Genomic DNA, 55,598 nt, shown 5'->3' with positions numbered 1-55,598 from the left:
GCTGCGGCGCGGTTCGGCGGGCGGCAGGCCCCCGTCCTTCGACCGGGAGGCCTACCGCTTGCGCAACACCGTCGAGCGCGCGATCAACCTGCTCAAGCAGAACCGCGCGGTGGCCACCCGCTATGACAAGCGGGCCGTGATCTTCGAGGGCACCGTCCAGGTGGCCTCGATCAGAATCTGGCTGCGCGACCTTACCCGTTCAACAAACACTGCCTAGCAGAGCTTGGAGCCTCCGTGCCCTCTCACACCCCGATCACCCCCGAACAGGCGCGCCAGAGCATGGTCGAGGACCTGATCCGCGAACGGGTGGGCCTGGGCATGGAGCTGCCGTCACCGCGCGTCGAAAGCGCGCTCCGCTCCGTGCCCCGCGACGCGTTCCTGCCCGGTCTCCCGCTGACCGAGGTCTACGACCAGCACCAGGCCGTGGTTACCAAGTGCGATCCCGAGACCGACGTGGCGCTCAGCTCCGTTTCGGCGCCGAGCATCATCGCCACCATGCTGCAACGCGCCGACCTGCGGCCGGGCCACCGCGTTCTCGAGATCGGTTCCGGCGGCTACAACGCGGCCCTGATCCGGCACCTGGTGGGAGAGCGGGGGCAAGTCACCTCGATCGACATCGACCCCGAGGTCATCGACCGTGCCACGCGGTGCCTGAAGGAGGCCGGTCTGGAAGGGATTCACCTGGCTGTGGCCGACGGCGAGCACGGCTACCCCGACCGGGCGCCCTACGACCGGGTCATCGCCACCGCGGGGGCCTGGGACTTCCCTCCGGCCTGGGACGCGCAGGTGGCGCCGGGCGGCCGCGTGGTGGTGCCGATGCGGGTGCGCGGCCTCACCCGCTGCCTGACCTTGGAGCGCGGTGCCGGCGCGGGGCGGTGGCGGTGCGTCGCGGTCGATGTCTGCGGCTTCGTGCGCATGCAAGGCGCCGGAGAGCACTGGGAACCCATGCCGCTGCTGCACGAGGCCGAGGGCAGGCAGGTCGGGCTGCGACTGGAAGACGGCCCGTCGGTGGACGTCGGGGCGCTGCGCGCGGCACTGGCCCAGGATCCGGTGGTCCTCTGGTCCTCAACGTGCGTCGGCGGCATGGAACCCACCGACAGCCAGGACCTGTACATGGCGTGCGCGGCCGACGGATGGGCACTGCTGACCGCCCAGCGCGGCGCGGTCGAGGCGGGGATCCTGCGCCCGGTCGTACTGTCCGGAACCCCTGCGGTGATCAGCGACGACGGGACCAGCTTCGCCTACCGCTGCATCCGCGGCAGCGACGGCACGGAGGACGCCTACGAGTTCGGCGCGGTGGGCCACGGTCCGCGGGCCCGCCACGTCGCTCACGCCATGGTTGAGCTGATCAGCGACTGGGGCCGCCACCACCGGGGCCGTCGGCCAAAGATCGACATCCTGCCCGCCTCCACGCCGCGCGAGGCACTGCCGAGCGGGCGGGTCCTGACCAAGCGGCACACCCACACGGTCCTGAACTGGACCGACACCCTCGGAGAAAAGGAGCGACATTGAGCACCCTCACCGCGGCACCCACCGCCGACGGCCTCGTGGCCCTCAGCCGCGACCGCACGCTCGGCGACGACGCCTTCGATCTGGACCTGCGGGTCGAGGTCCCCGTTGTCGATGAGCCGCTGTGGTCGATGACCAACGACGGATGCGGCTCCACCTGCCAGAGCGCCTGCACGCAGAGCTGCACCAACAGCGGCGGCGGCGGATGACCTGAGCCGTGTGAGCGGGCGCCGAGCACGGTGCCCGCTCACACGTGCCCCCCCGACCGGACTGAACGGAGCCCTGGTGTACATCCCCTTGACCGGACTGGGCGCGTCGCTGCGTGCCGCCACCCGCGCCCACGCCCCCGGGCGGCGCTGGCTCGACGTGGGACGGGCTTCCGAGGCGGAGCTGCGCGCGTGGACCGCCGGGGTCTGCGAACGGGATCACCTTTTGGTGAGGGCGATCGAGGTCGCCAGCCCCTCGCTGGCACGCACGCTGCTCCGTGCCGATCCTCCAACGAAGGCCAAGGCGCGCCGCACCGCCGCAGCGCTCACCCGCTACCTGCTTCGCGCCACCGGCCGCCCGACACCGTTCGGACTGTTCGCGGGAGTCGCGCCCGTCACGATCGGTTCCTTGACGCAGGTCTCCTGGCAGGACCATCACCAGGAGTTCGCTCAGCCCGCTCCCGGCTGGCTGGCCGCCCACGCCGGCGCTGCGAGCGCCGAAGCCGGCCACGCCACCGGGGTGGTGGCCGCGCAGACGGTGCGCGTCCACGGCGACCGGCTGGTCCTGGCCCACACCCCGCACCGCGATGACCCGCGCAAGGCGGGCACGGTGTCGCTGCGCCACACCCCGGCGGTCTCCTTGCCCTGGGCCTCGCCCGGGTACCCACGACCATCGGTGAACTGCGCACCGCGCTCACCTGCGCCTTCCCCGGAGCCGGGGCGGCCGCCGTCTCCGACTTGCTCACGACCCTGCTCGCGCACCGGATCCTCATCAGCGCGGCACCGCCGCCCGTCTGGCACCCGTGGCCGCTGTCCCACCTCGCCGAGCACGCCCCCGCTCTGGAGCCGGCGGCGAAAGCGCTGCGGCACCACAACCGATCCGGCACCGGCCACGAGGAGCGGATCCGCATCCGCCACCGGGTCAACCGGGAGTTGGGCGCCGGCGACGGGCAGGCGGTGGCGGTCGACACCCGGCTGGCGGTGCGGGTCGAACTCCACCGCCAGGTGGCCGAGGAGGCGGCCCGCGCCGCCGGTGTGGCGGCGCGCATTGCCCCAAAGACCGCCGACCAGACAGCATGGGCCGACTACCACCGGCGCTGCCTGGACACCTACGGCCAGCACGCGCTCGTGGGCCTCCTCAGCCTGACCGGACCGGCCGGGCTGGGGCTGCCCGCGTCCTTCCCCGGCTCGCGCCTGACCGCCCCCGCCGCGCATCCCGACCGGGACCGGGAGCGAGCCCTGGCGGCGGCCGCCGCCGAGGCCGCCGCGCAGGGCGAAGTCGACCTCGACCTGGAGGCACCGGCGTGGCGCCACCTCGTCGGCGCGGAGCCCGATCGGGTGCCCGCGCACACCGAAGTGCGAGCCCACCTGCTGAGCGCCTCCGCAGCCGATGTCGACGCGGGCCGGTTCCAGTTGTTCATCACCGGGCTCTCGCGCGGGGCGGGAGCCCTCACCGGGCGCTTCGCCCATCTGCCGGGCATGGTGGATCCACGCCTGGACACCCACCTGCCGACCCTCACCGCAGGCGCCGTGCCCGTGCAGGTCCTGGCCCCGCCCATGGCCGCTGACGCGTCCCACGTCGCCCGCTCGCCCATCGTCGCCTCGCGCGTACTGGTGATCGACACCTACCCGCCCGACCAGCCAGGCGTCGAGGTCATGGACATCCGGGAGGTGGCGGTGCGCATCGACCCCGACCACCTGCGCCTGGTCCACACGCCCACCGGAGCCGTGCTGGAGCCCTTCTGCACCAGTGCCTTGGACACGCGCCGCTACACCCACCCCTTGGCCCGCTTCACCGCCGAACTGCCGCAGGGCCGCACCGGCCTCTACCCGACCAACCGACCGTGGCCGCCGACCACCGCGAGCTTCGCCTACCTGCCGCGGCTGCGCACCGGCCGCAGCATCCTCACCCCCGCCCAGTGGCGCCTCACTCCGCACACATGGCCCCAGGCCCGCAGCCGGCCCCACCTGCCCCTGCCCCGCCGCGTGCTGCTGCTGGAGGGGGAACGCGGGCTGCCGCTGGACCTCGCGGAGCCCGCACAGCGCGTGCTGGTCACCGACCACCTGCACCGGCACGGCAGCGCCGTCATCACCGAGGCCCCCGACCCCGACGGCTTCTCCTGGTGCGGCGGCCACGCCCACGAACTCGTGTTTCCCCTGGGCACCACGCGGCCGCCGACGCCGTGCCCAAATCCCCCGATCGCCTCACGGGCGCGCAGTGCCGCGGCCGTCGACAGGTCCGCGTGGGTCTCCGCCCACCTCTACACCGACCCCTGCCTGTTCACCGGGGTCCTGGCCGGACTCAGCGGCCTTGACGCCCTCCTCGGCGGAGTGCCGGCGCGGACCTGGTTCGTGCGCTACCGCGACGACTCCGGTCCGCACCTGCGGTTGCGCCTACGGGCACCGGCCGAGCCGGACGCCGTCCAGGCGGCCGTGGGGGAGTGGGCCCGAACCCTCGGCGAGGCGGAACTGATCCACACTTGGCGACTCGAGCCCTACCGCCCGGAGCGGGACAGGTACGGCCGCGGGACCGCCATGAGGGCCGCCGAGGACGTCTTCGTCGCGGACAGCCGCGCCGCACTGGCGCAGATCCAGGCGTGCGGGCAGGACGCGGACCGTCTTCGGGCGCTGGCGGCGCTGTCCCTGCTCCGCGTCTCCGCGGCCATGGGAGCTGCTTCTGACTGGCTGCTGACCCGTCTGCCCCGCTCCTCCGAGCCGGTCGACCGCCCCGCCTTGGCCCGCGCTCGCGCACTGTTCACCCAGGCCGAAATGGCGCCGCCGCACGTCGACCGGGCGTGGCAGGCCCGGGACGAAGCACTGGCCGCCTACCGGCGCCACTGCCAGGACCCCCTGACGGTGCTGCCCTCGCTGTGGCATATGCACCACAACCGTGTGCACGGGCCCGACCGCGACGACGAGCACCGCCTGCTCGCGCTGGCGCGCAGCCTCACCCTGTCCCTGCGCCACCTGCCCGGAGCGGCCCATGCCCCCCGCTGATGCGCTTCCCCAGGACCCGGCTTCCGTTGAGGCGGAAGCGGGACCGCCGCTGTCCCTGGCGCGCGGTGCCCTGGGGATCGCCTTGGTCCACCTGGCTTCGGGAAGCCCTGCCGAGACGGCTCACGCATGGCTGCGCACCGCCCTGGCAGGGGGCGCCCTCGATCCCACGGTCCGTCCCGGCCTGTTCCACGGCCTTCCCGCAGTCGCCTTCACGCTCGCCCTTGCCCCGCCCGACCACTACCGCCGTGCCCGCGCGACGGTCCGGGAACAACTGCGGAGGCTCGTCCGCCACCGCCTGGAAGCAGCCCACGCCCGCATCGACCGCGCGGAACCGGCCTCCTTCGGGGAGTACGACCTGGTCAGCGGCCTCACCGGAATCGCCGTGGCGGTGTGGGAGGCCGACCCTGACGGCGAACTGCTCGAGGACGTGCTGGCCTACCTGGTGCGCCTGTGCCGTCCGGTGCGCCGCGAGGGTCGCTGCCACCCCGGCTGGTGGGTCCACCACTCGCCCCGGGGAGGACATGACCCGGACTTTCCCGACGGCCACGCCAACCTCGGCATGGCCCACGGTATCGCCGGCGTGGTGAGCCTCCTGGGATTGACCTACCGCGCCGGCCGCACGGTGCGGGAGCAGCGTGCCACGCTCGAACTCCTCTGCGCCTATCTGGACTCTCTCCAGTACGAAGGTCGGGCGGGACCATGGTGGCCGCCCTGGACGGTCGCCCACAATGCCACCGGGCCGACCCGACCCGGGCCGCCCACATGGTGCTACGGGACCTCGGGCCTTGCCCGTGCCCAGCAGGTCGCGGCGCTGGCATTGGGCGACATCGCGCGCCGGCACACGGCCGAGCGGGCCATGGACGCATGTCTGGTGGCCGGGACCGGCGTCGATGGCCTCACCGCCGGAGGTCTGTGCCACGGCCCTGCGGGGGTTCTACGCGCCCTCACACGGATGGCCGAGGACCAGGCGCCCGGGGTGCCCCGACTCCACCGCCACCTGCCGACCGCGCAGAAGTCCGCTGAGACGCCCGCGCCGCACCACGAAGGGGCGGGCTTCCTGGAAGGCACCGCAGGCACACACCTGGCCTTGAACTCGGGTCTACAGTCTCGCTGGGACCGCTGCCTCCTCCTCGCCTGAGGCGGCGAGCGCGAGCCGGTTCACGGGACTTCCTCTTGACGAGTGGCGAAGCGCCGCCCACGCCTTCGCGTCCACTCGCTCTTCGCCGAGGTGGCGATGTCGGCATTCCTGTCCGCCTGCCCCCGGCGACGGAAGCGGCTGTGCACCGGGAGGTGGACGCGGTGATCCGCGCGGTCGGCATCCCTCATGGCGCCTCGCACACCGAAGTCATCGTTGATGTGGCCTGCCAGTGCACGATCATCGAGATCGCCGCCCGGATCGGTGCCGGGCACATCGGCCTCCTGCTCCAGCACGCCCTGGGCATCGAGGTCTTCGCGGCCCTGCTCGAGGTCGCCTTAGGCCGCCCGGCAGTGCTCACCCCCACCGCCCACGGCTATGCCACCGTCCGCTTCATCGCCGTCCCGCACGCCGGATGGCTCGTCTCCGTGACCGGGTTTCGGAGGCCCGCGCCGGGGGTGCCGTTCGTGCGCTGGCGGGCGCCGATCGGCGGCATGGTCCACACCCCTTCGGCCAATGCCCAGCGGTTGGGCGCCTTCGTCGCCACCGGCACGGACGCGGCCGAGGTGGAACAGCGTGCCGACCTGCTCGCGCGACAGGTCCAACTCCGCGTGGTCCCGCCCGGCGACGCGGGTCAGGCCAGTTGGGCGAGCACGGCGGCCATCGCCCCATAGCTCTCGCTCACCGCCTCCGCCTTGCCCAGCCGGTACCGCTCCAGGCGTACCGCACCCAGATGCCGCGCCTCATAGACCCGCGCCCTCCACACCGCGGCCTCCGACCGGTCCAGCGGACCGTAGGACTCCCAGAAGGCTTCGCGCTCATCGGCCTTGGCCGTCGCCATACGGATCGTCCAATCGGCGTCCGGGTCCCCGAAGTGGCAGCGGTCGAAGTCCAGCACGCCGCTGATGGTCGGCACGTCGGCGTCCCGGTCGAGCAGAGTATTCACAGTCCACAGGTCACCGGTCAGAAGGCGGGGTTCGGTGACCTCGTCCAGCACCGCCCGGTCGTGGCGGGCCGCCGCGGCGACCCTGCGCACGTCCGTCGCCTCCAGCCCCGCACCGTCCAGGTCCGCGGCGATGTCCTCCAGGGACGCGATCACAGCCTCGCTCCACGTGGCGTATCCCGGCCCGGCCACAGGCCCGAAATGTGGTCCCCGCACATCGTGCACGGCACGGGTGATCGCACCCATCTGCCGGAAGAACGCAGGCCATGTGCTCCGCGGGTACGACCCCAGATGCTCTGGAGCCGGGACACCTTCCAGGTAGGTTTGGATCATCCAGTCCCGGCCGATCACCTGCCCCGTCCAGTCCGCGGCGATCACCTGCGGCATCAGGTGCGCGATCGGAGCAAGCCACGGAAAGCCGGCGTGCTCGTTCCTCATCAGGTGCCGCTCGCTGCGGAACTGCCGCGCCTTCGCCGGCGCCACCCGAAGAACCACCGGGCGGTCCCGCTCGGCCAGAGCCACGCGATAGACGTTGTTGTACATGCCCGAGCCCAGCTCCACCGCGGACACCACTCGGGAATCGGAGCCGAAGACGCGGCGGTAAACCCTCTGGACCTCCTCGGCGGTCACCGGCTGCTGAAACGCCTGCGTCGTGCGCTCGATCGGGCGGAAATCCATGTGATCCCCTCGTGGATGAAGATGCGCCGGCCGACGGCACGGGAGTGTGTCCATTGTCCCGGCCGCACGGGCGGGAGTCTCGTCGGCGGGGCGTCGCGGTCGAGCTGGATCGTGCGGCCGTGATCGGCCCAGCGCGTGAGATGGCGGTGAGGCCCCGAGGCGACTGGGTAGATGCCGTGGCAGCCGCAGAGCGGTTCCTTTGCGTCGACCGTGGCCGCAGGAGGCGAACGCCAGGAGGGGCGCGCGCCGGGTCAGAGCGGCCCGGCGATACCCCCGTCTCAACGGGGCGCCGACGCCCCGGATTCGGGCAACGGCGGGCCTGGGCGGCGGCGAACCGCGCGTCTGGCTCGGCCAGGTGGGCGAAGGCGGCCCCGTACCCGGAGGTGCGGCGGTGGTAGACGGCGCGCACCAAGGCGAGGTCAACGACCCGCGAGGGGTGGTGGTGCGGCCGTGCAAGCGCTTCCCGCCGCCCGCTTCCGCAGCGAGGGTCACCTCGCCCGGGAAAGTCGGTGACGGGTCGAACCGGGCCATCGGCACGCCGCGCCGGTTCAGTTCGGTGATCACCGCATCAGCGCTGCGGTCCTCGACTTGGGCGCACACGACCACCGGGCGGCCGCTCACCCCTCGTCCTCGTCGCTGGCGGCCGCAGGGACGGCAGGGCTGGCGCGGCGGCACACCGCGCCGCTTCCGCTGGCGTGGCTGATCGCCCTGGCCTGGGTGGTGGCCGCCGGGGTGGTGGCGCTGCTGACCGCCGGGGCATGGCTGCTGCTGGACACGCCCGCCTGGGAGCCGCCCGAGGTGCTGCGCCCGCGCGACCTGGACGCGGTGGCCCTGCTGGTCATCAACTACCGTCGCCAGCGCACCACCGAAGCCGAGAACGACCGGGCCTGGGGGCCGTTCGACGTCGTTGAGCGACGCGCTTTGCTAAAGCGTAGGACTGAGGGGACGAGCATCGATCCAACGGGCGATGAAGTCCTTGCCGTCTTCAGTAAGGACGACATAATGAGCACGACGGATCTCCGCTTGTTCTCTCATTAGCCGTAATCCGCCCCGGTCATTCGAAAGGGACACCAGGTTGTCTTCAACGAGATTCCCGATCAGCCATACCATCCCATAAGGGAGCATCGGATATCCTCTCTGGGCTCGGTATTTCACGAACCAGCGCAGAAGCTGCATCTCCATTGCCGTATAACGACTGTTCAGGACACCGAGGTTCTCCTTGTACTGGCGGACCGACTTCCGGTCGATCTCTCCCGCCGACTTCCGGCGGTGGCAGGTCGGGCAGAGGGCGATCAGGTTCTCGAACCTGTGCTCGCGCACCTTCGCCCAGTCGTCTATGTGGTCGATGTCAACAGGGTGCTGCCGGCACGTCGGGATAGCGCAGCGGTGGCCAGATTCGACGAGAACTTGCCGGCGCATCTCGGTGGGGATGGGAGGTCGGTCTGCCATGGCAAGACAGTACTCCCGCGCTCGACAGCTCTGACTCCGCCCAGATCAGCGCATCCTGCCAGTCATTGATCCATCCCTGCGAACGCAGTGAGGTGTTTCCAGCGACTTGGAAGCCGAGGATAAAAGCGCAATCATTGACGCAGCGGTGCGCGAGTTCCGTGAGGAGCTGGGCATCACCGTCGAAGCAGCCGACCTCGAACCGGACAACGTGATGCACAGCGCGGGGAACGGCAGCCGGCTGCACGTGTTCTTCGCGCGCCGGCCTCCGGAGCGGGCCGGCCCCGGCCGCCTACGCCGGCGCGCGGGTTCACGCGTCGGCTGGCCGCGGCGCCGACGCCGGGGGCCGGAGCCAGGCCCCGGCGCCCGGCTGCGGCCCGACCCAGCCGCGCCGGCAGCACCTTGCGGAAGACCAGCGCCATTAGGGTGGTGCGCAGAGCTGCTGCGAGCGGCGAGCGCCCGGTGTTGTGCTGCCAGACCAGCTTGAAGATCCACATCGGGACGCGGACCTGGATGTAGAGCAGCGTCAAGAACAGCATGATGTTGAGGAGCCAGTCCTCGCCGTCCTCATTGCCATACAGTTGCATCTCGCCTTGGAAGACCAGCCGCATGAACGCTGTGAAGGCGAGGCTCTGGGCGATGGGGGTGGCCAGCACCCCGGCCATGCACCGCCACCACAGGGCGGCCAGGCGCTGGGAGTAGGGCAGGGCGTGGAAGGCCAGCAGGAGCGGCGCGGCCACCACCAGGGTGATGGTCATGACGATCCGGACGGCTTCCATCGCGCACCACACCACCAGCAGCACCACGACCGCCACCAGGAGCAGCAGCACGAAGATGGTGCCCTCGATGAGGATGGAGCCCAGGCGCTCCTGAAGATTGGTGGCCGCTCGCTGCGGATCGATTCCCAGTGCCGAGACCCCGGCGGCGATGCCGTTGGCCCCGCGGATCATCTCGGTGGAGATCCACAGCGAGGCGTTGGCCGCCACAAACCCCACCACCAGGCGCGGCAGGACCTCCCGCGCCGAGTAGCGGGTCTGCACCGTCTCGTGGCCCATCACCACGAGCCCGCCCGCCACCACGGCCAGCAGGTAGAGGATGTTGGTCACCGCCAGTACCCCCTCCCACAGCCCTTCCACCGAGGTGTCGGGCAGCGGGGTGTGGAAGGCGCGGGCGCCCAGCCACCCGAACAGCGGGTTCAACGACTGGTCGACCAGGTCGTAGAACCAGCGGGAGACGTGGCAGCTCACCTCGATCGCGCCGCAGTCGGCGATCTCCTCAGGCAGGCCGCCCTCGCCGCCGTCTGCGGCGCCGTCCTCGTCCTGCCCGCCAAAGTCTGCGGGTTCGGGTCCCTCCTCGGGCGGAGGCGGCCCCGGTGAGGGGTCGGGCTCGGGCGAGGATTCCCCGGTCGGCGGTTGGGGGTCGGGCGGCGGGCTGGGCGGGGGCCCGGGTTGGGGGTCGGGCACGGGCGGTTCGGCGGGGGCAGCAGGAGCGGGACCGTCATGGCGGTCACCCGCCGCCCGCGTCGCCCACGATGTACTGCAGGATGTCCAGCAGTACCGTGGCCAGGATCGCGATGCCGTACCCGATGGCGGCGCCCATCAGCGAGCGGCGCGCGCGGTCGACCTCGCCGGAGTCGCCTCCCGCTAGCAGCCACCGCAGGCCGCCCACGGTCAGCAGCAGCGTGGCCAGCGCCGCCAGGAGCGAGACGATGACCGTCCGGATCCGCTCCACGACCTCGACGAGTTCCTGGGTGCCGGCGGGGCCACTGTCGGCCCACGCCGCGCCCGGCATCAGCAGCATCGCCGCCACCGCGGCGACCACGGCCGCCACCGCCAGCAGCGCCCGGAACCAAAGCCCCTCACGTCGCGGGTCCTTCACGTCATACCTCCGCACCCGGTCGGCCACGTCGGGGTCCGGCACCGCCCGCGCGGGCGTCCTCCTTCCACGGACTGGGGCGGGGCGGCACAGGTGAGTGTCAGGGCACACCGGGCAGCAGCCTGCGGGCGGTGCCGGACTCACCCGGGAAAACCCGTCACCACGCCCCACAGAATCGACACCCCGGCGCGGCCCGCTTACGCCGGGCGCGCTCACCGCCGGCCTCCACCGGCGGCCGAAAGGGCGCCCTGGGCGGTCAAGGCCCTGGCCAGACGGGCCTCGGCGCGCGAGCGGCGCTTGTGCAGGGTCTTGTACTCCACCCCGAGTTCGGCAGCCACGGTGCGCAGCGTGGTGTCCTCCAGGCGGGTGCGCCCGATCAGCTCGGACTCCGCAGGTGGCAGGACGCCGGCGGCCACTGCGCGGGCCAGCACCAGGTCGGGGTGGCCGCCCGGGCGGGCCGGCTCCTCCGTCTCCTCCAACCGGTCCTGGACAACGGGCGCCAACAGTTCGCGGTGGCGGGCGCGCATGCCGGCGCGCTGGGCGCGGCAGCGCAGCCGCCAGGCCAACCGCGTCCAGCCGGTGTTGACCGTGCCCACCGCCACCACGAAGGCCGCCAGCATCTCGGCCTCCACATCGGCGGCCTGCTCGGCGTTGAGGCCGCGGCAGGTGCGCCGGGCCGCCCCGCGCACGCCGGGCAGTGCCGGTCCGACCGCCACCGTCATCCACGCCTCCTCGGCGCGGGCACGGGCGATGACCAGCCGCCACAACCGGTCGGCCTTGCGGTGGTCGACCTCGGGTTGCAGCAGCCACGCCCGCGCCTGGCGCAGGTCCATGGCCACGGGCGGAACCAGCTCGGACTTCTCAGGCCGCTTGGGGGCGCGGGGTTCCAGCCACAGCCGGTCGGCCAAGGCGTCGAAGGTACGTTCGGCGGCGCGCAGCGGCGCCACCGAAGGCGGCATCATCGTTGCGTGGGTGGCGTCCATGAGCGGGGCCCTTCCGGTCGGCCGGTGCTGACCGGACCCACCCCAAAGGGCCGCGTGGACACACCGCCGACAGGCCGCTCACGCTGCGATGGTCTGTCGTTCACCGGCTGCGGACGGCCTGCCCAGCCCTTTCACCGGGCGCGCCGGACTTTCTGGGCCGTGACCTGCGCTGACACTGATGCGTCGGCGTCATTCCCCCAAGTTCCAGACAGCTTCTGAAAAAAACTCGCGGTTGTGGTGGCCTGCTCAAACCGATCGAACATGGGGACGGGCTACCAGCAGGCTTCCCGAGCGTCAGGTCTTGGTGTTGGTGAGGTGGCGGCCGATCCAGCCCACGACGATCAATCCGGTGTTGGCGGTGTCGTCCAGGTAGTGGATGCGGGGGCTCACGCCGCGGGAAGCGATCTTGATGTGGGCCTGCATCCGAGCCGCGCCGCGGCGGCGCACCCGTGTTGGGACGGGGAAAACACGCTCGTTTTCCCATTTTGCGTTGACGTGAGCGGATTCTCTCGGCGCGATCTGCCGTACGGGCATGGCCAGGTCCGCCGAGACGTCCGGATCGCCGCAGAAGTCGATGAGGGCGCCCGCATAGGGAGGCGTCCCGGCTTTGGCGGATGCGTAGGCGTTCATGCAGCGCAGCGCCCGCCATGTCTTGCGCGCCCACACTCCCCGGTTGGCGCCGGTGGTCTCATCCAGGCGGCGCGTGTGCTTGGCGGAGCCGGTGTAAAGGACGCGGCCGAGTTCAGGAAGCCGCTGCAGGACGTCGGCGAAGGTGTCCGGCTCCCGGGCGTGGTGATTGTGCGCGGTGTCGTCGGAGGGGGGATGGCAGGGCACGGCCGGATCCTTTCCGAAACGCTGGTTTGGAGGCGAGCGGCTGCGGCGCTCATAGAACGCCGCAGCCGACGGGGTTGGTGACTTACCGAGGACCTGTCGCTGACAGGCCAGGTGAGGCGGTCATTACCGCCCGGGTGCGAAGGCTGGACTGGGCCGTGCGAAGCGGCGCCCCTCACCGCGCCGGGCGGTCTCATCAAAACGGTGACCGGCCGCCGACACATTGCTGACAGGCCAGTTCAGAGGTCTCTGTGGGTGTCCCGGGCGGAGGCGGACGCTGCTCGGGACGGTGGTTCATTCCCCGGCGGCGTGGCGGGCAGCCATCGATAGAGCCCGGGCTGGCTGCGGGCCCTGCGGCGTTCTCGACAGACTGCCGCGCCTGGCGGGTGAAGGTCTCAGGGGGCGGCGAGCAGGAGCGCTACGGCGTGGTCGATCTCCTCGGCGAAGATCTGCACACGCCTGCCCAAGGCGTCGCGCCAGACCAGCATGCCGCCGCGACACCACACGGTGGCCTGCGGGATGGAGACCACCGAGACGCAGGGATCGGCCACACCGTAGACCCGCTGTCGGCCGCGCGCTCGAAGGGCTTGCGCCAAGGCGCGGGCGCTGGCGGCGGCGTCGAACACCGGTTGGGCAGCGGCCGATGTGCGGGGTTTGACGGCGGGGGAGACGCGGGCGTGGCGCGGAGTGCGCACGGACGTGCGGCCCCGACCGCGCAGGCCCACCACTGGGCACCGCCGCAGCGGTGGAAGCGTGCCCACACGGTGATCCGGGTGTCTTCACGGTGCCAGCCCCATATGTCGGCGAGGGCCGCCACGAGGAGCAGTCCTCGCCCGGACTCCGCGTCGGGGTCGGCTGGACGGGGCAGCGGTACCGACCCGGGCCGTGGGGCGTGGTTGGTGACCCGAACTTCGACGTGGTGGGCGCTCTGACGCAGAGCGATCATCCCGATCGGGCCGGGCGGTGCCGGGAAACTCGAGTGGGTTAGAGCATTGGCGACGAGTTCACCGGCCACGAGCTGGATGTCGTGGCTGCGTGCCTCCTCGACGGTGGCCTCGGCGATCCACGCGCGCACGGCGCCGACCTGGGAGGGATCGGACGTGGCGAGGATGCGGCAGAGGGTGTTCGGAGGCGGATTGGCGGGTGTGGGCCGGTGGGGCTGCATGCGGATTCCCTCCCTGTGCTGGTTGCAGGGCACGCCGGGTAGGGCACCGACATCTACACCCACCTTTTCAGGACCAGTCAATATGTGCCGTGAGAAATATCCGCACGTACTTAGAATGTTGTGGAGTCCAATTCTCGTATAACTGGACCGGTTTTTTAAGGCACTTTCCATTGCTTTCGTTATGGAGGAACGCGCAAAGGCGCGCGCCTTGAACGTGGCGCCGCCCCTCCGAGGGCGTGCGCGCCGGAGACCTCGCCGCCGCGTTACCCCGAGCGCGCACAGCGTCAGCCACGACCTCAACATCCTGACCGAGGCGTGACTGATTGACCGGCGCCGCCACGGCACCAGCATCCACAACCGTCCCAGTTCAGCCGCACCCCGCCTCATACGCGCTTCTGCACCAGTTTGCCGCCCCCGAGACCGCGCAGGACACCGAGGACGCCGACACGCTGCGCGGGGTCCTCGGCTGCCTCGCCACTCGCCGGCCCGGCTCCACAGCCGAGCACGTCACTGTAAGTCCGCCCCCAGCGGATGTGGGGCGGATGATCGGAATAATGACTCCTATGGATCAGAACTCGCTGCGGAAACTCGTTGAAGGCCAGTTGCTTCGGCTTGAGGGCAACGCCTTCCAGGATTGCATGGACCGTCTCGGCATGGAGTTGTACCCGGGTGACTATGAACCCGTGCGGGCCGCCGGTCCGAAGGGGGACACCAAGAATGACGGATACTGCCCTAAAGCTCGGGTGTTCTTCGCGGCACACGCCACGCGCGGCGAGCGGATTGATAGAACCAAGGCAAAGATCCGCAGAGATTTGGAGGGCTGCCTCCAGGAGCACCGTGACGTGAGGGTATGGCGTTTCCTCACAAACGATACGGCACCAGGCGAAGTTGACCAATTCATCGACAACGAACTTCGCCCCTTGTACAGGGGCGTCATTATTGAAGTGTGGGGGATCAAGACGCTTGCCGATGTGATCAGCAAGCTGAAAAGGGATCAGGTCGATCGAATTATCGATGTCATTACGGTGGACGACCCAGAGCCTCATGTCGTGGCGCTCAACCATGTGAAGACGGGGCGGGATCTTTGGCCTATCCTCTCTGGCTGCCTGGGGTGGTTAGAACACATCGAGCCAGACGACTGCTCAGACGAGGAACAGGATGTCATTGATAGTGCGGTGCAAGCCTTCCGTGACTGGAGTGATATATCGTCAGATATCGAGTACTCTCGTTCTGAGGTACGGGACGCGCAGCGGAGCATCACTGAAATCTTGAAAGAGCTGTCAGGGGACGGGCTCGTCCTCTACGCCGGTATGGGTCAGGACTATCCCCTTACTAGTGGTCCATCACCGTTCTTGGGTCCTGTGGCCATCTTCAAGATCGCTCGGGTACGTGGTGGTGCAGAGGGCACCCACTGAACCTACGAGGCGTACCCATATGTTCACATTCACGTGGCTATTCGAGGATGCTGGCGAAGTCTAGGACGGACGCCGTCGCGGTCATGGTGCTCCGTAGGTGCTCGGTGGTTTCGGGCCTACGCGGTGCACGGCGGGGTCGAACGGTATTGGTGGGTGCGCCCTCGCGGGTAAAACGGCACGTCAGAGAATGATTCGGCACTGGGCGGAAGGAGAATGACGGACTGGAACACCAGGCCCGTTGGCCGGGCTGCCACCTGCGGGCCCCATGTCTCCCCTCACCGTGAGGGGGCACCACGACCGAGCGCCCATGCCCCAGGCGCCTAAGTCGCCGCTCGAACCGCGCTGCCAGGCATATGTCGGTGCATTAAGGATGGCACAGGAAAAATAGGGTAAATGCGTGCATTGCAATATCTTCTGTGCTGTTACCCATAGTATTCCTGGATACAGTCCATTTGCATCTCGATAGAGAAGTTCGCCGGTGATGCGGGCAGGAGATGGCCTGGCCGCGGAGTGGCGATGCTCCCAATACGGCGCATTTGACCCCCGCGCGAATTCGGCGATGCCAACCCCTTGGATTTGTGTGACTGTCGTATTACTTTCGGTAATCCGAAGAGAGTGATGCACGAGAGCGCAGCGGGGTTGCCGATGACTCGTGGGCGGGGTGCGGCGGTGGCGGCCGTATCGGTGCTGTTGACCACGGTGTTGGTGTCGTGTTCGGGCGCGTCTGCCGACCCTCCTACCGAGACAAGCGCCTCGCCGTCGCCCTCGGCCAGTGCCGCTGCGCCCGAGGAGGAGGCACTGGCCGTCTACGAGGGCATGTGGGCGGTGATCGCCGAGCAGTCGCGGACCACCGACCCCGATTACGCGGCGCTTGAGCCCTACGCCACCGGGCAGGCGCTGGACTTCGCGAGCGAGAGCCTGAAGGCGCGGGCCCAGGACGGTGTGGTGGCGCGGGGCGCCCCCGTGCACTCTCCGGAGGCCGACAATGTCGATGCCGAGGCGGCCGCGGTCGTCATCCGCGACTGCGTCGACACCACCGCCTGGTTGCAGGAGGACGCCGAAAGCGGCGAACTCGTGGAGGAGAGCCCGCGGGAGCCCATCCGGCGCCAGGCCGAGGCCACCGTCAGCCGCGACGGCCAGACCTGGAAGGTCTCGGAGTTGCTGCTGGGCCAGGCGGGGTCATGCTGACCCGCGACCGCACCGTGGTCGTCGGCGGGCTCGCGCTCGGCTTCGTGGCCGGCGGCGGGTCCCTCGCCTGGGCCGACCCCGACTACTTCGACGGCAACGCGCAGTGCGACGCGCTGGGGTGCGAGGCCCAAGCCGAGTCCGGCGCCCATCCCTCCAACGCCCGCCCCGATGCGGACGGGGGCGCGACCAGCGCTCCGGGCACCGGGGCCGTGCAGGCCGCCCCCACATGCGAGGAGACCGGCCTGGGCACGCAGGAATGCGAGACGCTCGTCGGCCAGGAGGATCTCGGCGACACGGCGGTCATCACGGCGGCCTCGGCCATCGATGCGGCCCGTGACGCACTGTGGCCGCCGACCCCGCAGATCACCACGTCCCCCTCGACCGGTCAGCCGGTGCTGGTGCACGTACCGGTCTGGTTGTGGGTGGAGGAGGACACCTGGCGGCCGGAGTCGGCGCGGGCCGAGGTGCCCGGCGGCTCGGTGGAGGTCACCGCGACGCCGACCACGGCGCACTGGTCCATGGGCGACGGGACCACGGTGTCCTGCGACGGCCCCGGCACGCCCTTCGTGACGGGGCGGCATGACCCGGCGGCGGCCTCCCCGGAGTGCGGCCACACCTTCACCCGTCCCTCCACGCCCGAGCCCGAGGGGGTCTACGACCTGGAGGTCGCGGTGGTGTGGGAGGTGGAGTGGTCCTCCGCCGAGGGCGGCGGTGCGTTGGAGCCCCTGGTGACCACCGCGGCCGCCGAGGTCGACGTGGTGGAGTCCCACGGCCTGGTGGACCGCGTCCCCTGAACGAGGAGTTCCCTGAACCCTGAACCGGAGCGAGCTGATGGCAGGAGTAGCCGAACGGACAAGCAAGCGCAGTAGTACACCACCGGCACCCGAGCGGTTGCTGAGCGCGGGGCCGCGCCGCTGGCGCTGGCTGGCCCTGGGCGCGGCGTTGATGGTGGTGGGAGCGGTGGCGGTGGCCGCCGCGCTCGGGCAGGTCGACCAGCGCAGCGGCATGGTGGCCGCCGCCCGCGACCTGCCGGCCGGGCACGTGCTGACGGCCGAGGACCTCCACGTCGTTGAGATCGCCGGGGCCGAGAACCTGGCGGCCGTCCCCGCCGGGCAGGTGGACGACCTGGTGGGGCAGCGGCTCCTGAGCCCGCTCCACGCTGACACGCTGATCGCTCCGCACGCGCTGGGGAGCCCGGACGACTACCCCGAGCCTGATGAAGCGGTGGTCGGCGCGCGGCTGGCCGACAACCAGGCCCCGGCGTCACTGGGGCAGGGGGCCGACGTGGCCGTGGTCATCACCGCCACCACCCAGGGAGAGCCGCCGTCCGTGGAGGAGGCGCCGACTCCGGGCGAACCCGGTGTTCCGCAGGAGCAGCAGGCGTTCCCCGCGCGGGTCCAGTCAGTGGAGGCCACTGAGGACGGCGCGATGCGGGTGGAGCTGGTGCTGGCGGCGGATGACGCCGAGGCGGTGGCGCGGGCGGCCTCGGCTGACGCGCTGACAGTGGTCGAGGTCGACGGGGGAGCGGGCTGATGCCGGTGGTCACGCTGTTCTCGCTGGGCGGCGCGCCGGGGGTCACCACCCTGGCTCTGGCGCTGGCCGCCTCCTGGCCTCAGGAGATGCCCGCGGTGATGGTGGAAGCCGACGCCTCCGGCGGCGCTGTGGCCGCCTGGCGGCACATGCCCACATCACCCGGGGTGGTCGAGTTGGCGGCCGCCATCCGCGCCGACGACCTCCCCGGCCCCGACCAGAGCGGCCGACTGCTGCGGGACTGCACGCAGACGCTGCCCGGCGGCCAGCTCGTGTGCCCGGCGCCGGCCACCGCCGACCGCGCCGTCGGCGCCGTGGCCATACTCCCCCCGCATCCCCAGGCACTGGCATCAACCTAAGCGGTGTGGATGGTGGACGCGGGGCGCCTAACGCCCCGGTCGCCGGCCGCGCGCCTGGTGGCGGCATCCGACGCGGCACTGCTGGTGGTGGCTGACGACCTGGCGCAGCTCAAGCGCGCCAAGGAGGCGCTGCCGGCCCTGCGCGGGGGAGTGCGGCGCCTAGGACTGGTCGTCACCGGGCACCGCCCCGACGGCGGCCAGATCGGCCAAGCCCTCGGCCTCTCCGTCCTCGAGCACCTTCCCACCGACCCCAAGGCGGACGCCTTCGTTCGCAGCGGAACACCGGCCGCGCACGCCGGCCGCCGCCCGCTGCTGCGCGCCGCGCGCTCCCTCGCCGCGGCACTGGCAGACGCGCTCCACCCCGACCACGTGCCCGCCCCGCCCTCGGCACCGCTTCGAGCGGGCGCGGCATGACCACCGAGCACACCGCTCCCGTCCCCACTCTCGACCGCGACGACCTGCTGGCCCAGTGGGCGCGGTTCACCGCCGGGGAGGCGATGCGCCGCCTCAGCGCGGCCGCGGCTGACGACGAGGGGCCGCTGGGCGGCGAGGACTACCGCCGCCGAGCCGAGCGCACCATCCGCCAGGTACTGGACGAAGCCGCCCAGCGCGCCTTGAACCAGGGCCGTCCGGTGCTGAACGCATCGACCGAGCGTGTGGTGGCCCAGCGCGCGCTGGCGCAGGTCTGCGGACTTGGCCCGCTGCAAGAACTGCTGGAAGACCCCGACATCGAGAACATCATCCGGCGGCTACCAGAGCGACCGCCGCGTCGCCACTCCCACGCAGGCGCTGCGCGCGGCGTTGCGCCTGCACCACACCTTCGGCCGTGCCGGGTTCGTCTTGGCCCTCATGGACGCCTCCACCGGTGCCCGCTGGTCTGAATTGGTCGGGCTGCAAGTCGAGGAGTACGACGAGGTCAATCGTGCCATTGTTGTGCGCCGCCCCTTGCGTGAAAGCGGTGGGCGCCTGGCCAAGGCTTCGCGGGCGAAGACGCCGGCGGGCAAGCGGTGGGTGCAGTTGCCGGATTTTCTGGACGTGCTGTACCGGCGGCTACCGGGACAGCGCGGCCGGAGGGCCGACTCCGTCTCCGAAAACAGAAGGGATCTCCCAGATATCTCCCCCGTCGGCGTGAGCCGAGGAGGGAAGTCTCTGAGAGACCCATTCTGACCTGCGGTGATTCTGGTGGGCGATACAGGATTCGAACCTGTGACCTCTACCGTGTCAAGGTAGCGCTCTAACCAACTGAGCTAACCGCCCCAAGGGTCGCACCGGGGTGCGAACGGGGGAGGCGGAGACGGGAATCGAACCCGTGTACAGGGATTTGCAGTCCCTTGCCTAAGCCACTCGGCCACTCCGCCGCGAGCCGTGCTCAAGGGCGTGGGTGTCCCTTACGGCTTCTCCGAGCGGACGACGGGATTCGAACCCGCGACCCTCACCTTGGCAAGGTGATGCTCTACCAGCTGAGCCACGTCCGCAGTGCCATGGGTTGCCCCATGGGAGCTTGTTCGTCGAGCGGACGACGGGATTCGAACCCGCGACCCTCACCTTGGCAAGGTGATGCTCTACCAGCTGAGCCACGTCCGCGCGGAGTGGGGTTGACCCGGCCGGTCTCGCGTGGCCCGGTGTCCCTCTCGCTGCCTCTGAACTTTAGCGGATCGTGGCGCCTGGGCGAAATCGAAATCCCAGGGCGGCGCCGTGCGCGGGGCAGGGTGCGGAGCGCGGCGGCGCCGTCGAGGCGTCCGGACGGGGGCGCGGAGCAGCGGCGGGGACGGCTCAGCGCTCGACGTGGGCGGGTGTTGTGGGCATGTCCGGCCGGGGCGGTGCGGACAGGTACTGGCCGACCCGCTGGATCACCTTGTTCATCTCATAGGCCACCAGGCCGACGTCGCACTCGGTGTCGGAGAGGAGCGCCATGCACGCGCCCTCGCCGGCCGCGGCGACGAACAGGAAGGCGTCGTCCATCTCGATGATGCTCTGGCGGATGCCGCCGGCGCCGAACTGCTTGCTGGCGCCCGAGGCCAGGCTGTGCAGCCCGGAGGCGATCGCCGCCAGGTGTTCGGCCTGGGGGCGGTCCAGGCGGCTGGACGAGGCCATCAGCAGGCCGTCGGTGGACAGGACGATCGCGTGGCGGGTGCCCTGCGCGCGCGTGAGGAGGTCGTCGAGCAGCCAGCTCAACTCGCCTGGGGCGGTGCTCTGTGAGGTCATAGCTCTCTTGATCCGTCGTCGTCTCGGCCGGACCGCGCGGCCCCGGGGCAGGGTCGCGGGCGGGTCCGCGGGGCCCCGGGGCAGGGGTCCTCATAGCGTTGCCCAGATGATAGCCATTCGTAATCCACGCGTCCGATATGCACCAGCGTGTCGGAGTAGTACGTGGATCGGGGTGATGAGGCGGATACAGGTGTGCTTCGCTACGGTACCCGTGGCCTACGTCGCATATACGGCATCGGCCGGGATTGGACAGAAGGCTTGCGCCGTAAGGGTTTTCGGCGGTGGCGGGCGCCCGCGAACGGCCCGGCGCGCCGGGCCGCGGGCTGCCGCGGGGACCCGTGAGGTGGCAGGATCGCACCAGGCGGCGGCACGCCGCCGCGACGCCCCCGAGCACCCCGCGCGGTGACGCAGGTGGCCGGTGGTGCGCCCGGGGCGGTGGCGCCTCCGCGGGGTCGGCCCCGTGCGGGGCGCCCGCCGGCGCGCGGGCACGGCGCGCCGGCGAGCCTGGAGAACCAAGGGAGGACGCGAGTATGCGGGTGTGGATCGCCGGCGCGGGTTTCGGTCGGGGGAAGGTCCTGGATGCGGACGAGGCCCGGATCCCGGTCCTGGACCACGGCATCACGGTGGGCGACGGCGTCTTCGAGACCGTGAAGGGGGTCGCCGGCGAGCCGTTCGCGCTCACCCGGCACCTGCGCCGCCTGGCCCGCTCGGCGGTGGGCATCGGGCTGCCCGAGCCCGACACCGCCCTCATCGCCGACGGCGTGCGCCAGGCCCTGGACGCCAACCCCGACATCCCCGTCTCGCGGGTGCGCATCACGGTCACCGGCGGACTGGGCCCGCTGGGCTCCGACCGCGTCGGGGGTGAGCTGACGTGCGTGGTGGCGGTGGGGCCGCTGGGGCCGATCGCGCCCGTGGTCGACGTCGCGGTGGTGCCCTGGACGCGCAACGAGAACGGCGCCCTGACGGGCATGAAGACCACCTCCTACGCCGAGAACGTGGTCGCCCTGGACTACGCCAAGCAGCGCGGCGCGGGCGAGGCCGTCTTCGCCAACACGGCGGGCAACCTGTGCGAGGGCACCGGCAGCAACGTGTTCGTGGTTCTGGACGGCGCCCTGCTCACCCCGCCGCTGTCGGCCGGGCCGCTGGCCGGGATCACCCGCGAACTGGTCCTGGAGTGGGCCGGCGGGCAGGAGGCCGACATCCCCATGGCGGCCCTGGACGACGTCTCCGAGGCGTTCCTGACGTCGTCGGGCCGCGACGTCCAGCCCATCCGGGCGATCGACGGCCGCGTGCTGCCGGCCGCCCCGGGGCCGGTCACGCGCCGGGCGATGGAGGTCTTCGCCGAGCGCGGCGCCGCCGACATGGACCCCTGACCAGCGCTGCGGAAGCAGTGCCGGCGGCGAGGGCGCCCGCCGCGCGGGCGGGTGCCCTCGCCGCCGGGGAGTGCGCTCAGCGGTCCCGGCCCTGTTCCGGCACGGGGCGCGGGGCAGGCCGCGGCGCGGCGTTCCGGTGCGGCGGGGGCGCGCGGAGCGGACGGGCCGTTCGCCGTGGGTGATGGCGCCGGGCGCGCCGTGCGGTGCGGCGGATGCTGCCGCCCGGGGCGGGCCGTGCGGTGCGGCCGAAAGCGCGGGTCCGAGCCGGACTGCGCGGTGGCGGGGCCGCTACGCGCCGTGATCGGCTGCGGCGGTGAGACGGAAACCGGTGGCCACCGGGAGAAACGGTCGCGGCCGAATAGGTCCGCGGGCCGGTCCGGTTTGCGGGGTTGGCCGCTGGGTAAACCAGAGGCCGGGCTTGCGCGGCCGCGGCGCGTCGGCCACGGCGTGCTGTGACGGGACCGGCCCGTTGGGCGGCGCGAGCTGGTCAGGCGGTCAGGCCAGGAGGTGCTGCTCGATCTCGGCGTCGAGGTTGACGAACTCGCCCTCGCGCCCGGCCGGCACGATCTCGTAGGTGCGGTGCAGGAACTCCGCCAGCGGCGAGACCGGGGCGTCGAACTGCGCCTGGCCGAACGGCGACGACAGCGCGATGTTCACGGTGCGCTCGCCGTTGCCCGACTCGGGCCACACGCGGACGTCGCCCTCGCCGGCGGCGCGCACGATGCCCACCGTCAGCAGTTCGCGGGCGAAGATCCACTCGACGGGCTCGTCCTCGCCGGTGTGGAACGCCACCTTGATGGCGTAGGGGTCGTCGGCGGTGTAGTCGAGCCGTGCGACCAGGGGGACCGCCGTGCGGTCGGGGACCACGAGCCGAAGGCCCAGCTCGGCGGTGGCAGTGGTGCCGCTACTGTTCATGTTCGCCAAACCTTTTCTCGTCCGGCCCCGCGTAAAGCGCGGGTGGGTTAACCGTCTCGCCCGCTCCAACGCGGCCGGGTGCGGTCTATGACGCCGCAACCGGAAAACTTTGCCAGTTGGATGCCTCTTGGAGTGCGGCTGGGTTTTCCTATGCCGCCTCCTGGTCCTCCGGTCACTGTAATGAGCTGCGGAAACCAGTAATTTCCGGATGATCTGTGGCCCACGTCACCCGCGAGGCGGAGGTGCGTGCGTCCCGGATGTTCGTGGGCGCCCGATTGTCCGCCTATGAGGGCGTTTCGCGTTTTGCGCGCTGTTGAACACCGCAGTGGACCCGTTTGGTGAGACGTCGGTCACAGTACCGCCCGCCTGGTGGGGACGACGGCACAATCCACCCCGTCGGATGCGCTAGAGTCTTCAGTGTTCGCCCCGCCGAGAGGCGCCGGACACCCGGGCGATTAGCTCAGTTGGCTAGAGCGCGTCGTTCACACCGACGAGGTCACTGGTTCGAGTCCAGTATCGCCCACCCCGATCAAGGTCGGCTCCGATCATCAGGAGTCGGCCTTGTTTGTTTCATCCCGGCGCAACGGGGAACACGTGGCGCCCCGCGCGGCACCGGCCGCCGGGCGCGGTTTTCCCGCAGGTCAGCGCCTGCCGACGGGCGGGATCCGGTCGGCGGAACCAGCCGCGGCGTGTGGCCGACGCCATGGTCGAGCGGCAGGTCCGCTTCGGCGGAAATCTGCTGTCCGATACGCCGCATCCGCAGGGGCGCGGACGCGGGCGCGGGGATCAGCCCAGCGAGCGGGCGCAGCGGCGCAGCGAGAACCGGCGGCGGGGGCGCTCGCCGGTCCCGGCGGACGGGCGCGCGCCCAGCAGCCGCGCCAGGCGGGAGTCGGGGTGGGAGCGCACCGCGCGGTCCTTGGCCTTCTCCTTGGCCGCGTGCGCCCAGTGCCGCGCGCGGCGCAGCAGGTGCTTGGCCCAGGCGAACTCCGTGGCGAGGACGGCCAGGCCCAGCACGATCGCGGCGGCACCCGGGCCGGGGGTCACGCACATGACCACGCCGGCCAGCACGAAGAAGAGGCCGACGGTGGCCACGACGCCGCGCCAGGTCCAACTCAGGACCGGGTGGGCGTGCATGCGCAGCCGCCACACCCGCAGCCGGGTGCGGAACCGGCGCCACCGCCGCGAGGGCCGGTGTGCGCGTGTGCTCGTGGTGGGGGATGCCGCCGGGGCCGGACGGTCGGTCATGGGGCTCGGAGACATGCAGTCACAATATCGGCCGGATCAAGACGAGGTAACGGGCCAAGCCGTGAAAATACCGATCGTTTTCTCGACTCCCCGTCCGGCCGCTGAGGCGGCCGCTGCGCCCCCGGGGGCCCGCGCCGGGCCCGACGGCCGCCTCGGCGCCTCCCGGCGCCTCCACAGCCCTCCCAGCGGCGCGCCCCGCCGCCGCGGCAGGCGCTCGCGCGGTGCGCCTTCAGCGGCCCGCGTCGCCCGGAACCCCGCCGGGCCCCTCGTCCTCGGCCTCGTGGCCGTAGATCCAGTCGCCGTGGGCGTCCTCGGCCTTGGCCGCCGTGCGCGTCCACGCCTCGGGGGAGTCGTCGCCGCCCGCCCGCACCGCGGCCAGGATCTCCTCGTTGACCTCCCGCAGCCGGTCGGTGCGCTGCCGGCGCCGCCGCGCGTAGCGCTTCAGCGCCGCCCCCGCCTCCAGGGACGTGGCCTCCCGCAGGTGCGCGGCCAGCGCCACCGCGTCCTCCACCGCCTGGTTGGCGGGCTGGGCGAAGAACGGCAGCGTGGGGTGGGCCGCGTCGCCCAGCAGCGCCACTCGGCCCCGGCTCCACACCGGAACCGGCCCGTGGTCGTGCACGCCCCACATGCCGACCCACTCGGCGGCCGAGAAGAGCGCCCGGGCCGTGGGGCTCCAGCCGGCGAACGCCGACAGCAGGTCGGCCACCCGGCCGCGCACCGCCCAGGAGTCGGGGTCGCGCGCCCCCGCCGGCACCGTCGCCGTGAACGCCACCCGCCGCCCGGCCGACACCGGGTAGGCGGCGATGTAGCGGTCCCTGCCCGACCACACCCGCACGCGCGGCTCCCGCAGCAGCGCCGGCGCGCGCTCGGCCGGGGCCAGGCCGCGGTAGAGCACGCGCCGGGCCGGCCGGTAGCGCTCGGTGTTCACCAGGCTGCGGATCAGGGAGTTGGCGCCGTCGGCGCCGATGGCGACGTCGCCGTGCGCAGACCGCCCGTCGGCGCAGCGCACCGTCACGCCGTCGCTGCTCTCCAGCAGGTCGGTGACGTAGCGCCCGCCGCGCACCGCGCCCTCGCCCGCGGCCGCCAGCAGCGCCGCGTGCAGGTCGGCCCGCAGCAGGGCGAGGTTGGGGGCGCCGTAGCGCTCGGCGTGGGCGCCGTCCTGGGGGTGGCGCCCAGCAGCAGGTCGTCGTCGTAGCGCAGGACGTCGCGGCCGGCGATCGGCACCGCCACCCGGTCCAGTGCCGGACCCAGCCCCAGCCGGCGCAGCGGACGCACCGCGTTGGGGGTCAGGACCAGGCCCGCGCCCACGGGGGAGGGGCCGGGCGCCTGCTCCAGCACCACGACCTCGTGGCGGGAGCCGGCCAGTGCCGCCGCCAGCGCCGTTCCGGCGATCCCGGCACCTACCACCACAACGCGCACGCGCACCCCCGCGCCTCGACTCGGCGGCCGCGGCCCTGCCGCGGCCCGCCGCGCTCCTCCACCGGTGGCATACCCGGGCGGCGGGTGCCGCCTCGCCAACGGATCCTAATCTGTCCGCCTTCGCCCGACACGCTCCCTTGTCCGCCCGCCGGCCGGCGCGACGGGTACGCCCCGGATAACCAGGGTGAGCGGGTGGGGCGGAGCCGATAGCATCGAAGCGCGGGGCGCGGCCGCACCCGGTCGCGCCGCACCGCGCCGGGGCCGCCGCACTCCGCACGGCCCCGCGCCCTACCGCCCAGTCCCGCCCGTGAGGAGAGCAACCGTGTCCGTCGTCCCTGAGCTGCGCATCACCCTCGCCGGAACCGAGCGTGCGGTGGCGGCCGGGACGACCGCCGGCCAGGCGCTCGACGCCGACGGCAGGACCGTTGTCGCCGCCCGCGTCAACGGCGAGCTGCGCGACCTCGCCCACGAACTCGCCGACGGCGACGCGGTCGAACCCGTCGCGGTCGACTCCGCCGACGGCCGCGCCATCCTGCGCCACTCCGCCGCCCACGTCATGGCCCAGGCGGTGCAGGAGCTGTTCCCCGAGGCCAAGCTCGGGATCGGCCCGCCCATCGACAACGGCTTCTACTACGACTTCGACGTCGCCGAGCCCTTCACCCCCGACGACCTCAAGCGCATCGAGAAGCGCATGCAGGAGATCGTCAAGCAGGGCCAGCGGTTCGTCCGCCGCCCCGTCAGCGACGACGACGCCCGCGCCGAACTCGCCGACGAGCCCTACAAGCTGGAGCTCATCGGCCTCAAGGGCTCGGCCCAGGACGCCGCCGAGGGCGCCTCGGTCGAGGTCGGCGCCGGCGCGCTCACCATCTACGACAACGTCCACCCGCGCACCGGCGAGCTGTGCTGGAAGGACCTGTGCCGGGGACCGCACCTGCCCACCACCAAGGCGATCCCCGCCTTCAAACTGATGCGCTCGGCCGCCGCCTACTGGCGCGGCAGCGAGAAGAACCCCCAGCTCCAGCGCATCTACGGCACCGCCTGGGAGTCCCGCGACGCGCTCAAGGACTACCTCGCCTTCCTTGAGGAGGCCGAGAAGCGCGACCACCGCCGGCTGGGCGCCGAGCTCGACCTGTTCTCCTTCCCCGACGAGCTCGGCTCGGGCCTGGCGGTGTTCCACCCCAAGGGCGGGGTGGTCCGCAAGGAGATGGAGCAGTACTCCCGCCGCCGCCACGAGGAGGCCGGCTACGAGTTCGTCTACACCCCCCACATCACCAAGGCGAACCTGTTCGAGACCTCGGGGCACCTGCCCAACTACGACGAGGGCATGTTCCCCCCCATGCGGTTCGACGGCCAGGACTACTACCTCAAGGCCATGAACTGCCCCATGCACAACCTGATCTACCGCTCGCGCGGGCGCTCCTACCGCGAGCTGCCGCTGCGGCTGTTCGAGTTCGGCACCGTCTACCGCTACGAGAAGTCGGGCGTCGTGCACGGCCTCACCCGGGCCCGCGGGTTCACCCAGGACGACTCCCACATCTACTGCACCCGCGAGCAGGCGCCCGAGGAGCTCGACAGCCTGCTCACCTTCGTGCTCGACCTGCTGCGCGACTACGGGCTCGGCGACTTCTACCTGGAGCTGTCCACCCGGGGCGAGTCCGCGAAGTTCATCGGCGAGCCCGAGGAGTGGGAGGAGGCCACCGAGCTGCTGCGCCAGGCCGCGCAGAAGCAGGGCCTGGAGCTGGTCATGGACCCCGGCGGCGCCGCCTACTACGGACCCAAGATCTCGGTGCAGGCCAAGGACGCCATCGGGCGCACCTGGCAGATGTCCACCCTCCAGGTCGACCTCCAGCAGCCCAAGCGCTTCGAGCTGGAGTACACCGCCGCCGACGGCTCCCGGCAGCGGCCCGTCATGATCCACCGGGCGCTGTTCGGCTCCATCGAGCGGTTCTTCGGCGTGCTGCTGGAGCACTACGCGGGCGCGTTCCCGGCGTGGCTGGCCCCGGTGCAGGCCGTGGGCATCCCCATCGCCGACGAGCACGTCCCCTACCTGGAGGAGCTGGCGGCGCGGCTGCGCGCGGAGGGCATCCGGGTCGAGGTCGATGCCAGCGACGACCGGATGCAGAAGAAGATCCGCAACGCCCAGAAGCAGAAGGTCCCCTTCATGCTGCTGGCCGGCGACGACGACATCAGCAAGGGCGCGGTGTCGTTCCGCTACCGCGACGGCTCCCAGAACAACGGGGTGCCGCTGGACGACGCCGTCGCCGAGATCGTCACCGCGGTGCGCGAGCGCCGGTAGCGCCCGGCCACCCGGTGCCCGCGCCCCTGCGCCCCCGAGGCGCAGGGGCGCGGCGCGTTTCGGCGGCCATAACCCCCGGGTGACCGGAACCCCCGACGGGCGACCGGAACCGGCCTCAGCGCGCGGCGGCCGCCCCCGCCGGCGTCCGCGCCGGCCGCCCCGCACCGGCACGGCGGCAGGTCTGCAGGATCTCGGCGGCCACCGCGCGCGGGTTGTCGGCCATGGGGATGTGCCCGCACCCCAGCAGGGCCACCTGGCGGGCGTGCGGGATGCGGCGCAGCGCCCGGCGCGCCCCGGCGGGCGGCAGCAGGCGGTCGCGGTCGCCCCAGGCGACGGTGACGGGGACCCCGGCCGCCACGCTCTCCTGGAAGACGTACCCCGCCACGTGCGGGGTCAGCCGGAGGAACGGCGAGCCGGGCGAGAGCACCGAGACGTCGAAGGTGACCGCGCGGGCGGCCTCGGAGGCGGGGTCGCCGCGCAGGAACCGCCGGGCGAGCGCGCGTGCGGCCGGTGTCTCGACCGCCGCCCGCAGCACCGGCGCGGGGATGCGCGCCGCCCACCGCGCGCCGCGCGACAGGCACCGGGCGCCCGCGATGCGCGGGGCGGTGCCGAACCCGATGGGCGAGAGCGCGGTCACCGAGGCGGCGCGGCCCCGGCGCCCAGCTCCAGCGCCATGGCCCCGCCCAGGGAGTTGCCCGCCACGTGCGGGCGCCGGACCCCGATGCGGTCGCAGAAGGCGGCCACGGTGTCGGCCAGCCAGCCGATGTCGTAGGCGCAGTCGGGGTCGGGCGCCGCGGAGTCGCCGAACCCGGGCAGGTCGGGCACCACGACGTCGTGGTGGCGGGCGAGGACGGGCACCACGCGCTGCCAGGCGCGGCGGTGGTGGCCCAGGCCGTGCAGCAGCAGGACGGGGGAGCCGTTGCCCCGGCGGTCGTAGACGATGCGCGGCGTGTCCATGAACACCAGGTGTACCCGATTCAGGCGGGTGCTACCTCGCCGCCGCCCGGGCGGCGGCGCAGGTGGCGCGTGTGGCGGTGCCGCCGGCCCCGGCGGATCGCCCGGCCGGTCAGCGCGCGCACCTGCGCCGGTGCGGCCAGGCCTGGAGGGCGCCGAAGGCGGCGACAGCGACCACGGCGGCGACGGCGAGGACCTGCCGGGTGTCCACGGGGCTCCGCACAGGGCTGCGGACAAGGGCTCACCGCATGCGATGCGGGCATCGGGCACGGGCTTCCCGCGGCCGACGGGCGGCCGGTCCCGGCCGCGGCGCGGGGTGCCGGAGGCGGGGCGGGAAGCGGGCGGCCGAAGGCGCGCCGACCGCCGCGGGGGCGGCCGGCGCGCCGATGGGCCCGTCGTGGACCGGGGGAGCTGACGCGGCGGCAGGGTGCGGTGCCGCCTGTGGCACCCGGCTAGCGGGCGGGCGCCGCGTCGTCCACGTCGCACTCGCGGGCGGGTCGGACGTCGAGGTAGCCCCACTCGACCATGGAGTCGGCGCCCAGGCGGTCCAGGCCGCCGGCCTCGGGCACGAGGTCGGGGTCGAGCAGGACCTGCTCGCCGCCGCCGGGCTGCTCGAAGGCCGGGGCGATCGGGCCGACCTCGGCGGAGAAGGCCTCGGTGACCGCGTAGCAGCGGTAGTTGTGCCGGGGCCCGCCCTCCCAGGTGTTGAGGGAGTCCGGCGGCAGGGAGCGCTCGGGGAAGGGGGTGTCGGCGGGGGCGAGGAAGGAGCCGTGGGCCGAGCCGAACCGGTCCAGGAGCGTGCCCTCGCGCAGGGTCTCGACCTCGCGCCGGACCTCGCCGTCCACCACGGCGAACCCGTCGTGGGCGGGGTAGCGCCAGCTCTCGGAGACCTCGCCGGTGGCGCTGTCGACGCCGGTCTGGCGGTGCCGGCTGACGAACGCGATGGGGGACAGGCCGCCCAGGCGGTCGTAGTCGGTGAGGAGTTCGCCCACCACGCCCGCGCGCGGGAGTTCGGCCGGGCCCAGGCGGGGGTCGCCGCACAGGTAGCGGTCGCGTTCCTCGGCGCTGGGCGGGGGCACCGGCACCGTGCACCCGGGCCCCTGCGCGGCGGCGGAGGCAGGGGCGGCGGAGAGCGCGAGAACGACCGCGCCGGCGGCGGCCAGGGCCGGTGCGAACGGGATGGGGGGCATGCGGGACGACTCCGTTTCAGCGTGGACCACGGGGGAGGCGGAGCGGGAGCCTCTGCCGGAACGAGGCCATTCAACTACACACCGTGACTGAACGTGCGGGTTTTCGGCAGGGCGGTGTGAGAAAGCGGTGTACCCGTGGCGGACGTGCGCGGGTGCGCCAGGGGCTTGCTAGCATCCTGGCGCCGCCCACGAGCCACGCAGGGGAGCCCGTCATGCCCGAATCACCCTCAGCCCGTTCGGGCGACGTCGGGGAATGGGTGCCCCACGGGGCCGAGTTCCTCCAGCGCATGATGGACGAACTGGTCGTGGCCCACGAACTGGGCCACGCGGTGGTCGGCGAGGCGGTGGGGATGGAGTCCCTGGGCTTCAAGCTGGAGTTCGCCCGCAACGGCGCCTCGGTCGCCCACGCCTCGGGGCTGGCCCCCTGGCGCTACAACGGTGTCGGCCACCACGGGCTGGCGATGGCTCTGGTGGCCGGAACCCTGGCCCAGGACGTGTGGGCGCGCCTTCGCGGTGCCACCGACATCGCCACGCGCCGCGCCCTGTTCCGCGACATGGCCCCGGGAAGCGCGTTCGACAACGCCTTCCTCCAACGGCTGGTGGAGGAGCGCGGGGTGGACATGCCGGCGGTCGTGGCCTCGACCGAGGAAGCGCTCGACCGCCCCGAGGTGCGGTCGGCGCTGCGGGAGCTGGTGGAGGACGTGATGCGCGACGTGCCGATGCGCCGTGCGAAGCCGATGCAGTACCTGGCGCCCGGGGAGTACATCCGCCAGGTGCTGGCGCGCCACGGGGTCGTGCGGGGCATGGCGGGCGGTGCCCCGCACGACGCCGCCGCCAGGGCGGCGGCGCGGCGGCCGGCGGGCAGGGCCGGGGGGCGCGTGCCCGGGGTGGCCCAGGCGGTGCGGGCGGCGGCCGGCCGGTCCGCGCTGGTGCCCGGCTCCTCGGCGGAGCGGTCCCTGAGCCGCTCACTCACCACCCCGGCCCGGCCCGGCCACCGCCCGCACACCGGTCAGGTCACGCCGGCAGCCCCAGTTCGCGGGCGATGAGCATCCGCTGGATCTCCGAGGTGCCCTCGCCGATCTCCAGGATCTTGGCGTCGCGGTAGAAGCGGCCGACGGGGGTCTCGTTCATGAAGCCGTAGCCGCCGAAGACCTGGGTGGCGGCGCGGGCGTTGTCCATGGCGGCGTTGGAGGCGACCAGCTTGGCGATGGCGGCCTGCTTCTTGAACGGCTCGCCGGCGAGCATGCGGGCGGCGGCGTCGTAGTAGGCTAGCCGGGCGGTGTGGGCGCGGGCCTCCATGTCGGCGATGGCGAACTGGATCGCCTGGTAGTGGCCGATGCTGTGGCCGAACGCCTCGCGCTGCCCGGCGTAGCGGACGCTCTCGTCCACGCACCCCTGGGCCAGGCCCACCGCGAGCGCGGCGATGGCGATGCGGCCCTCGTCCAGGATGCGCAGGAACTGGGCGTAGCCGCGCCCGCGCTCGCCGACGAGGTTGTCGGCGGGCACCCGGCAGTCGGTGAAGACGAGTTCGTTGGTGTCGGAGGCGTTCCAGCCGACCTTGGAGTAGTGCTGCCCCACGGCCATGCCCGGGGTGCCCGAGGGGACCAGGATCGCCGAGATCTCGGGGCGGCCGTCGGGCAGGGTTCCGGTGGCGGCGGTGACGGTGACCAGCGCGGTGATGTCGGTGCCGGAGTTGGTGATGAAGCACTTGGTGCCGTTGACGGTCCACTGGCCGTCGGCCAGACGGGCGGTGGTGCGGGTGGCCCCGGCGTCGGAGCCGCCGCCGGGCTCGGTCAGCCCGAACGCCCCCAGCGCCTCCCCCGAGCACAGCCGCGGCAGCCAGGCGCGCTTCTGCTCCTCGGTGCCGAACCGGTGGATCGGCATGGCGCCCAGCGAGACCGCCGCCTCCAGGGTGATGGCCACCGAGGAGTCGGCGCGGGCCAGTTCCTCCAGGGCCAGGCACAGCGCGAAGTAGTCGCCGCCCATGCCGCCGTACTCCTCGGGGAAGGGCAGGCCGAACAGGCCCATGCGGCCCATCGCGGCGACGATGGGGTAGGGGAACGCGCCGCGCTCGTAGTAGTCGCCGATGGCCGGCGCCACCTCGGTTCGCGCGAACTCCTCGACGGTGCGGCGCAGTTCCTCGTACTCGTCGGACAGCCCGTGGGTCATGGCTCCTGCTCCTTGACGGTGGTGGACGCGGAGGCCGGTGCGGCTCCGGGATCGCGCGGGGCCGGTGCGGCCTCGGGGGTGATGGCGGCCAGGACCTCGTCCATGGCCACGGGCCGGCCCGGGCGGGCGTGCAGTTCGGTGACGGTGCCGTCGAGGGGAGCGGTGACGGTGTGCTCCATCTTCATGGCCTCGACCACGGCCACGGGGCTTCCGGCCACGACGCGGTCGCCCGGGGCCACGGCCACCGACAGCACGGTGCCGGGCATGGGGCTGCGCACGGCGCCGTCGGCGGCGGCGCCGCCCCCGCGCACCGGCGCCAGGCGGGGGTCGTCGGTGAACCGCCAGGCGGCGCCGTCGCGGCCCAGCCACAGGCCGGCCGGGTCGGTGGCGCGGGCGTAGCGCAGGGTGCGGCCGTGGACGGTGACGACCAGGGTGCGGCCGTCGGGCGTGCGGGCGGCGTCGATGGCAAAGGGCGGTCCGCCGTCGACGCTGGCCTCGTAGGCCACGGGCGCCTCCGGCCCGCCGGCGGTGCCGGCGGTGGTGCCCTCGGCGCGGCGGCGCAGCCGGACCGCCGCGGGGCCGCGCCGGGGCGCGCGCAGCCGCCAGGTGGTCCAGGCCCGCGCGCCCAGGCGCCAGCCGTCGGGGACGGCGAACCGGTCGGCGGTGCGGGGGTCGGGCTCCAGGCCGAGTTGGTGGTCGGCGGCAGCGGCGGCGAGCAGTCCGTCGTCGACGTCGGCGCCGTCGGCGGGCACCAGGGCGGGGGCGAGTTGGGGGGTGAGGTCGGTGCTGAGGTCGCCGGCGCGGACGCGGGGGGTGCGCAGGAGGCGGCGCAGGAACGCGACGTTGGTGTCGCAGCCCAGCAGGGTGTAGCCGGCGAGGGCGGCGTCCATGCGGTCCAGGGCGGCGGCGCGGTCGGGGGCCCAGGTGACGACCTTGGCGAGCATGGGGTCGTAGGCCGAGGTGACCTCGGTTCCCTCGTCCAGGCCGGAGTCGACGCGGACGCCGGGGCCCTCGGGCTCCGCCAGGAGCAGGACGCGGCCGCCGGTGGGCAGGAAGCCCTGGGCGGGGTCCTCGGCGTAGACCCGGGATTCCACGGCGTGGCCGTCGAGCGCGAGGTCCTCCTGGGTGAAGGGGAGGGGTTCGCCGCGCGCGACGCGGACCTGGAGTTCGACCAGGTCGATGCCGCGGCGGCCGTTGACCGCCACGACGGCCTCGGTGACCGGGTGCTCGACCTGGAGGCGGGTGTTCATCTCCAGGAAGGCGTAGGAGAGGCCGGGGGCGGCGGTGGGGGAGGGCGCCCCGGGTGCGGGGCCATCGGCGGTGGCCGCGGTTGTCCCCAGGGGGCGGAGGTGGTGTGGTGCGGGGGAGCCGGCCTCGGGTTGACTTGAAGAAAGGGGTTCCCCCAAAGCCCCGGTCTCGCCGTGCCCGGCACCGGCCGGGGGCGGGCCGCCGGCGGCCTCGGCCGGGGTTGCCGTCCACAGCCCGGCGGATCCGGGTGGCGTGTGCGGCGCGGCGTGGGGTTGACTTGAAGCAAGGGGTTCCCCCGGGGCTCCCGTATCGGCGTGCCCGGCACCCGCCCCGCCGCCTCCGGCCCCGCCGCCCGGCTCCTCCCGCGGCGGCTGCACGATGAACTCCACCGTGCCCGCGCCCACGTACCCGCAGGCCCGGGCGGCGGCCACCGCGGCGCGGCCCATGGCCGCGCGCTGCTCGGGCGTGAGCAGCGGCGACGGCGCCTCCTCCACGATCTTCTGGTGGCGCCGCTGCAGGCTGCACTCCCGCTCGCCCAGGTGCACCACGTTGCCGTGCGCGTCGGCCAGCACCTGCACCTCGATGTGCCGGGGCCGCCGCACCAGGCGCTCCACCAGCAGGGTGTCGTCGCCGAACGCGGCCCGGGCCTCGCGCCGCGCCGCCGCTGCCGCGGCCGCGAGTTCGCCGGGGCCCTCCACGACCCGCATCCCCTTGCCGCCGCCGCCCGCCGAGGGCTTGATCAGCAGCGGGTAGCCCACGTCGGCGGCGGCCCGCTCCAGCGCGGTGTCGTCCATCGGTCGGCCGGGCTCCTCGGCGAACCCGGGCAGCAGCGGCACCCCGGCCGCGGCGACCTCCCGCTTGGCGCGGATCTTGTCGCCCATGGCCTCGATCGCCTCGGGCGGCGGACCGATGAACACCAGCCCCGCCTCGGCGCAGAGCCGGGCGAACGCGGCGTTCTCGGCGAGGAACCCGTAGCCGGGGTGGACCATGCGGGCGCCGGCCGCCTGGGCGGCGGCGACGATCGCCGGGGCGTTGAGGTAGCTGTCGGACAGCGCGGCGCCCCCCACGCACACGGCCGTGTCGGCGGCGCGCACGTGCCGGGCGCCGGCGTCGGCGGTGCTGTGCACGGCGACCGTGCGCAGGCCCATGCGGCGCAGCGTGCGGATGATCCGCACCGCGATCTCGCCGCGGTTGGCCACGAGCACGGTCGTGGCGGTGGCGCCGGGCGCGCCGGGGCCCGCGGCGGCCGTGCCCGAGGGCGCCGGGGGCGCGGTGGTGGCGGATTCAGCGGTGGTCATCGTCGCACCTCACATCCGGAAGACGCCGTAGCCCACGGGCTCCAGCGGGGCGTATCGGGCGGCCTCCAGGCCCAGGGCCAGCACGGTCCGGGTGTCGGCGGGGTCGATCACGCCGTCGTCCCAGAGCCGGGCCGTGGAGTAGTAGGGGGCGCCCTGGCGTTCGTACTGGTCGCGGATGGGGGCCTTGAACTCCTCCTCGGCCTCGGCGGGCCAGTCCTCGCCGCGCGCGGCCTTCTGGTCGCGCCGCACCGTGGCCAGCACCGACGCCGCCTGCTCGCCGCCCATCACCGAGATCCGCGCGTTGGGCCACATCCACAGGAACCGCGGCGAATAGGCCCGGCCGCACATGCTGTAGTTGCCGGCGCCGAAGGACCCGCCGATCACCACGGTGAACTTGGGCACCCGCGCGCACGCCACCGCCGTGACCATCTTCGCGCCGTGCTTGGCGATCCCGCCGGCCTCGTAGTCGCGGCCCACCATGAACCCCGAGATGTTCTGCAGGAACACCAGCGGGATGCCGCGCCGGTCGCACAGTTCGATGAAGTGGGCGCCTTTCAGCGCCGACTCCCCGAAGAGGATCCCGTTGTTGGCCACGATCCCCACCGGGTGCCCGTGGACGCGGGCGAACCCGGTGACCAGGGTGGTGCCGTACTCCGCCTTGAACTCGGCGAACTCGCTGGCGTCGACGACGCGGCCGATGACCTCGCGCACGTCGTAGGGGGTGCGGGTGTCGGTGGGCACCACCCCGTACAGCTCGGCCGGGTCCAGCGCCGGGGGCCGGGGCTCGGCGCGCTCCCACGCGGGCTCGCCGCGCGGGCCGAAGGTCCCCGCGATCTGGCGCACGATCGCCAGGGCGTGCGCGTCGTCGTCGGCCAGGTGGTCGGCCACCCCCGACACCCGCGCGTGCACGTCGCCGCCGCCCAGCTCCTCGGCCGTGACGACCTCGCCGGTGGCGGCCTTCACCAGCGGCGGTCCGCCCAGGAAGATCGTGCCCTGCTCGCGCACGATCACCGCCTCGTCGCTCATGGCCGGGACATAGGCGCCGCCGGCGGTGCAGGAGCCCAGCACGGCCGCCACCTGCGGGATGCCCAGCCGCGACATCGTCGCCTGGTTGTAGAAGATCCGCCCGAAGTGCTCGCGGTCGGGGAACACCTCGTCCTGCATCGGCAGGAACGCGCCGCCGGAGTCGGCCAGGTAGACGCACGGCAGCCGGTTGTGCAGCGCGACCTCCTGGGCGCGCAGATGCTTCTTCACCGTCATCGGGTAGTAGCTGCCGCCCTTGACCGTGGCGTCGTTGGCGACCACCACGACCTCGCGTCCGGCCACCCGCCCGATGCCGGTGATGATCCCGGCGGCCGGGGCGTCCTGGCCGTCGTCGCCGTAGAGCCCGTAGGCGGCCAGGGGCGAGAGCTCCAGGAACGGGGACCCGGGGTCCAGCAGCGCGTCCACCCGGTCGCGCGGCAGCAGCTTGCCGCGTTCGGTGTGGCGGATGCGGGTCTTCTCGGGCCCGCCCAGCGCCGCGGTCTCCAGCCGGAGGCGCAGCTCGGCGGCCAGCGCCCGGTTGGCCTCGGCATTGCGGGCGAAGGCGGGGCCGTCGGTGTCGACGGCCGAGGTGAGCACCGGTGCCGCGCGCATGGTTCGCCTCCGCTGTTAATGACCGTTAACATCGGCGATGTTAGTGACCGTTAACGTAGGTGTCCAGTGTCACACCGCGCCGATCCCGGGCGGGGCCCCGTTCGCGGTCGGCCGCCCCGTCCGGGGGCCGAGGAGGGAGGTGTCCGCCATGGCCCAGCGCCCCGCGGGCGCGCGCCGCGGCGAGATCCTGCGCGCCGCCGCCGTCCTCTTCGCCGAGCGCGGGTTCCACGGGGTCACCATCGACGACCTGGGCCGGGCCGTGGGCACCACCGGCCCCGCCCTCTACCGGCACTTCCCCGGCAAGGAGGCGCTGCTGGCGGCCATGCTGATCGACGTCAGCGAGCGCCTGGCCGCCGACGCCCGCGCCCGCGCCGACGCAGCGCCCGGTCCCCGCGAGGCGCTGCGCGCCATGCTGCGCGGCCACATCGACTTCGCCCTCACCGAACCCGCGCTGATCACCGTGCACGACCGCGAACTGGGCAACGTCCCCGAGCCCGAGCGCCGCCGCATCCGCCGCCTCCAGCGCGGCTACGTCGAGCAGTGGGTCGAGGTCCTGTCCCGCCTGCGCCCCGGCGCCGGCGCCCCCGTCCTGCGCGCGGCCGTGCACGCCGTGTTCGGCCTGCTCAACTCCACCCCGCACAGCGCGGGCGAACTCCCGCCCGAGCGCATGGGTGCGCTGCTGCTGGAGATGGCCGGCGCCGCGCTGCTCGCCGAGGGCTGAGGGCGCCCCGCCGCGGCGCCCCGCCGCGCACCGCTCCCGGCGCCGGGAGCGGCGTGTCGGCGCAGGCCCCGCCGCGCCGCGCCGACGTTTGACCGCACCCGCCTCGGGCAGCCCTGCACCAGACGGACAGTTGCGCCCGCCGGCGCCCCGCACCCGCGGGACGGGCGGGCCGTCGTAGACGTCGATAAGGAGTGAAGCGACGATGGCACGGCCTCGCATTGTGGTGATCGGCGCGGGCTTCGCGGGCCTGCACGCGCTGCGCCGACTGGAGAAGCGCGTCCCCAAGCAGGCGGCCGACATCGTGCTCATCGCGCCCAACGACTACATGCTCTACAGCCCCCTGCTGCCCCAGGTGGCCTCCGGCCTGCTCACCCCCCAGTCGGTCGCGGTCTCCCTGCACCGCAGCCTGCGCCGCACCCGCATGGTGCCCGGCTCGGCGATCGGCATCGACGCCGACGCCGAGGCCGTGCTGGTCCGCAAGATCTCCGACGAGCTGACCGTGGAGCGCTACGACCGGCTCATCCTGGCCCCCGGCAGCCTCACCCGGGTCTTCGACATCCCCGGCCTGACCGAGTACGCCTACGGCAACAAGAACCTCGCCGAGGCGACCGTGCTGCGCGACCACGTGCTGGCCCAGTTGGAGCTGGCCAACGCCACCTCCGACCCGGTCGAGCGCGAGGAGCGCTGCCGCTTCATCGTGGTGGGCGGCGGCTACACCGGCGTCGAGACCGCCGCGTCGCTGCGCCGCCTCACCGACGAGGCCGCGCGGCTCTACCCCTCGCTGGGCGCCGCGATCTCCTGGCACCTCGTGGACATCGCCCCCCGCCTGCTGCCCGAACTGGGCCCCAAGCTCGGCGAGAACGCCCTGGACCTGCTGCGCCGCATGGGCGTGGAGGTCAAGCTGGAGGTGTCGGTCAAGGAGGTCACCGAGCACAAGGTCGCCCTCACCGACGGCCGGGTGCTGCCCTGCCGCACGCTGATCTGGACGGCGGGGACCTCGCCGAGCCCTCTCATGGAGTCGGTGGGCACCGAGACCAACCGCGGCAAGCTCGTGGTCGGCTCCGACCTCGCGGTGCCCGACCGGCCCGAGATCTTCGCGATCGGCGACGCCGCGGCCGTGCCCGACCTCAGCAAGGAGGACTCCTCGGCCATCTGCCCGCCCACCGCGCAGTACGCCGAGCGGCAGGGCGTGGTGGCCGCCGACAACGTGGTGGCCTCGCTGACGCGGCGGGCCCTGCGCCCCTTCGAGCACAAGGACCTGGGCCTGGTGGTCGACCTCGGCGGCAACGACGCGGTGGCGCGCCCTCTGGGCTACGACCTCTCCGGCCTGCCCGCCTTCGCCGTGACCCGCGGCTACCACCTGTACTCGCTGCCCTCCAACCCCGCGCGCGCCCGCGTGGCTGCCAACTGGATGATCCGGGCGCTGACCGGCGGCGAGGTCTCGCGGCTGGGCTTCCACCAGGGCAAGCCCTCGACGTTCGTGGACCTTGAGGCGGCCCACTACCTCAACCCCGAGGACTCCCGCAAGGAGAGCGCCCGGCTGCTGGACAACGCCGCGGCCCGCGCCGGCTCCTAGGGCCGGGGCAGGAGCCGGGGAGCAGCGGACAACGAAGGGGGCGGGGGCGCACCGCGCGGTGCGCCCCCGCCCCCTCCCGCGCTTCGCGGGCGGCTGTTCAGCGGACGATCTCGTAGCCGGCCTCGTCGACGGCGGCGTCGAGCTGCTCGTCGCTCAGCGGGGTCTCGCTCTCGACGTGGACCCGGCCGCTGGCCAGGTCGACGTCGACGGTGGTCACACCGGGCAGCGCCGAGACCTCCTCGGTGACCGCCTTGACGCAGTGCTCGCAGGTCATGCCCTTGACGGTGACAGTGGTGCCGGCCATGATCGGCCCCTTCCTACGCGGACGTGGTGGGAGTGGGGCGGGGTCAGGAGCGCACCAGCCGGGCGATCGCCTCGGACGCCTCGCGCACCTTCTCGTCGGCCTCCTCGCCGCCGTGGGCGACGGCGTGGCCCACGCAGTGCTTGAGGTGCTCGTCCAGCATCGACAGCGCGAACGACCGCAGCGCCTTGTTGACCGCGGCCGTCTGGGTCAGGATGTCGATGCAGTAGGCGTCGTCCTCGACCATCCTCTGGAGCCCGCGCACCTGGCCCTCGATCCGGCGGAGCCGGTTGAGGTGGCTCTGCTTGTTGTCGTGGTAGCCGTAGGTGGCCATCTGGGTGCTCCCCTGGGTTTCCCGCTCTCCAGCCATGAGAATATACCCCCTTCGGGTATAGAAGCGTCGTATGCCCCTGCGGCATTCCCGAGGAACGGCGCACCGTCCGGCCAAGGCACCGGGAAGCGCTGCCTACCAGTATGGCCGCCCGGGTGGACCAACCGGTGATCTTGGGACAAGCCGGGCCGGGCGGCGTGCCCGGCCCGAGGGCGGGGACACCCCCCGGCGGTGTCGGCCCCCGCCGGCTCGGCCGGCCTCACCGGCGCCGGGCGCGCAGCCCCACCCGCTTCAGCTCCAGGTCGGCCAGCTTGGCGATGGCGGCGCGGTCCCCCGCCCGCCAGGCCCCCACGGGGTCGGGGTGGACGGCGGTCAGCAGCCGCGGCCGCGCCGAGGCCATCGCCCGCAGCGCCAGCAGCGAGGCGCCGGCCTCGTCGGGCAGCGAGCGCAGCGCCGCCGCCCCGCTTGCGCGGCGGATCCAGCGGGCCCGCGTCATCGCCCACAGCAGCAGGGCGAACAGGACCGGCATGGCGGCCGTGAGCAGCGGCAGCACCAGTGCCACCAGGCCCATGGTCTCCTGGAAGCCCCGGCCCGCCTCGCTCAGCGCGCCTCCCGCCTCGCCCACGCTGGTGAACGGCGCGGCCAGGCTGTCGCCGGCGAGCGGGACCTCGCGCACCCGCTCGGCGGCGTCGGCCATGTTCTCCGCGAACCCCTCGCCCGCCGACTCCATCAGCTCGCCCGGCACGGCCAGGGCGCTCAGCGTGTCGTGCAGGGCCAGGCCCGCCCACACCCACGCGGCGATCCAGGCCGCGGTCGCCGTGTCGGCGCACAGTTGGAGGAGGAAGCGCAGCGGGCGGTCGGCGTAGATAGTCATGGCGTCTCCAGCCGGTAATAGGGGGCGTCCGGAGCATTCGGGGCGAACCGGGGGAGTCCGGCGGTCTCCCCGACCATGCAGTCCCCGGCACGGCGGCGCTTAGACCTCGCCGCCGGGAATTCCTACCACGGGGGCCCACGAGCGGCGGCGTTGCGGCGTGCGCCCTGCGGACAGTGCTTGCGATCGCGGCGGCGCCCGCCCACGATTGATCACATGAGCGACTCCAAGAGCCAGGAGAACACCATCCTCAGCCGGATCAAGGATCTGGTCACCGAGGAACGCGACCTCCGCGAGCAGAGCGAGCACCGCCTCACGCCCGAGGAGCGGCAGCGCATGCGCGCCCTGGAGCAGGAGTTGGACCAGTGCTGGGACCTCCTGCGCCAGCGCCGCGCCCGTGAGGAGTTCGGCGAGAACCCCGACGAAGCCGGCGTCCGCCCCAAGAGCGAGGTCGAGGGCTACCGGCAGTAGGCGCCCGCACCGGGCGTGGTCTGGGCGCCGGGGCCGCCCGCGCCGAGGCGGGACCTCGGTGCGGGCAGGGTGCGGCCGGGAGCGGGCGGCGCACCGCGGGCCACCGCGTCGGTGGCAATCGCCGAGGTGCAATCCCGGAACCTCCGCGCCGTTCGGCGCGTCTCACTCCCCAAACGCATGCCGCCGCCCCGGGCGGGCAGTGCCCGTCCGGGGCGGCGGCGCCCGGAGCACACGAGACGATCGGGTCGCCCCTCGATGCTGGAAGTACTCACCGGTACCGGACTCGCTTCGGCGGCCGGGCTGAACGCCTACGTGCCGCTGCTGACCGTGGGCCTGATCGCCCGCTACACCGACCTGCTGCCGCTGGGGCCCGGATGGCAGTGGCTGGAGCACCCGGCCGTCCTGGTGATCCTGGGCGTGCTGCTGGCCCTTGAGGTCACCGCCGACAAGATCCCGGCCGTCGACAGCGTCAACGACGTCGTCCAGACCTTCGTGCGCCCCACCTCGGGCGGCATCACCTTCGGCGCCGGGGCCTCGGCCGTCACCACCGGCGACCTCGCGGCCTGGACCAGCGACGCCGCCGCCGGCGAGGGGGGAGGGTCGTGGTGGCCGATCCTCGCCGGAGTGCTGATCGCGCTCGTCTTCCACGTGCTCAAGTCCGCCGCCCGCCCCGTCCTCAACGCCGTGACCTTCGGCGCGGGCGGCCCCGTGGTCAGCACCTTCGAGGACATCGCCAGCGTGGCGACCTCCGTGCTCGCCGTGGTCGTGCCCCTGCTCATCCTGGTGGCCGTGCCGCTGCTGGCGCTCATCGGGGTGTGGGCCTGGCGCCGCCGGCGCCGCCGCAAGGCCGAGCACCGCGGCACCGCCGTGCCGGGCTGCCCCTAGCCGGCGGTACGCCGCAGGGGCGGGCGCGGGCTGGGCGCCCGCGGCTCCGTCCCCTACAGTGCACAGAGTGGTAGAAAACGAGCTTCCCCACCTCAGCGGCATCACGCACATCGTCTGGGACTGGAACGGCACCCTCCTCAACGACAACCACGCCAACCTCGCCGGGCTGAACGGGGTGTGCGCGGCCTTCGGCCGCGATCCCGTCGAACTCGACTACTGGCGGTCGTGCTTCCGGCGGCCCCTGATCGCCTGCTACGAGGACCTGCTCGGCCGGCCGCTCACCGGCGCGGAGTGGGCGCGCATCAACGAGATCTACGACAGCCACTACCGCACCGCCCTGCCGGCCTGCCGCCTGGCCGACGGCGCGCCGGAGATGCTGGTGGACTGGACGCGCGCCGGGGGCTCGCAGTCGCTGCTGTCCATGGCAGGGCACGACGCGCTGGTGCCCCTCATCGAGGAGCGCGGCCTCACCGGCCACTTCCTGCGCGTGGACGGCCGCCGCTACGACACGGCCGAGGACTCCAAGGCCGAGCACCTGGCCGCCCACCTGGAGGCGCTCGGGGTGGACGACCCCGCCACGGTGGTCCTCATCGGCGACATCGACGACGACGGCCGCGCGGCCGCCGCGGTCGGCGCCAACGCGCTGCTGGTGGCCAGCGGCATGATGAGCCGCGAACGCCTGGCGGCCACCGGCCACCCCGTGGTCGACAGCCCCCGGGCCGCCATGGAACTGCTGCGCCGCTGACCGCGTGCGAACGCCGCCGGCGCGCCCCCGCCCGGCCCCGCACGCGAATGAGGGGCGGTGCCCGAAGGCGCCACCCCTCATTGGTTCCCGCTCGGCCGGAGCGCGAAGGTCAGCCGAGCTGGACCTTGCGCGCGTCCTCGAAGCGCTGCTGGACGTCGGCCCAGTTGACGACGTTCCAGAACGCCTTGACGTAGTCCGCCTTGACGTTCTTGTACTGCAGGTAGAAGGCGTGCTCCCACATGTCGAGCATCAGCAGCGGGTAGGAGCCCGCGGCGAGGTTGCCCTGGTGGTCGTAGAGCTGCTCGATGATGAGGCGCTGACCCAGGATGTCCCAGGCGAGGATGGCCCAGCCGGACCCCTGGACGCCGGTGGCCACGGCGCTGAAGTGCGCGCGGAAGGCGTCGAAGGAGCCGAACTGGTCGTCGATCGCCGCGCCCAGCTCACCCTCGGGCTTGTCGCCGCCGTCCGGCGACAGGTTCGGCCAGAAGACGGAGTGGTTGACGTGCCCCGCCAGGTTGAACGCCAGGTTCTTCTGGTGCAGGTTGACCGTGCTCAGGTCGTTCTTCTCGCGAGCCTCGGCCAGCTTCTCCAGAGCGGTGTTGGCGCCCGAGACGTACGTGGCGTGGTGCTTGTCGTGGTGCAGCTCCATGATCTGACCGGAGATCCACGGCTCCAGCGCTGCGTAGTCGTAGGGAAGCTCCGGCAGCGAGTACGGCGCAGGCATGTTCTTAGGCACCTTCCTGACGCGATTCCAGTGTTTATCGGGCGACCCTTGATCGCTGGTACAGAAGCTATCAGCAGCCGTGCGGGCCCGGCCGTATAGCCCTTCTGACAGGCGGGGTCGGGAATAATCCGGGCGGCGTGCCCATGTGCCGCCCGTGCCGCCGCGGCGGGGCGCCCCCTGCCGTCAGGAGTTCTCGGTGGGGTTCTCCAGCTGGAAGAAGTTGCTGGGCTGCCCGTCCTTTTTGTGCTCCTGGTAGATGAAGTTCAGCCCGCGCTCGTCGAACGCCTCGAACCACTCGTCCCAGTCGATGTGCCGGAGCTTCTCACCGGAGTAGCCGGGGAAGTCGAACAGCAGCCGTCCGGGGCGGCCGTCGTACTCGCTTCCGGGGACGGTCGCCGGCCGGGCGTCGCGCTCCTCGGCCCACTGGCGGATGACGTCGTGGTTGGTGGTGACCAGGCTCTTGCCCGGACGCTCCTCGTGCTGGTCCGGGGAGTCGATCTGCTGCTGGTAGCGGTGCTCGCCTTCGACCGGCCGGTTCTCGGACATCGGTGTGCCCCCTCCTGTCTGCTCGGACGGGGGCCCACTGCCCAGGCGCGCGGGGGCCGAACCCCCGCGCGGCGGCGTGCGGGGGCCCGGCCGCCCGGGCTAGCCGGCGCGCTCGAAGCCGGAGCCGTTCCAGGTCGTGCGGGCGCAGGCCACGCCCCAGGCCCCCTTGCGCTTGAGGATGTCGTAGATGTGCATGCGGTCGATCCGGGGCGAGACGCCGTACCCCGAGGGCCAGGTGATGGCCCAGTCCATGTCCAGGTCCACCAGCAGCTCAAGCAGCCGCGCGATGGTGGGGTCGTCCAGCCGCTCGAACGCCTCGTCCAGCAGCACCATGCGCAGCGGGCCGTCGGCCTCGGTCTGCAGCGCGTCGTAGAAGGCCGCGCTGGCCGCGAACAGGGTCACATAGGACACCAGGCGGGTCTCGCCCGAGGACAGCTGGCGGACGCGGCGGTCGCGCGGCCGGCCGTCGGGGCCGGTGTCGTGGATGCGGACCCGGTAGGCGTACCACTGGCGGTAGTCCAGGGCGCCGGCCAGCACCTCGGCGTAGCCGGTGCTGCTGCCCTGCTCGCGGGTGGCGCGGATGCGGTCCATGAGCGCGCGGCGCAGCCGGTCGTTCTCCTCGGGGGTGCGCTGCGCCACCGACTTCTTGGCCAGCGCGAACGCCGACCGCTCGGCCGGGTCCAGGTGCGGTGCGGGCTCCCACGACAGCTCCACCCGCACGCCCTGGCTGGAGTGGGCGCCTTCGAGGACGGTGTTCATACGCCGGGTCAGCGCCTCGGCCGCGCCGATCTGGCGGTGCAGCTCCTCGGCGATGTCGCCCAGCAGGTACTCCTCGAAGATGCCCTCCTCGCGTTCGGTGAGGTTGTCCTCGGCCTGGGCGAGCCGGGCGGCCGTGGCGCGCGCGGTGGCCGCCACCGGGGCGGTTCCGGCCTCGTCGCTGACGGTCACGGTGAGGATGCCGTGGTCGCGGTCGGCCTGCACGTCGTGGGTTCCGGCGAGCGCGGCCTGGAGGGTCTGGATGCGGCCGATGAGGTCGCGCTCCAGCGCCGCGGGGTCGCCGGCGGCGCGCCGGGCGGCCGCCGACCGCCCGCCCGGCTCCGCGCCCGCTGCCGGATCGCCGGAGCCGGTGTCGTCGGCGAGGGCGCGGGCCAGGGCGGCGCGCAGGTCGGCGCGCTCGAACGGCGGCTCGACCTGGCCGGTGGCGGCCTCCCACACGCCGCTCACGCCGGCGGCGTCGGTCAGGGCGTCCTCGGCGTCGGCGACCTTGGCGCGGGCGTCGGCCACCTGAAGGTCCACGGCCGCCACCCGGGCCTCGGCGTCGGCCAGCGCCTTGATGGCGGCCTCGACCTCGCCCTGGGCCTTGGGCGCCTGGGCGCGCAGGCGCTGCCGCTCCTCCTGTAACGCGCTGATCTCGGCGCTGACCTGTTCGGCGTCGCGGCCCAGGCTGGCACGCAGGGTGGCCAGGACGGCGTGCGCCTCGGCGTAGGCGCGGTGGGTCTCGGCGGCGTCGGACTCGGCCTTGGCGCGGGACTCGGCGGTGCGGGCGTGGTCGGCCTGGGCCGCGGCCACCGAACGCAGGGCCTCGGGGTAGTCGCGCTCCAGCAGGGCGCCGGTGGAGGCCAGCAGGTCGGCGGCGCGGCGGGCGTGGTCGGACAGGTCGCGCAGCTCGCCCAGGCCCGAGGCCACGCCGAGGTCGGCGCAGGCGCGCTGGTGCTCGGCGCGCTCGGCCCCGGCGCGGGCGCGGGCCCGCGCGTGCTCGGCCTCGGCGCGCTCGGCGTCGGAGGCGGCCCGGCGGGCGGCGGAGCGGCGGGTCTGGGTCTCGATCCGGCCGCGCAGGACCTCGCCGATGTCGGGGAAGGACTCCAGGCAGGTGTTCCAGGCGGCCTCCTGCCGCTGGGCCTGGGCCAGCGCGGCGCGGAGGTCGGCGCGCTCGGAGTCGACCCGGGCGAGGTCGTGGTCGACCTCCGCGAGCCGGCGGCGCCGGGCCTGCTCGCGGGCGCCCGCGCCGATCAGCTCGGCCGCGGCCTTGCGGTGGCGTCCGCGCAGCACCCCGGCCCGCCACCACCCGTCGAGCGAGAACGCGAGGTCGGCCCCGGAGCGGCCGCCGGGCGCGGGGGCACCGCCGCCGGCGGCGGGGGAGGCGGAACGCGGGGCGGCGACCGGGGTGGCCGCGCGGTCCTGGGGCGCGGTCGCGCCCGGCGCTGCGGTCGCGCCCGGGGCGGCGGGTGTGCCGCCGGAATCCGCGGCGGAGGGGTGTGCGCGGTCGGCCGCGGCCTGGGCCGCACCGGGGGCGCCGGACGCGGCGGGTTCGGCGGCCAGCAGGGGGACGGAGCGCAGGATCGCCGCGACCGCGTCGTCGGAGACGGGGGTGTCGGCGGCGGCGGGACGCAGCACGTCGGCCAGCGACGGGCCCGCGCACGGCGGGCCGGGGACGGCCCAGGTGTCGTCGCCGGTGTCGGCGGCCTCGCCGAAGGCGCCGTCGGCCCGTACCCAGGCGTTGAGCAGTCCGGCGGCCTCCAGCGCGGCCTCCAGGGCGGCCTGGGCGTCGGCGGGGGTGCCGGGGCGGAAGTCGACCAGCCGGTGGAAGGGGGCGCCGTCGGAGGGGGCGCGCTTGGCGGTGGTGAGCGGCGGCGCCGGGGGCTCGACCTCGGCGGTCGCGCCGAGCCGGTCGCGTTCGGCCGCCAACCGCACCCGTTCGGCCTCGGCCTGCGCCAGTCGCTGCTCGGCCTGGAGCACCGCGTGCTGGGCGGCGCGCACGCGCGGCTGCAGGGCGGCGCGGATGTCGCGGTGGGTGCCGCGGAAGCCCTCGGGGTCGGTGGCCACCGCGTCGGCCTCGGGCACGGGCAAAAGCTCGTCGGCGCCGGGGCGGTCGTCGGCGGGCAGCGCCTGGTCGTGCCAGCGGCGCACGGAGTCGGCCCACTCCCGGGCCAGTTCGTGCAGCCGCTCCTCGCTCTCCCGCGCGCGCCGGCCGGCCTCGGCCGCGTCCTCGGCGGCCTGGGCGGCGCGTTCGCCCAGCCGCTCGATGCGGGCGTCCTCCTCGGCGAGGCGCTCGGCCTCGCCGCGCAGGGCGGCCAGCTCCGGCGCCCGCTGCGCGGCGGCCGCCGCGGCCGCCGCCACGCGGTCGCGCGCCTGGGCGGCGGCCTGTTCCAGCGCCGCGGTGTCGATGGCGGGCGCGGACTCGCGCTCGACGTCCTCGGGGCGGGCGCCGGGTTCGGGGGAGCGCAGGACGCGCGCGGTGGCGCGGGTGCGCTCCAGGGCGGGGCGGAGGTCGGGCAGCGGGCCCAGCGCCGAGCGCAGCCCGATCCCGGCCAGCGCCTCGCGCGCCTCGGCCGCGCGGGAGGCGGCGGCGTCGCCGAGCCGCACCGCCAGCGCGGCCGCCCGCTCGACGGCGCCGATGGACTGGTCCTCGGCCGCGCGCAGCCCCTCGGCGTTGTCCAGCGCCGCCACCACGTGGCGGCGCTGGGAGGCGACGGTGGCCGCCTTGTCCTCAAGGTCGCCCAGGGCGCTGTAGGCGGGGGACGCCTTGAGGGCGTCGAGTTCGGTCTGGACGGCCTCGGCGCGCTCGGTCACGGCGTCGCGCTCGGCCTCGGCCGCGCGCAGCGCGTCCTCGGCCGCCGCGCGCTCCTTGTCGCGCCTGGCCCGGCGGGCGGCCGCGCGGTCGACCTCGGCCTCGGCCTTGCCGAGCGCGGCGGCGCGGTCGGCGAGCACGCCCAGAGCGTAGCCGCGGTAGCCGGTGAGGAAGCCGCCCAAGGCGGAGTCGGCCTGGCGCAGCCGGGCGACGTTGCGGCGCACGCCCTCAAGGTTGTCCAGGCCGGTGGCGGTGCGGGAGATGACGTCGGGGTCGACCGGCGGCAGGGCGTCGGAGAGCAGCTGCTCCAGCTGGCCCTGGAGGACCTTGAGGCCGATGTCGGGGTTGCGCAGGGTGCGCTGGAGGTGGAGGAGGTCGGTGTAGCGGCTGCCGCCGCTGATGCCGTAGACGGCGGCGGCCACCCGCTGCTGGAACGCCTCCTGGCCGCTGACCACGGCGTCGTCGCCGACGCGTTCGCGCAGCCGGGCCTGGCCGATGGGGCGCTCCTGCTCCATCAGCGCGAAGTCCTTGTTGACCCGCAGCGGGGTGATGAACCGCCAGGAGTCGCTGACCTGGCGGCCCGCGGCGCTGGCCTTGACGCCGACACCGCAGGTGAGGAACGACTCGGTGCCGTCGGCCAGCACGCGGCGCAGCTCGATCCAGCCGTAGCCGACGCGGACGGTGCCTTCGGTGTAGTCGTCGAGCATCAGCCGGCTCATGCTGACGGTGTCGAAGCCCTTGGAGCCCATGTTGCGGAGGTCGCCGTCGAGGCAGAGGGGCAGCAGGAGTTCGAGGGTGCGGGACTTCCCGGAGCCGTTGGTGCCCTTGAAGATGACCCGGCCGCCGGAGAGGTCGAACTCCTCGTCGCGGTACTGCCAGATGTTGACCACACCGCCCCGGTGCAGCCGCCACCGCTCGCGCGGTGCCCCGGGGGCGCGCGCCGCGCGCTCGCCGCCGGCAAGTTCCGGGGTCGGTACCTCGGGGAGAGACATGGCTGCGGTTCACTCCGATCGATCGTGGTCGTGACAGGGGACGGCGGGCGGGACGGTGCGGCGCCCGGGTGCCGCGCGGATTGGCCCCGCGGCGTGTGGCGTCCGGGTGCGGCGGCCGTGCGCGGCACCCGGCCCGGTACCGACCGGGCCGGGTGCGGATCAGCGGTGCTCACCGCCTGCCTTTTTCCAGTTTCGCGGTGCCCGCCCGCCCCCGCGACCCGGTTGCGGCGGCTGTGGAAAACCCGGGCGCGCACCGCCGGGCGGGTGTGCGGCCGTGAGCGTTCGGTCCGGCCGGGCGGGGCCGCGGACGGCCGCCGGTGGCGATTCGGCGGGACGGTAGGGCGGAGGAACCCATGCCGCGAGCCCCTCCGACGTCCCAGTCTCGGTGCGGCTGCCCCGCCGCGCGAGCGGTTCCGCGGGGCTGTGGACGGCGTGCTGCCCCCGCGGGCACCGCCCGGTGCCTACGCCGGCGCGGACGGTCCCCGCCGTGCCCCGGCACCGCCCCAGGCCGACCGGTCCGCGGGGACGGACCTGCGGGGCCGACGGGGACCGCCGGCCCGCACCCTGCGGGCTCGCGTGCGCCGTCCACGTCCTGGCGCCCACGTCGGTCGCCGTCGCGGCCGCGACCGCCGGCGGCAGAAGGGGAGCGGCGCGGGGGCGCGGTCCATGGAGTGTCGCCGCCCGCCCGTGGCGAGCGGCGCACGCGCGGGCGCCTCCCGTGATGCGCGTGGCGCCCTCCGGGCGCCGGGGAGGGGCCGGTTCCGCTCTCGTGCGGCCGAGCAGCCGGCCAGGGCGGTCCCCGCCCCGGCCGTTCCCGGCGGGCGGGGCTCCGCCGAGTGTGCCCGCCGGGGGATCGGAGGCCACGGCGGGAACGGCGGCGGGGCGCCGCGCGGTAAGGCGAGCATCCACTGACCGCGCCCTAGAGGCCGAACAGGGCGTCCTGGCCCGCGCCGGGGCGGGGCGCCGCGCGGTCGGCGGCACCGGTGCGGTCGTCACCGGCCGTGTCGCCGACGTCGGCCCCCTCACCCGCCGGTGCGTCGGGGACCGGGCGGTACCGCGCCGCCGCCGGGTTCAGCTCCGCCAGGCCCCCCGGGCGCACCCGGGCCAGCCCCGCCTGCGCCAGCGCCTGGGCGACCGACTCGGCGAGGCGGCCGGGGTCGCGCACCGCCTCGCGCGACCAGGCGCGGGGGTAGCGCTCGGCGATGTCGGCCACGACCGCGCGCAGCCGGCCCGGCTCGACCGCGATCCACCCGTCCTCGCCGCCGGCCGGCCCGCCCGCGGCCGCCTCGGCGCGCTCGGCCGCGCCGCCGCCCGAGGAGTCCGGCCGGGGCGCGGACGCGGTCCCCGGTTCGGCCGGGTCCGCCGCCGGGTCCGCCAGCAGTTCGGCCGCCGCCAGCAGGGCGATGCGCGCCACCGTGCCCGTCCCCGGGAACACGCGGTCGGTCAGGTAGCCCTCCGGGTCGACCGCCAGCACGCCCTCGGCGCGGACCTCCATCCGCAGGCCCGTCAGCTCCTCCAGCAGGTGGGCCTCGGAGCGGAGGTGCGCGCGCAGCCACTCGCGCTGCGCCTTGGGCAGCGCGGCCAGCAGCACCACCGGGTCCTCCACCAGGCGGCGGCGCACCGCGTGCCGCTCGTCGGCGGCCGCACCCGGCGCGCCGTCCGCGGCGGGGGCCTCGGCCGCGCCCGCGAGCGCCTGCGGCGAGGCGTGGCGCCTCAGCGGCGCCGCCACCAGGTGCCCCAGCAGTTCGGCGTTGACGGTCAGCAGCGCCTCGCGGTCGGCGTCCTCGGCCCACGGCGACACGCTGCCGTCGGTCTCGGCCAGCACGCCCAGATCGACCAGGTGGCGCAGCGCCGCGGCCAGCGCCCGCCGGTCGACGATGCCCGTGCCCAGCTCCAGCCCGGCCTCGGCCCCTGCCGCGCGCACCTCGGCCACCAGCGACGACAGCAGCAGCTGCCCGCCGCCCCCGGTGAGTACCGCCAGCACCAGCGCCAGGTAGGCGTAGGCGCGCGGGGTGAACGCCGCGCCGTTGGGCTTGTGGGCCCCGCGCACGCCGTCGGGGGTGCGGCCGGTCTTGTACAGCCGCGCGAACCCCGGCTCCACGACCAGCCGGTAGCCCAGGTAGGCCGCGAACAGGGTCTGCAGCCGGTCGGCGTAGCGCCGCACCGCCGGCAGGGTCTCGCCGTCGGGCCCCTCGGCGCGCAGCAGCGGCCGCCGCAGCAGCACCCGCACGCAGCGCCGCACCTGCGCCGCCTCGATCGCGTCCAGGCCCTCGAACGCCGCCGGCTCGCCGCCCGCCAGCGGGTCGCGCCGGGTGATCCCGGTGCCGCTCACGGCGCGCCCCCCGCCGGCGGCAGCAGCGGGTCATCGACCCGCAGCCGGACCTCCACCCCGTGCAGCTCCAGGTCGCCCAGCACCGAGCCGATGCGGGTGACCCGGCCGGCGGGCCGCGGCTCCAGTTCCACGGTCAGGCCGGTGACCGCGTCGGCGGCCGTGCCCCGGTCGGCGGGGCCGTCGCGGGTGGCCCCCGCCAGGGTCAGCAGCTCGCACAGCACCTCCAGGGCGTCGCCGGACAGCCGCGCGCCCGCCAGGTCGGTCCCGGCCGCCGACAGCTCGCCCACCGCCGCCGCGCGGCGGCGGTGGCGGCGGTCCTCCTCCTCCAGCAGCGCGGCGCGGCCCAGCGGGTCGTCGCTCACCCGCGGCACCTGCCCGCCGGGCGCGCGCTCGCCGCGGCTGCGCACGTTGACCTCGACGTCCACGCGCCGGCCCCGCGCCCACGTGCGGGCGGGGTCGGGGGAGTCGTCCTCGGGCGCCAGCGCCAGGTGCCGCGCCGAGAACAGGCCGAACGCCGCCGCGTAGAGGTCGTGGGCGGCCTCGGGCTCGGCGGAGTCGAACCAGGCGGCCAGCCGCAGCAGGTCGCGGCGCCGCCCGGGGTCGACCCCGCCCGCGCCGGTGACCCGTTTGACGTTGGCGAACAGGGCGGTGATGGCGCGGCTGGTGGCCTCGCGCAGCGCGTCGACCTCGGAGGGCCGGCCGGGCAGCCCGATGAACCAGCCGGTCAGGCCGTCCCAGTCGGCGTCGCGGCGGCCCGGGGCGCGCTCCATCAGCTCCATCTGGCCCAGGCGGGCCGGCCGCGGCGCCAGGTCGTCGCCGGGTCCGGCGCCCAGGTGGCCCAGCAGTTCGGCGCGGCGGCGGTTGAGGGCGCCCAGGCGCACCACGATCGGCTCGGAGTGGCGCAGCACGTCCTTGGCGATCAGCTCCACGTACTCCAGCAGCATGTGCTTGAAGCCGGTCATCTCGGCGGGGGCGAGGTCGTAGCGGGCGATCACCGAGCCGAGGTAGGCGTAGAAGTCGCGCACGGCGGCGGCGAACTCCTCGTGCTGCAGGAACAGCGTGGTGACCTGCTGGGCCAGCCGCTCGCGCAGGCCGCGCGCCGACGCCGCCTGGGGGCCGCGCCCGGCGGCGCTCGCGGCGAGGTGGTCGAGGGTGCGCTCGACGTCGGCCAGCCCCTGCTCGATGGCGGGCAGCAGTTCGCGCGAGACCTCGCGGGCGCCCTCGGCGACCTCCAGGACGTCCTCGGCGTCGCGCTGGACCCGCACGGCGAGCTTGGCGACCTGGTAGCGCACCCGGCTGCGGGTGAACTCGGCGATGGTGGCGGCGGGTTCGCGGCGGCCGGGCACGAGGTTGCCCCAGCGGGCCAGCTGCTCCAGCCGGTCCACCACGACCTCAAGGCGGGACTCGCCGGGGTCGATCTCGCCGCGCCGCTCGGCGCCGGCCAGCGCCGCGGCGACCTCGCCGGCGCCGAGGTCGGCCATGAGCGTGGACGTGAACAGCCGCATGACGGCCAGGTAGGTGCGCCGCTCGGGCGCGGTGAGGTAGCTGTAGAGCCGCAGCCGGTCGGCGGCGCCGGTGGGGTCGGCCGGCTGCTCGGCGGCGCCCGGCGGGTGGTCGTCGGCGTGGTTAGGCATGACCCGCACCAACTTAGTGCGTGGCGGTGACGGGCGCGGCCACCCCAGCGCGTGACCTGCGTAGGAGCGCGGCGCGGGCGGGTGTCAGCTCGCGTTGTGCCGGCTGGCGAACTCCGCCAGCGCCGCCTCGTAGTCGCCCTCCCCGCCGATGCGCTCCCACAGCTGGGGGAACCACGTCGCGGCGTCGTCGAGCCACACGGTCATCTGGCGGGGCTTGTCGGCCAGGAACGCCTCGATGTTGGCGGTGACGGTCTGCACGTAGAACCGGCACACCTCCATGCGCTGGGAGTCGGGCCAGGGGGTGGGGCGGATGACCAGCGCCTTGGCGAAGGCGGTGATGACCCCGGCGGGGTTGCCGTTCTCCCAGCGCTTGGCGAAGCTCTGGGCCACCTGCACGGGGTCGCGCCGCAGGTGGACGTAGAGGGGCTCGTCGCCGTAGCGCTCGTCCAAAGCGCCCAGGAACCACGACAGCCGGTTGTCGACCTCGACGTGCTGGTCGGGGTAGTCCAGCCGGTCGTCGCCGATGCGCCGCGCCCGCGACTCGTGCCCGGCGGTGTAGTTGGTCAGCCGCTCGCAGGCGCGCGCGAGCGTCACCGAGCCGCAGCGGCCGGTGTTCAGGACGAAGACGCGCATACGGTCCCCCCGTGGCGGTACTGGCGGTGCCGAACGCGGACGCCGTGTCGGCATGGTGGCGAAGAATCCCGCGGCGCGCGCGGATGTGCCCCTCGCGGAGTTGTGGGGCCATCGTGCCGCGGTGAGACTATCGTCCCCAGATGTGCGGGCGGTTACGGCGGTCCGCCCGCGCCCGTCGCCGACATGTGCCAGTCTGTTCAGCGGCGCGTGGGCCGCTCGTCGCCCGCCGGACACCGTCCGCCGGAAGCTTTACAGGCTCAGGGAGCGGCGGCCCGTCCCGGCCCGTGCCCGCTCCCGCCCGCGCGGGGGCCCGGGCGCGGACCCGCCCCACGACCCTTGCCCAGATAGGCGGTCCGCTGCCTCCATGTCCGCACCTGCCTCCGCCGCTCCGGCCGCCCCGCCCGCCGACGGCACCCCCGCCGCGCCCGGTGCACCCGGCGCCCGGCCCGCGGGCTACCGCCCCGAGATCCAGGGCCTGCGCGCCGTCGCCGTGCTGCTCGTGGCGGCCTACCACATCTGGTTCGGCCGGGTCTCCGGCGGCGTGGACGTGTTCCTGCTGCTCACCGGCTTCCTGATCACCGGATCGCTGGTGCGCGGCGCCGAGCGCGACGGCGCGGTGCGGTTCGTGCCGTTCCTGACCCGGCTGGTGCGCCGGCTGGTGCCGCCCGCGGCCGTGGTGCTGGGGGCCGTGCTGGCCGCCTCCGCGGTGTGGCTGCCCGCCTCCCAGTGGCAGGAGGTCGCCGACCAGACGGTCGCCGCGGCGCTGTACCACGAGAACTGGCACCTGGCGCTGAACGCGGTCGACTACATGGAGCGCGACGGCGCGGTGTCGCCGCTGCAGCACTTCTGGTCGCTGTCGATCCAGGGCCAGTTCTACCTGGTGTGGGCGGTGCTCATCGCCCTGGCCGCGGCGGCGGCCCGCCTGCTGGGCGCGCCGGTGCGCGCCGCGGCCGCGGCGGCGCTGGCGGCGGTGTTCGCCGCATCCCTGGCCTACTCCGTCCACGCCACGGCCGCCGATCAGGCGTGGGCCTACTTCGACACCGGCGCGCGGCTGTGGGAGTTCGCGCTGGGCGGGCTGCTGGCGCTGGCCCTGCCGCTGCTGCGGCTGCCCGCCGGCCCGCGCGCGGCGCTGGGCTGGGCGGGCCTGGCCGGGCTCGTGCTGTGCGGCGCGCTGGTCGACGTCTCGACGCTGTTCCCCGGCTACATCGCGCTGTGGCCCACCGGGGCGGCCGTGCTGGTGGTGCTGGGCGGCGGCTCGGGCCGCGCCTGGGGCGCCGACGCCCTGCTGGGCGGCCGCGTGCTGACCTGGGTCGGCGACCACGCCTACGCCCTGTACCTGTGGCACTGGCCGGTGCTGGTCTGCTACCGCGAGATCTCCGGGAGCGAACTGCCCGGCGTGCTCGGCGGCCTGCTGGTGCTGGCGGTGTCGGCGGCGCTGGCCGCCCTCACCAAGGCGCTGGTCCAGGACGGCACCACCGCGCTGGGGCGGGTGCGCGGCGGGCGGGCCTGGCCCCTGGCCGTCGCCGCGGCCGCCCTGGTGCCGGTGCTCGCGGCCGCCTCGATGTGGTCGGCCGGACTGGAGGAGCAGCGCCAGCGCCGCCAGGACCTGGCCACCGACCAGATCGCCTACCCGGGCGCGCGGGCGCTGGTGGACCCCCGGATCGACGCCGCCAAACCCGATGTGCCGGTGCTGCCCGCGCCCGCCGACGCCAAGGACGACCAGAACCAGGCGTTCCAGGACGGCTGCCACGCCGGGCTCGACGACGTCGAGGCGATCGTGTGCGAGTACGGCTCCGCCTCGCCGGCCCGCACCATCGCCCTGGTGGGCGCCTCGCGCACCGCCCACTGGTTCCCCGCTCTGATGGGCGCCGCCGAGAACAACGACTGGAAGGTCGTCTCGCTCACCAAGAGCGGCTGCCAGTTCAGCACCGACCCGCCCACGCGCGACGGGCGGCCCTTCCCCGAGTGCGAGCGCTGGCGCGAGGGCGCCATGGACCACCTTGAGCGGCTGCGCCCCGACGCCGTGCTCACCTCCTCCACGCGCGCCACCAGCGCGGGGGAGCGGGTGCACCCGGGTTTCGTGGAGCGCTGGCGCCAGCTCGACGCGCTGGGTATCGAGGTCGTCGGCATCCGCGACCTGCCCCGGCTGGATTACTCCGGCGCCGAGTGCGTCGAGGAGAACGGGCCGGCCGAATGCGTGTCGCCGGAGTCCTTCAGCCACGCCCCGAGCGACCCCGCGCCGCAGGTCAGCGGAATTCCCGACAATGTGCACCTCATCGACCTCACGGAATACGTGTGCCCGTCCGGCAGGTGCCCCGCGGTGATCGGCAATGTGCTGGTCTACTGGGACCACTCCCACCTGACCGCCACCTACAGCGCCACGCTGGCCCCTATGCTTGAGGCGCGCCTGAAGTCGGCCACCGGGTGGTGACCGCCGGCCCGGCCGCGCGCGGCGGTTCCCGCCGCCGAAGGCACCCTGGTTATTCGATCATGAACTTTGGAAGAACAACGTCGGCGAAGTGTTCCGAAGTCGCGGCGTTCCCCTGCCGGGATCCCTTCCTTGCGTTACTGTCGATTTCATCCGTATCGCAGGTGAATTCCGCCATTACGGCGGTTTTCGCGCGGGTCTCCGCACAGAACCCCGGCTCCGGCCGCCCCTGACACCCGCGACAGCCCGCTGATACGATCCGCCGTTCACCGGCGCGGGAATCCCCCGGCTCCGCCCTCGCAGCGGCGCAGCCCGACCAACCTGGAGGTCTCACCATGCGGTTCCTACGGTCCCGGCTCAAGCAGGTGGCAGCCGTCCTCGCCGCCGCGGCCGCGGGCGTCGCGGTCCTGGCCGCGCTGGCGGCGACCGGCGTGCTGAGCTGGGAGGGCGCGGTGCTGCTGGCCGGGCTGGGGGCCGTGGGCGCCGCGGTGGCCGGCAACGCCTGGCTGACCGTGCGGCTGACGCGCCGGGTCTCCACCCTGGACCGCCGCATCGACGCGAGCGCCCGCACGGTGTCCGAGGCCATCGGCACCGACCGCATGGAGATCGTCAAGTCCCTGGACGGCGCCCGCA

General features: G+C 73.8%; 50 protein-coding genes, 5 tRNA genes and 5 pseudogenes (2 of these 60 only partly in view). 27 read left to right on the top strand and 33 right to left on the bottom strand.

The features are described 5' to 3' along the window. From HNR12_RS06665 to HNR12_RS06640, 7 genes and pseudogenes are all read left to right on the top strand, one after another. Window positions 1-217, top strand: a pseudogene (locus tag HNR12_RS06665) (IS5 family transposase); it begins 661 nt to the left of the window's first position. A 17-nt stretch (window positions 218-234) separates the two neighbouring features. Then, window positions 235-1,512: a methyltransferase, FxLD system gene (fxlM, locus tag HNR12_RS06660; RefSeq protein WP_338119735.1), complete on the top strand. Its 1,278-nt coding sequence runs from the start codon at window positions 235-237 to the stop codon at window positions 1,510-1,512. Continuing rightward, window positions 1,509-1,718, top strand: coding sequence for an FxLD family lanthipeptide (locus HNR12_RS06655; protein WP_179766672.1), 210 nt, complete (start codon window positions 1,509-1,511; stop codon window positions 1,716-1,718). Before fxlM ends, HNR12_RS06655 begins: the two co-directional genes overlap by 4 nt. Window positions 1,719-1,728: 10 nt before the next feature. Continuing rightward, window positions 1,729-2,295, top strand: a pseudogene (locus HNR12_RS29450) (lantibiotic dehydratase); the annotation flags it as partial. Window positions 2,296-2,360: 65 nt separating this feature from the next. Then, the gene (locus tag HNR12_RS29080) at window positions 2,361-4,712 is read left to right on the top strand and encodes a lantibiotic dehydratase (protein WP_338119839.1); all 2,352 of its coding nucleotides are present in this window, start codon (window positions 2,361-2,363) and stop codon (window positions 4,710-4,712) included. Then, the gene (locus tag HNR12_RS06645) at window positions 4,699-5,850 is read left to right on the top strand and encodes a lanthionine synthetase C family protein (RefSeq protein WP_179766671.1); all 1,152 of its coding nucleotides are present in this window, start codon (window positions 4,699-4,701) and stop codon (window positions 5,848-5,850) included. The genes HNR12_RS29080 and HNR12_RS06645 overlap by 14 nt, the downstream gene beginning before the upstream one ends. Window positions 5,851-6,002: 152 nt before the next feature. Continuing rightward, window positions 6,003-6,521 carry a hypothetical protein gene (locus tag HNR12_RS06640; protein WP_179766670.1) on the top strand — a complete coding sequence of 173 codons (519 nt, stop codon included), beginning with the start codon at window positions 6,003-6,005 and terminating at the stop codon, window positions 6,519-6,521. Here HNR12_RS06640 and HNR12_RS06635 read toward each other — a convergent pair. Next, a complete protein-coding gene (locus tag HNR12_RS06635) occupies window positions 6,482-7,468 on the bottom strand; it encodes a phosphotransferase family protein (RefSeq protein WP_179766669.1) in 987 nt (328 codons plus the stop codon). The genes HNR12_RS06640 and HNR12_RS06635 overlap by 40 nt on opposite strands. A gap of 588 nt (window positions 7,469-8,056) precedes the next feature. On the opposite strand from HNR12_RS06635, the gene HNR12_RS06630 reads away from it, so the two are divergent. Continuing rightward, a complete protein-coding gene (locus HNR12_RS06630) occupies window positions 8,057-8,506 on the top strand; it encodes a hypothetical protein (protein ID WP_179765508.1) in 450 nt (149 codons plus the stop codon). Here the strand turns inward: HNR12_RS06630 and HNR12_RS29720 are convergent. The 7 genes and pseudogenes from HNR12_RS29720 to HNR12_RS29715 all read right to left on the bottom strand — a co-directional run. Further along, window positions 8,393-8,887 (bottom strand): HNH endonuclease, encoded by a 495-nt coding sequence (locus tag HNR12_RS29720; protein ID WP_372451083.1) that lies wholly within the window; start codon window positions 8,885-8,887, stop codon window positions 8,393-8,395. The two genes, HNR12_RS06630 and HNR12_RS29720, sit on opposite strands and share 114 nt — an antisense overlap. A 203-nt stretch (window positions 8,888-9,090) precedes the next feature. Continuing rightward, on the bottom strand, window positions 9,091-10,377 hold the full coding sequence (locus HNR12_RS06620) for a hypothetical protein (RefSeq protein WP_179766667.1): 1,287 nt from the start codon (window positions 10,375-10,377) through the stop codon (window positions 9,091-9,093). A 43-nt stretch (window positions 10,378-10,420) separates the two neighbouring features. Then, complete coding sequence (locus HNR12_RS06615) at window positions 10,421-10,792, bottom strand: hypothetical protein (RefSeq protein WP_338119734.1); 372 nt, start codon at window positions 10,790-10,792, stop codon at window positions 10,421-10,423. A gap of 209 nt (window positions 10,793-11,001) precedes the next feature. Beyond that, window positions 11,002-11,772 (bottom strand): sigma-70 family RNA polymerase sigma factor, encoded by a 771-nt coding sequence (locus tag HNR12_RS06610; RefSeq protein WP_179766666.1) that lies wholly within the window; start codon window positions 11,770-11,772, stop codon window positions 11,002-11,004. 294 nt (window positions 11,773-12,066) lie between these two features. Continuing rightward, window positions 12,067-12,606, bottom strand: a complete 540-nt coding sequence (locus HNR12_RS06605) for a hypothetical protein (protein WP_179766665.1) — start codon at window positions 12,604-12,606, stop codon at window positions 12,067-12,069. 392 nt (window positions 12,607-12,998) lie between these two features. Continuing rightward, window positions 12,999-13,154: a hypothetical protein gene (locus HNR12_RS28255; RefSeq protein WP_222600557.1), complete on the bottom strand. Its 156-nt coding sequence runs from the start codon at window positions 13,152-13,154 to the stop codon at window positions 12,999-13,001. A 212-nt stretch (window positions 13,155-13,366) separates the two neighbouring features. Continuing rightward, window positions 13,367-13,768 (bottom strand): annotated as a pseudogene (locus HNR12_RS29715) (ATP-binding protein); the annotation flags it as partial. A gap of 563 nt (window positions 13,769-14,331) precedes the next feature. Between HNR12_RS29715 and HNR12_RS06595 the strand changes: the two are divergent. The 8 genes from HNR12_RS06595 to HNR12_RS06560 all read left to right on the top strand — a co-directional run bounded on the left by HNR12_RS06595 (window position 14,332) and on the right by HNR12_RS06560 (window position 19,427). Then, the gene (locus HNR12_RS06595; protein WP_179766663.1) at window positions 14,332-15,183 is read left to right on the top strand and encodes a hypothetical protein; all 852 of its coding nucleotides are present in this window, start codon (window positions 14,332-14,334) and stop codon (window positions 15,181-15,183) included. A 669-nt stretch (window positions 15,184-15,852) separates the two neighbouring features. After that, window positions 15,853-16,371, top strand: a complete 519-nt coding sequence (locus HNR12_RS06590; RefSeq protein WP_179766662.1) for a hypothetical protein — start codon at window positions 15,853-15,855, stop codon at window positions 16,369-16,371. After that, complete coding sequence (locus HNR12_RS28250) at window positions 16,365-17,165, top strand: hypothetical protein (protein ID WP_246425013.1); 801 nt, start codon at window positions 16,365-16,367, stop codon at window positions 17,163-17,165. Before HNR12_RS06590 ends, HNR12_RS28250 begins: the two co-directional genes overlap by 7 nt. 37 nt (window positions 17,166-17,202) lie before the next feature. After that, window positions 17,203-17,904 (top strand): SAF domain-containing protein, encoded by a 702-nt coding sequence (locus HNR12_RS06580; protein WP_179766661.1) that lies wholly within the window; start codon window positions 17,203-17,205, stop codon window positions 17,902-17,904. Continuing rightward, entirely contained in the window at window positions 17,904-18,260 is a 357-nt protein-coding gene (locus tag HNR12_RS06575; protein WP_179766660.1) for a hypothetical protein, read from the top strand. Before HNR12_RS06580 ends, HNR12_RS06575 begins: the two co-directional genes overlap by 1 nt. Window positions 18,261-18,317: 57 nt before the next feature. Then, a complete protein-coding gene (locus HNR12_RS06570; RefSeq protein WP_179766659.1) occupies window positions 18,318-18,674 on the top strand; it encodes a hypothetical protein in 357 nt (118 codons plus the stop codon). Next, entirely contained in the window at window positions 18,671-19,141 is a 471-nt protein-coding gene (locus tag HNR12_RS06565; RefSeq protein ID WP_179766658.1) for a hypothetical protein, read from the top strand. Before HNR12_RS06570 ends, HNR12_RS06565 begins: the two co-directional genes overlap by 4 nt. Beyond that, window positions 19,110-19,427, top strand: a complete 318-nt coding sequence (locus tag HNR12_RS06560) for a hypothetical protein (protein WP_179766657.1) — start codon at window positions 19,110-19,112, stop codon at window positions 19,425-19,427. Before HNR12_RS06565 ends, HNR12_RS06560 begins: the two co-directional genes overlap by 32 nt. A gap of 13 nt (window positions 19,428-19,440) precedes the next feature. Here the strand turns inward: HNR12_RS06560 and HNR12_RS06555 are convergent. The 5 genes from HNR12_RS06555 to HNR12_RS06535 all read right to left on the bottom strand — a co-directional run bounded on the left by HNR12_RS06555 (window position 19,441) and on the right by HNR12_RS06535 (window position 20,465). Continuing rightward, a tRNA-Val gene (locus tag HNR12_RS06555) sits at window positions 19,441-19,517 on the bottom strand. A gap of 29 nt (window positions 19,518-19,546) precedes the next feature. Continuing rightward, window positions 19,547-19,618 (bottom strand) — tRNA-Cys (locus tag HNR12_RS06550). 44 nt (window positions 19,619-19,662) lie between these two features. After that, window positions 19,663-19,735: transfer RNA gene (locus tag HNR12_RS06545), tRNA-Gly, on the bottom strand. A gap of 36 nt (window positions 19,736-19,771) precedes the next feature. Next, window positions 19,772-19,844, bottom strand: a tRNA-Gly gene (locus HNR12_RS06540). Window positions 19,845-20,033: 189 nt separating this feature from the next. Then, entirely contained in the window at window positions 20,034-20,465 is a 432-nt protein-coding gene (locus tag HNR12_RS06535) for a roadblock/LC7 domain-containing protein (RefSeq protein ID WP_179766656.1), read from the bottom strand. A gap of 530 nt (window positions 20,466-20,995) precedes the next feature. Between HNR12_RS06535 and HNR12_RS06530 the strand changes: the two genes are divergently transcribed. Continuing rightward, window positions 20,996-21,838 (top strand): aminotransferase class IV, encoded by an 843-nt coding sequence (locus HNR12_RS06530; RefSeq protein WP_179766655.1) that lies wholly within the window; start codon window positions 20,996-20,998, stop codon window positions 21,836-21,838. Window positions 21,839-22,333: 495 nt separating this feature from the next. Here HNR12_RS06530 and HNR12_RS06525 read toward each other — a convergent pair whose 3' ends face one another. After that, complete coding sequence (locus HNR12_RS06525) at window positions 22,334-22,753, bottom strand: SsgA family sporulation/cell division regulator (RefSeq protein WP_179766654.1); 420 nt, start codon at window positions 22,751-22,753, stop codon at window positions 22,334-22,336. Between the two features lie 449 nt (window positions 22,754-23,202). On the opposite strand from HNR12_RS06525, the gene HNR12_RS06520 reads away from it, so the two are divergent. Continuing rightward, a tRNA-Val gene (locus tag HNR12_RS06520) sits at window positions 23,203-23,276 on the top strand. A 263-nt stretch (window positions 23,277-23,539) separates the two neighbouring features. On the opposite strand, the gene HNR12_RS06515 is transcribed toward HNR12_RS06520, so the two are convergent. From HNR12_RS06515 to HNR12_RS29070, 3 genes are all read right to left on the bottom strand, one after another. Beyond that, on the bottom strand, window positions 23,540-24,013 hold the full coding sequence (locus tag HNR12_RS06515) for a PGPGW domain-containing protein (protein ID WP_246425012.1): 474 nt from the start codon (window positions 24,011-24,013) through the stop codon (window positions 23,540-23,542). A 214-nt stretch (window positions 24,014-24,227) separates the two neighbouring features. Then, entirely contained in the window at window positions 24,228-25,061 is an 834-nt protein-coding gene (locus HNR12_RS29075; RefSeq protein ID WP_338119733.1) for an FAD-dependent monooxygenase, read from the bottom strand. Then, window positions 25,010-25,423, bottom strand: a complete 414-nt coding sequence (locus HNR12_RS29070) for an NAD(P)-binding protein (RefSeq protein WP_338119732.1) — start codon at window positions 25,421-25,423, stop codon at window positions 25,010-25,012. The genes HNR12_RS29075 and HNR12_RS29070 overlap by 52 nt, the downstream gene beginning before the upstream one ends. 316 nt (window positions 25,424-25,739) lie before the next feature. On the opposite strand from HNR12_RS29070, the gene thrS reads away from it, so the two are divergent. Further along, window positions 25,740-27,713, top strand: coding sequence for a threonine--tRNA ligase (gene thrS, locus HNR12_RS06505; protein WP_179766653.1), 1,974 nt, complete (start codon window positions 25,740-25,742; stop codon window positions 27,711-27,713). 115 nt (window positions 27,714-27,828) lie between these two features. Here the strand turns inward: thrS and HNR12_RS29445 are convergent, their stop codons facing one another. The 3 genes from HNR12_RS29445 to HNR12_RS06495 all read right to left on the bottom strand — a co-directional run bounded on the left by HNR12_RS29445 (window position 27,829) and on the right by HNR12_RS06495 (window position 29,857). After that, window positions 27,829-28,350, bottom strand: a complete 522-nt coding sequence (locus HNR12_RS29445; RefSeq protein WP_338119731.1) for an alpha/beta fold hydrolase — start codon at window positions 28,348-28,350, stop codon at window positions 27,829-27,831. Further along, on the bottom strand, window positions 28,347-28,670 hold the full coding sequence (locus HNR12_RS29440; RefSeq protein ID WP_338119730.1) for an alpha/beta fold hydrolase: 324 nt from the start codon (window positions 28,668-28,670) through the stop codon (window positions 28,347-28,349). The genes HNR12_RS29445 and HNR12_RS29440 overlap by 4 nt, the downstream gene beginning before the upstream one ends. A gap of 449 nt (window positions 28,671-29,119) precedes the next feature. Next, complete coding sequence (locus tag HNR12_RS06495; RefSeq protein ID WP_179766652.1) at window positions 29,120-29,857, bottom strand: TNT domain-containing protein; 738 nt, start codon at window positions 29,855-29,857, stop codon at window positions 29,120-29,122. 212 nt (window positions 29,858-30,069) lie between these two features. On the opposite strand from HNR12_RS06495, the gene HNR12_RS06490 reads away from it, so the two are divergent. Further along, window positions 30,070-30,903: a hypothetical protein gene (locus HNR12_RS06490; protein WP_179766651.1), complete on the top strand. Its 834-nt coding sequence runs from the start codon at window positions 30,070-30,072 to the stop codon at window positions 30,901-30,903. On the opposite strand, the gene HNR12_RS06485 is transcribed toward HNR12_RS06490, so the two are convergent. The 4 genes and pseudogenes from HNR12_RS06485 to HNR12_RS06470 all read right to left on the bottom strand — a co-directional run bounded on the left by HNR12_RS06485 (window position 30,872) and on the right by HNR12_RS06470 (window position 36,192). After that, the gene (locus HNR12_RS06485; RefSeq protein WP_179766650.1) at window positions 30,872-32,026 is read right to left on the bottom strand and encodes an acyl-CoA dehydrogenase family protein; all 1,155 of its coding nucleotides are present in this window, start codon (window positions 32,024-32,026) and stop codon (window positions 30,872-30,874) included. The two genes, HNR12_RS06490 and HNR12_RS06485, sit on opposite strands and share 32 nt — an antisense overlap. Continuing rightward, a pseudogene (locus HNR12_RS29710) lies at window positions 32,023-33,294 on the bottom strand (biotin/lipoyl-containing protein); the annotation flags it as partial. The pseudogene HNR12_RS29710 and the gene HNR12_RS06485, both read right to left, overlap by 4 nt. Window positions 33,295-33,621: 327 nt before the next feature. Beyond that, a pseudogene (locus HNR12_RS29705) lies at window positions 33,622-34,572 on the bottom strand (ATP-binding protein); the annotation flags it as partial. Between the two features lie 9 nt (window positions 34,573-34,581). Continuing rightward, window positions 34,582-36,192 carry a carboxyl transferase domain-containing protein gene (locus HNR12_RS06470; protein WP_179770444.1) on the bottom strand — a complete coding sequence of 537 codons (1,611 nt, stop codon included), beginning with the start codon at window positions 36,190-36,192 and terminating at the stop codon, window positions 34,582-34,584. A gap of 163 nt (window positions 36,193-36,355) precedes the next feature. Between HNR12_RS06470 and HNR12_RS06465 the strand changes: the two genes are divergently transcribed. Together HNR12_RS06465 and HNR12_RS06460 are read left to right on the top strand one after the other, a co-directional pair. Then, window positions 36,356-36,928, top strand: coding sequence for an SACE_7040 family transcriptional regulator (locus HNR12_RS06465; protein ID WP_179766649.1), 573 nt, complete (start codon window positions 36,356-36,358; stop codon window positions 36,926-36,928). Window positions 36,929-37,130: 202 nt separating this feature from the next. Next, complete coding sequence (locus HNR12_RS06460) at window positions 37,131-38,504, top strand: NAD(P)/FAD-dependent oxidoreductase (protein ID WP_179766648.1); 1,374 nt, start codon at window positions 37,131-37,133, stop codon at window positions 38,502-38,504. Between the two features lie 97 nt (window positions 38,505-38,601). On the opposite strand, the gene HNR12_RS06455 is transcribed toward HNR12_RS06460, so the two are convergent. The 3 genes from HNR12_RS06455 to HNR12_RS06445 form a co-directional block, all read right to left on the bottom strand. After that, window positions 38,602-38,808, bottom strand: coding sequence for a heavy-metal-associated domain-containing protein (locus HNR12_RS06455; RefSeq protein WP_179766647.1), 207 nt, complete (start codon window positions 38,806-38,808; stop codon window positions 38,602-38,604). A 43-nt stretch (window positions 38,809-38,851) separates the two neighbouring features. Beyond that, a complete protein-coding gene (locus tag HNR12_RS06450) occupies window positions 38,852-39,139 on the bottom strand; it encodes a metal-sensitive transcriptional regulator (protein ID WP_179770443.1) in 288 nt (95 codons plus the stop codon). 256 nt (window positions 39,140-39,395) lie between these two features. Next, window positions 39,396-40,010: a hypothetical protein gene (locus HNR12_RS06445; RefSeq protein WP_179766646.1), complete on the bottom strand. Its 615-nt coding sequence runs from the start codon at window positions 40,008-40,010 to the stop codon at window positions 39,396-39,398. A 213-nt stretch (window positions 40,011-40,223) separates the two neighbouring features. On the opposite strand from HNR12_RS06445, the gene HNR12_RS06440 reads away from it, so the two are divergent. From HNR12_RS06440 to HNR12_RS06430, 3 genes are all read left to right on the top strand, one after another. Then, a complete protein-coding gene (locus HNR12_RS06440; protein ID WP_179766645.1) occupies window positions 40,224-40,478 on the top strand; it encodes a DUF2630 family protein in 255 nt (84 codons plus the stop codon). Between the two features lie 255 nt (window positions 40,479-40,733). After that, a complete protein-coding gene (locus tag HNR12_RS06435; RefSeq protein ID WP_179766644.1) occupies window positions 40,734-41,363 on the top strand; it encodes a DUF4126 domain-containing protein in 630 nt (209 codons plus the stop codon). Window positions 41,364-41,430: 67 nt separating this feature from the next. After that, window positions 41,431-42,108: an HAD hydrolase-like protein gene (locus HNR12_RS06430; protein ID WP_179766643.1), complete on the top strand. Its 678-nt coding sequence runs from the start codon at window positions 41,431-41,433 to the stop codon at window positions 42,106-42,108. Window positions 42,109-42,217: 109 nt separating this feature from the next. On the opposite strand, the gene HNR12_RS06425 is transcribed toward HNR12_RS06430, so the two are convergent. From HNR12_RS06425 to HNR12_RS06400, 6 genes are all read right to left on the bottom strand, one after another. Then, the gene (locus HNR12_RS06425) at window positions 42,218-42,832 is read right to left on the bottom strand and encodes a superoxide dismutase (protein ID WP_179766642.1); all 615 of its coding nucleotides are present in this window, start codon (window positions 42,830-42,832) and stop codon (window positions 42,218-42,220) included. 183 nt (window positions 42,833-43,015) lie between these two features. Further along, the gene (locus HNR12_RS06420; protein ID WP_179766641.1) at window positions 43,016-43,378 is read right to left on the bottom strand and encodes a hypothetical protein; all 363 of its coding nucleotides are present in this window, start codon (window positions 43,376-43,378) and stop codon (window positions 43,016-43,018) included. A 99-nt stretch (window positions 43,379-43,477) separates the two neighbouring features. After that, on the bottom strand, window positions 43,478-47,938 hold the full coding sequence (locus HNR12_RS06415) for an SbcC/MukB-like Walker B domain-containing protein (protein ID WP_179766640.1): 4,461 nt from the start codon (window positions 47,936-47,938) through the stop codon (window positions 43,478-43,480). A gap of 919 nt (window positions 47,939-48,857) precedes the next feature. Then, window positions 48,858-50,270, bottom strand: coding sequence for a TIGR02678 family protein (locus HNR12_RS06410; RefSeq protein WP_338119729.1), 1,413 nt, complete (start codon window positions 50,268-50,270; stop codon window positions 48,858-48,860). After that, window positions 50,267-51,904, bottom strand: coding sequence for a DUF2397 domain-containing protein (locus HNR12_RS06405; RefSeq protein ID WP_179766639.1), 1,638 nt, complete (start codon window positions 51,902-51,904; stop codon window positions 50,267-50,269). The genes HNR12_RS06410 and HNR12_RS06405 overlap by 4 nt, the downstream gene beginning before the upstream one ends. 84 nt (window positions 51,905-51,988) lie before the next feature. Then, entirely contained in the window at window positions 51,989-52,537 is a 549-nt protein-coding gene (locus HNR12_RS06400; protein ID WP_179766638.1) for a hypothetical protein, read from the bottom strand. 364 nt (window positions 52,538-52,901) lie between these two features. On the opposite strand from HNR12_RS06400, the gene HNR12_RS06395 reads away from it, so the two are divergent. Continuing rightward, complete coding sequence (locus HNR12_RS06395) at window positions 52,902-54,968, top strand: acyltransferase family protein (protein WP_179766637.1); 2,067 nt, start codon at window positions 52,902-52,904, stop codon at window positions 54,966-54,968. 332 nt (window positions 54,969-55,300) lie between these two features. Then, window positions 55,301-55,598: the start of a class I SAM-dependent methyltransferase gene (locus HNR12_RS06390; RefSeq protein WP_179766636.1), read on the top strand. 725 nt of this gene lie beyond the right edge of the window; only the first 298 of its 1,023 coding nucleotides appear in the window; its start codon is at window positions 55,301-55,303; its stop codon lies beyond the right edge, outside the window.

Origin of the sequence: Streptomonospora nanhaiensis (genome assembly GCF_013410565.1) — a bacterium.
Taxonomy (GTDB): Bacteria; Actinomycetota; Actinomycetes; order Streptosporangiales; family Streptosporangiaceae; genus Streptomonospora; species Streptomonospora nanhaiensis.
This window is presented reverse-complemented; position numbering and strand designations above follow the sequence as displayed.

Excerpts from the sequence above, each read along its gene's own strand:
- HNR12_RS06525 (WP_179766654.1), bottom strand. The coding sequence starts at position 22,753 with ATGAACAGTAGCGGCACCACTGCCACCGCCGAGCTGGGCCTTCGGCTC.
- HNR12_RS06610 (WP_179766666.1), bottom strand. The coding sequence starts at position 11,772 with ATGGACGCCACCCACGCAACGATGATGCCGCCTTCGGTGGCGCCGCTG.
- HNR12_RS06415 (WP_179766640.1), bottom strand. The coding sequence starts at position 47,938 with ATGTCTCTCCCCGAGGTACCGACCCCGGAACTTGCCGGCGGCGAGCGC.
- HNR12_RS06405 (WP_179766639.1), bottom strand. The coding sequence starts at position 51,904 with ATGCCTAACCACGCCGACGACCACCCGCCGGGCGCCGCCGAGCAGCCG.
- HNR12_RS06485 (WP_179766650.1), bottom strand. The coding sequence starts at position 32,026 with ATGACCCACGGGCTGTCCGACGAGTACGAGGAACTGCGCCGCACCGTC.
- HNR12_RS06565 (WP_179766658.1), top strand. The coding sequence starts at position 18,671 with ATGACCACCGAGCACACCGCTCCCGTCCCCACTCTCGACCGCGACGAC.
- HNR12_RS06400 (WP_179766638.1), bottom strand. The coding sequence starts at position 52,537 with ATGCGCGTCTTCGTCCTGAACACCGGCCGCTGCGGCTCGGTGACGCTC.
- HNR12_RS06450 (WP_179770443.1), bottom strand. The coding sequence starts at position 39,139 with ATGGCCACCTACGGCTACCACGACAACAAGCAGAGCCACCTCAACCGG.
- HNR12_RS06495 (WP_179766652.1), bottom strand. The coding sequence starts at position 29,857 with ATGCCCCCCATCCCGTTCGCACCGGCCCTGGCCGCCGCCGGCGCGGTC.
- HNR12_RS06445 (WP_179766646.1), bottom strand. The coding sequence starts at position 40,010 with ATGACTATCTACGCCGACCGCCCGCTGCGCTTCCTCCTCCAACTGTGC.
- HNR12_RS06440 (WP_179766645.1), top strand. The coding sequence starts at position 40,224 with ATGAGCGACTCCAAGAGCCAGGAGAACACCATCCTCAGCCGGATCAAG.
- HNR12_RS06455 (WP_179766647.1), bottom strand. The coding sequence starts at position 38,808 with ATGGCCGGCACCACTGTCACCGTCAAGGGCATGACCTGCGAGCACTGC.
- HNR12_RS06595 (WP_179766663.1), top strand. The coding sequence starts at position 14,332 with ATGGATCAGAACTCGCTGCGGAAACTCGTTGAAGGCCAGTTGCTTCGG.
- HNR12_RS06395 (WP_179766637.1), top strand. The coding sequence starts at position 52,902 with ATGTCCGCACCTGCCTCCGCCGCTCCGGCCGCCCCGCCCGCCGACGGC.
- HNR12_RS06435 (WP_179766644.1), top strand. The coding sequence starts at position 40,734 with ATGCTGGAAGTACTCACCGGTACCGGACTCGCTTCGGCGGCCGGGCTG.
- HNR12_RS06560 (WP_179766657.1), top strand. The coding sequence starts at position 19,110 with ATGGACGCCTCCACCGGTGCCCGCTGGTCTGAATTGGTCGGGCTGCAA.
- HNR12_RS06645 (WP_179766671.1), top strand. The coding sequence starts at position 4,699 with ATGCCCCCCGCTGATGCGCTTCCCCAGGACCCGGCTTCCGTTGAGGCG.
- HNR12_RS06530 (WP_179766655.1), top strand. The coding sequence starts at position 20,996 with ATGCGGGTGTGGATCGCCGGCGCGGGTTTCGGTCGGGGGAAGGTCCTG.
- HNR12_RS06535 (WP_179766656.1), bottom strand. The coding sequence starts at position 20,465 with ATGACCTCACAGAGCACCGCCCCAGGCGAGTTGAGCTGGCTGCTCGAC.
- HNR12_RS06635 (WP_179766669.1), bottom strand. The coding sequence starts at position 7,468 with ATGGATTTCCGCCCGATCGAGCGCACGACGCAGGCGTTTCAGCAGCCG.
- HNR12_RS06575 (WP_179766660.1), top strand. The coding sequence starts at position 17,904 with ATGCCGGTGGTCACGCTGTTCTCGCTGGGCGGCGCGCCGGGGGTCACC.
- HNR12_RS06460 (WP_179766648.1), top strand. The coding sequence starts at position 37,131 with ATGGCACGGCCTCGCATTGTGGTGATCGGCGCGGGCTTCGCGGGCCTG.
- HNR12_RS06420 (WP_179766641.1), bottom strand. The coding sequence starts at position 43,378 with ATGTCCGAGAACCGGCCGGTCGAAGGCGAGCACCGCTACCAGCAGCAG.
- HNR12_RS28250 (WP_246425013.1), top strand. The coding sequence starts at position 16,365 with ATGCTGACCCGCGACCGCACCGTGGTCGTCGGCGGGCTCGCGCTCGGC.
- HNR12_RS06580 (WP_179766661.1), top strand. The coding sequence starts at position 17,203 with ATGGCAGGAGTAGCCGAACGGACAAGCAAGCGCAGTAGTACACCACCG.
- HNR12_RS06465 (WP_179766649.1), top strand. The coding sequence starts at position 36,356 with ATGGCCCAGCGCCCCGCGGGCGCGCGCCGCGGCGAGATCCTGCGCGCC.
- HNR12_RS29720 (WP_372451083.1), bottom strand. The coding sequence starts at position 8,887 with ATGCGCCGGCAAGTTCTCGTCGAATCTGGCCACCGCTGCGCTATCCCG.
- HNR12_RS06515 (WP_246425012.1), bottom strand. The coding sequence starts at position 24,013 with ATGTCTCCGAGCCCCATGACCGACCGTCCGGCCCCGGCGGCATCCCCC.
- HNR12_RS06425 (WP_179766642.1), bottom strand. The coding sequence starts at position 42,832 with ATGCCTGCGCCGTACTCGCTGCCGGAGCTTCCCTACGACTACGCAGCG.
- HNR12_RS06490 (WP_179766651.1), top strand. The coding sequence starts at position 30,070 with ATGCCCGAATCACCCTCAGCCCGTTCGGGCGACGTCGGGGAATGGGTG.
- HNR12_RS29440 (WP_338119730.1), bottom strand. The coding sequence starts at position 28,670 with ATGGACACGCCGCGCATCGTCTACGACCGCCGGGGCAACGGCTCCCCC.